49 protein-coding genes (2 of these 49 cut by a window edge) are annotated in these 57,671 nt (G+C 69.1%); 25 read left to right on the top strand and 24 right to left on the bottom strand.

Going from position 1 to position 57,671, the window contains the following annotated elements; translation table 11 throughout:
• Positions 1 to 526, top strand: partial view of a WxL protein peptidoglycan domain-containing protein gene (locus FGI33_RS15195; RefSeq protein ID WP_237582610.1) — the 3' portion only. The gene continues 431 nt to the left of window position 1, outside the view; 526 of the gene's 957 nt are visible here — the last part of the coding sequence; the start codon falls outside the window, past its left edge; it ends in the stop codon at positions 524 to 526.
• Positions 527 to 1,289: 763 nt separating this feature from the next.
• Here FGI33_RS15195 and FGI33_RS15200 read toward each other — a convergent pair.
• The 3 genes from FGI33_RS15200 to FGI33_RS15210 form a co-directional block, all read right to left on the bottom strand.
• Positions 1,290 to 1,481, bottom strand: coding sequence for a hypothetical protein (locus FGI33_RS15200; protein WP_237582611.1), 192 nt, complete (start codon positions 1,479 to 1,481; stop codon positions 1,290 to 1,292).
• A gap of 104 nt (positions 1,482 to 1,585) precedes the next feature.
• Positions 1,586 to 5,074 (bottom strand): family 43 glycosylhydrolase, encoded by a 3,489-nt coding sequence (locus FGI33_RS15205; RefSeq protein WP_237582613.1) that lies wholly within the window; start codon positions 5,072 to 5,074, stop codon positions 1,586 to 1,588.
• Positions 5,075 to 5,299: 225 nt separating this feature from the next.
• Positions 5,300 to 8,245 (bottom strand): immunoglobulin-like domain-containing protein, encoded by a 2,946-nt coding sequence (locus FGI33_RS15210; RefSeq protein WP_237582487.1) that lies wholly within the window; start codon positions 8,243 to 8,245, stop codon positions 5,300 to 5,302.
• An 814-nt stretch (positions 8,246 to 9,059) separates the two neighbouring features.
• Between FGI33_RS15210 and FGI33_RS15215 the strand changes: the two genes are divergently transcribed.
• The 6 genes from FGI33_RS15215 (at position 9,060) to FGI33_RS15240 (ending at position 18,625) form a co-directional block, all read left to right on the top strand.
• Positions 9,060 to 9,611 (top strand): hypothetical protein, encoded by a 552-nt coding sequence (locus tag FGI33_RS15215; protein WP_237582489.1) that lies wholly within the window; start codon positions 9,060 to 9,062, stop codon positions 9,609 to 9,611.
• 183 nt (positions 9,612 to 9,794) lie between these two features.
• Complete coding sequence (locus tag FGI33_RS15220) at positions 9,795 to 10,295, top strand: MarR family transcriptional regulator (protein ID WP_237582490.1); 501 nt, start codon at positions 9,795 to 9,797, stop codon at positions 10,293 to 10,295.
• A gap of 168 nt (positions 10,296 to 10,463) precedes the next feature.
• Positions 10,464 to 11,693, top strand: a complete 1,230-nt coding sequence (locus tag FGI33_RS15225; RefSeq protein WP_237582491.1) for an MFS transporter — start codon at positions 10,464 to 10,466, stop codon at positions 11,691 to 11,693.
• A gap of 313 nt (positions 11,694 to 12,006) precedes the next feature.
• A complete protein-coding gene (locus FGI33_RS15230; RefSeq protein ID WP_237582492.1) occupies positions 12,007 to 15,285 on the top strand; it encodes a family 43 glycosylhydrolase in 3,279 nt (1,092 codons plus the stop codon).
• A 196-nt stretch (positions 15,286 to 15,481) separates the two neighbouring features.
• Positions 15,482 to 18,121 carry a LamG-like jellyroll fold domain-containing protein gene (locus FGI33_RS15235; protein WP_237582494.1) on the top strand — a complete coding sequence of 880 codons (2,640 nt, stop codon included), beginning with the start codon at positions 15,482 to 15,484 and terminating at the stop codon, positions 18,119 to 18,121.
• 30 nt (positions 18,122 to 18,151) lie between these two features.
• Positions 18,152 to 18,625 (top strand): MarR family winged helix-turn-helix transcriptional regulator, encoded by a 474-nt coding sequence (locus FGI33_RS15240; protein WP_237582495.1) that lies wholly within the window; start codon positions 18,152 to 18,154, stop codon positions 18,623 to 18,625.
• A gap of 184 nt (positions 18,626 to 18,809) precedes the next feature.
• Here FGI33_RS15240 and FGI33_RS15245 read toward each other — a convergent pair whose 3' ends face one another.
• Positions 18,810 to 19,589 (bottom strand): SDR family NAD(P)-dependent oxidoreductase, encoded by a 780-nt coding sequence (locus FGI33_RS15245; RefSeq protein WP_237582497.1) that lies wholly within the window; start codon positions 19,587 to 19,589, stop codon positions 18,810 to 18,812.
• 93 nt (positions 19,590 to 19,682) lie between these two features.
• Between FGI33_RS15245 and FGI33_RS15250 the strand changes: the two genes are divergently transcribed.
• Together FGI33_RS15250 and FGI33_RS15255 are read left to right on the top strand one after the other, a co-directional pair.
• On the top strand, positions 19,683 to 20,270 hold the full coding sequence (locus FGI33_RS15250; RefSeq protein ID WP_237582499.1) for a TetR/AcrR family transcriptional regulator: 588 nt from the start codon (positions 19,683 to 19,685) through the stop codon (positions 20,268 to 20,270).
• Positions 20,271 to 20,532: 262 nt separating this feature from the next.
• Positions 20,533 to 21,360, top strand: a complete 828-nt coding sequence (locus FGI33_RS15255; protein ID WP_237582500.1) for an aldo/keto reductase — start codon at positions 20,533 to 20,535, stop codon at positions 21,358 to 21,360.
• A 22-nt stretch (positions 21,361 to 21,382) separates the two neighbouring features.
• On the opposite strand, the gene FGI33_RS15260 is transcribed toward FGI33_RS15255, so the two are convergent.
• The 8 genes from FGI33_RS15260 to FGI33_RS15295 form a co-directional block, all read right to left on the bottom strand.
• Positions 21,383 to 21,664 carry an FtsX-like permease family protein gene (locus tag FGI33_RS15260; RefSeq protein ID WP_237582617.1) on the bottom strand — a complete coding sequence of 94 codons (282 nt, stop codon included), beginning with the start codon at positions 21,662 to 21,664 and terminating at the stop codon, positions 21,383 to 21,385.
• Positions 21,665 to 22,605: 941 nt separating this feature from the next.
• Positions 22,606 to 23,775: an ATP-binding protein gene (locus FGI33_RS15265; RefSeq protein WP_237582502.1), complete on the bottom strand. Its 1,170-nt coding sequence runs from the start codon at positions 23,773 to 23,775 to the stop codon at positions 22,606 to 22,608.
• A gap of 443 nt (positions 23,776 to 24,218) precedes the next feature.
• Positions 24,219 to 24,551: a hypothetical protein gene (locus FGI33_RS15270; RefSeq protein ID WP_237582503.1), complete on the bottom strand. Its 333-nt coding sequence runs from the start codon at positions 24,549 to 24,551 to the stop codon at positions 24,219 to 24,221.
• Complete coding sequence (locus FGI33_RS15275) at positions 24,551 to 25,183, bottom strand: AAA family ATPase (protein WP_237582505.1); 633 nt, start codon at positions 25,181 to 25,183, stop codon at positions 24,551 to 24,553. Before FGI33_RS15275 ends, FGI33_RS15270 begins: the two co-directional genes overlap by 1 nt.
• A 795-nt stretch (positions 25,184 to 25,978) precedes the next feature.
• A complete protein-coding gene (locus FGI33_RS15280; protein ID WP_237582506.1) occupies positions 25,979 to 27,898 on the bottom strand; it encodes a hypothetical protein in 1,920 nt (639 codons plus the stop codon).
• Between the two features lie 206 nt (positions 27,899 to 28,104).
• Positions 28,105 to 28,350, bottom strand: coding sequence for a hypothetical protein (locus FGI33_RS15285; RefSeq protein ID WP_237582507.1), 246 nt, complete (start codon positions 28,348 to 28,350; stop codon positions 28,105 to 28,107).
• Between the two features lie 249 nt (positions 28,351 to 28,599).
• Positions 28,600 to 28,839, bottom strand: coding sequence for a hypothetical protein (locus FGI33_RS15290; RefSeq protein WP_043588201.1), 240 nt, complete (start codon positions 28,837 to 28,839; stop codon positions 28,600 to 28,602).
• A 37-nt stretch (positions 28,840 to 28,876) separates the two neighbouring features.
• The gene (locus tag FGI33_RS15295; protein WP_237582508.1) at positions 28,877 to 29,221 is read right to left on the bottom strand and encodes a hypothetical protein; all 345 of its coding nucleotides are present in this window, start codon (positions 29,219 to 29,221) and stop codon (positions 28,877 to 28,879) included.
• Positions 29,222 to 29,294: 73 nt separating this feature from the next.
• On the opposite strand from FGI33_RS15295, the gene FGI33_RS15300 reads away from it, so the two are divergent.
• The 12 genes from FGI33_RS15300 to FGI33_RS15355 all read left to right on the top strand — a co-directional run bounded on the left by FGI33_RS15300 (position 29,295) and on the right by FGI33_RS15355 (position 41,421).
• Positions 29,295 to 29,612, top strand: a complete 318-nt coding sequence (locus tag FGI33_RS15300; RefSeq protein WP_237582509.1) for an ArsR/SmtB family transcription factor — start codon at positions 29,295 to 29,297, stop codon at positions 29,610 to 29,612.
• A gap of 698 nt (positions 29,613 to 30,310) precedes the next feature.
• Positions 30,311 to 31,117 (top strand): ParA family protein, encoded by an 807-nt coding sequence (locus tag FGI33_RS15305; RefSeq protein WP_237582510.1) that lies wholly within the window; start codon positions 30,311 to 30,313, stop codon positions 31,115 to 31,117.
• A 2-nt stretch (positions 31,118 to 31,119) separates the two neighbouring features.
• The gene (locus FGI33_RS15310) at positions 31,120 to 31,434 is read left to right on the top strand and encodes a hypothetical protein (protein WP_237582511.1); all 315 of its coding nucleotides are present in this window, start codon (positions 31,120 to 31,122) and stop codon (positions 31,432 to 31,434) included.
• Between the two features lie 274 nt (positions 31,435 to 31,708).
• The gene (locus FGI33_RS15315) at positions 31,709 to 32,170 is read left to right on the top strand and encodes a hypothetical protein (RefSeq protein ID WP_237582512.1); all 462 of its coding nucleotides are present in this window, start codon (positions 31,709 to 31,711) and stop codon (positions 32,168 to 32,170) included.
• Positions 32,164 to 33,621 (top strand): hypothetical protein, encoded by a 1,458-nt coding sequence (locus FGI33_RS15320; RefSeq protein ID WP_237582513.1) that lies wholly within the window; start codon positions 32,164 to 32,166, stop codon positions 33,619 to 33,621. Before FGI33_RS15315 ends, FGI33_RS15320 begins: the two co-directional genes overlap by 7 nt.
• A 121-nt stretch (positions 33,622 to 33,742) precedes the next feature.
• Complete coding sequence (locus FGI33_RS15325; RefSeq protein WP_237582515.1) at positions 33,743 to 35,332, top strand: hypothetical protein; 1,590 nt, start codon at positions 33,743 to 33,745, stop codon at positions 35,330 to 35,332.
• The gene (locus FGI33_RS15330; protein ID WP_237582516.1) at positions 35,329 to 36,819 is read left to right on the top strand and encodes an ATP/GTP-binding protein; all 1,491 of its coding nucleotides are present in this window, start codon (positions 35,329 to 35,331) and stop codon (positions 36,817 to 36,819) included. The genes FGI33_RS15325 and FGI33_RS15330 overlap by 4 nt, the downstream gene beginning before the upstream one ends.
• Before the next feature lie 12 nt (positions 36,820 to 36,831).
• Positions 36,832 to 37,911: a hypothetical protein gene (locus tag FGI33_RS15335; protein ID WP_237582519.1), complete on the top strand. Its 1,080-nt coding sequence runs from the start codon at positions 36,832 to 36,834 to the stop codon at positions 37,909 to 37,911.
• 43 nt (positions 37,912 to 37,954) lie between these two features.
• Entirely contained in the window at positions 37,955 to 39,667 is a 1,713-nt protein-coding gene (locus tag FGI33_RS15340; protein ID WP_237582618.1) for a type IV secretory system conjugative DNA transfer family protein, read from the top strand.
• 98 nt (positions 39,668 to 39,765) lie between these two features.
• Positions 39,766 to 40,116: a DUF4913 domain-containing protein gene (locus tag FGI33_RS15345; protein ID WP_237582521.1), complete on the top strand. Its 351-nt coding sequence runs from the start codon at positions 39,766 to 39,768 to the stop codon at positions 40,114 to 40,116.
• 63 nt (positions 40,117 to 40,179) lie between these two features.
• The gene (locus FGI33_RS15350; RefSeq protein WP_237582522.1) at positions 40,180 to 40,578 is read left to right on the top strand and encodes a hypothetical protein; all 399 of its coding nucleotides are present in this window, start codon (positions 40,180 to 40,182) and stop codon (positions 40,576 to 40,578) included.
• Positions 40,579 to 40,617: 39 nt separating this feature from the next.
• Positions 40,618 to 41,421 (top strand): hypothetical protein, encoded by an 804-nt coding sequence (locus FGI33_RS15355; protein WP_237582523.1) that lies wholly within the window; start codon positions 40,618 to 40,620, stop codon positions 41,419 to 41,421.
• 184 nt (positions 41,422 to 41,605) lie between these two features.
• Here FGI33_RS15355 and mobF read toward each other — a convergent pair whose 3' ends face one another.
• A complete protein-coding gene (mobF, locus tag FGI33_RS15360) occupies positions 41,606 to 45,430 on the bottom strand; it encodes a MobF family relaxase (RefSeq protein WP_337249986.1) in 3,825 nt (1,274 codons plus the stop codon).
• A 326-nt stretch (positions 45,431 to 45,756) separates the two neighbouring features.
• Between mobF and FGI33_RS15365 the strand changes: the two genes are divergently transcribed.
• A complete protein-coding gene (locus tag FGI33_RS15365) occupies positions 45,757 to 46,152 on the top strand; it encodes a hypothetical protein (protein ID WP_237582525.1) in 396 nt (131 codons plus the stop codon).
• 28 nt (positions 46,153 to 46,180) lie between these two features.
• Here FGI33_RS15365 and FGI33_RS15370 read toward each other — a convergent pair whose 3' ends face one another.
• The 3 genes from FGI33_RS15370 to FGI33_RS15380 all read right to left on the bottom strand — a co-directional run bounded on the left by FGI33_RS15370 (position 46,181) and on the right by FGI33_RS15380 (position 47,837).
• Positions 46,181 to 46,669, bottom strand: coding sequence for a hypothetical protein (locus FGI33_RS15370; protein ID WP_420022562.1), 489 nt, complete (start codon positions 46,667 to 46,669; stop codon positions 46,181 to 46,183).
• Between the two features lie 86 nt (positions 46,670 to 46,755).
• Positions 46,756 to 47,595, bottom strand: a complete 840-nt coding sequence (locus FGI33_RS15375) for a Fic/DOC family protein (protein ID WP_237582528.1) — start codon at positions 47,593 to 47,595, stop codon at positions 46,756 to 46,758.
• A complete protein-coding gene (locus tag FGI33_RS15380; protein WP_237582529.1) occupies positions 47,595 to 47,837 on the bottom strand; it encodes an antitoxin VbhA family protein in 243 nt (80 codons plus the stop codon). Before FGI33_RS15380 ends, FGI33_RS15375 begins: the two co-directional genes overlap by 1 nt.
• A gap of 187 nt (positions 47,838 to 48,024) precedes the next feature.
• Between FGI33_RS15380 and FGI33_RS15385 the strand changes: the two genes are divergently transcribed.
• Together FGI33_RS15385 and FGI33_RS15390 are read left to right on the top strand one after the other, a co-directional pair.
• Positions 48,025 to 49,656: a type IV secretory system conjugative DNA transfer family protein gene (locus tag FGI33_RS15385; RefSeq protein ID WP_237582530.1), complete on the top strand. Its 1,632-nt coding sequence runs from the start codon at positions 48,025 to 48,027 to the stop codon at positions 49,654 to 49,656.
• Between the two features lie 10 nt (positions 49,657 to 49,666).
• Entirely contained in the window at positions 49,667 to 50,170 is a 504-nt protein-coding gene (locus FGI33_RS15390; RefSeq protein ID WP_237582531.1) for a DUF4913 domain-containing protein, read from the top strand.
• A gap of 96 nt (positions 50,171 to 50,266) precedes the next feature.
• Here the strand turns inward: FGI33_RS15390 and FGI33_RS15395 are convergent, their stop codons facing one another.
• The 6 genes from FGI33_RS15395 to FGI33_RS15420 form a co-directional block, all read right to left on the bottom strand.
• Entirely contained in the window at positions 50,267 to 50,620 is a 354-nt protein-coding gene (locus FGI33_RS15395) for a hypothetical protein (RefSeq protein ID WP_237582532.1), read from the bottom strand.
• A gap of 354 nt (positions 50,621 to 50,974) precedes the next feature.
• Complete coding sequence (locus FGI33_RS15400) at positions 50,975 to 51,640, bottom strand: DUF4352 domain-containing protein (protein ID WP_237582533.1); 666 nt, start codon at positions 51,638 to 51,640, stop codon at positions 50,975 to 50,977.
• Between the two features lie 206 nt (positions 51,641 to 51,846).
• Positions 51,847 to 52,566: a hypothetical protein gene (locus tag FGI33_RS15405; protein WP_237582534.1), complete on the bottom strand. Its 720-nt coding sequence runs from the start codon at positions 52,564 to 52,566 to the stop codon at positions 51,847 to 51,849.
• Positions 52,567 to 52,599: 33 nt separating this feature from the next.
• Positions 52,600 to 53,679 (bottom strand): coiled-coil domain-containing protein, encoded by a 1,080-nt coding sequence (locus FGI33_RS15410; protein WP_237582535.1) that lies wholly within the window; start codon positions 53,677 to 53,679, stop codon positions 52,600 to 52,602.
• A gap of 15 nt (positions 53,680 to 53,694) precedes the next feature.
• Complete coding sequence (locus tag FGI33_RS15415) at positions 53,695 to 55,326, bottom strand: relaxase/mobilization nuclease domain-containing protein (RefSeq protein ID WP_237582536.1); 1,632 nt, start codon at positions 55,324 to 55,326, stop codon at positions 53,695 to 53,697.
• A 38-nt stretch (positions 55,327 to 55,364) separates the two neighbouring features.
• Positions 55,365 to 55,763, bottom strand: a complete 399-nt coding sequence (locus FGI33_RS15420; protein WP_237582537.1) for a plasmid mobilization protein — start codon at positions 55,761 to 55,763, stop codon at positions 55,365 to 55,367.
• Between the two features lie 243 nt (positions 55,764 to 56,006).
• Between FGI33_RS15420 and FGI33_RS15425 the strand changes: the two genes are divergently transcribed.
• Entirely contained in the window at positions 56,007 to 56,336 is a 330-nt protein-coding gene (locus tag FGI33_RS15425; RefSeq protein ID WP_237582538.1) for a hypothetical protein, read from the top strand.
• A 73-nt stretch (positions 56,337 to 56,409) separates the two neighbouring features.
• On the opposite strand, the gene FGI33_RS15430 is transcribed toward FGI33_RS15425, so the two are convergent.
• Both FGI33_RS15430 and FGI33_RS15435 read right to left on the bottom strand, forming a co-directional pair.
• Complete coding sequence (locus FGI33_RS15430) at positions 56,410 to 57,165, bottom strand: DUF5677 domain-containing protein (RefSeq protein WP_237582540.1); 756 nt, start codon at positions 57,163 to 57,165, stop codon at positions 56,410 to 56,412.
• 206 nt (positions 57,166 to 57,371) lie between these two features.
• Positions 57,372 to 57,671, bottom strand: the 3' end of a protein-coding gene (locus FGI33_RS15435; protein ID WP_237582541.1) for a M23 family metallopeptidase. It continues 966 nt past the right edge of the window; the window shows 300 of its 1,266 coding nt (coding positions 967-1,266); its start codon lies off the right edge, out of view; its stop codon occupies positions 57,372 to 57,374.

Here is a 57,671-nt window from a genome sequence, read left to right on the forward strand (position 1 = left end):
CGTCGCCATCCAGACCGTGCGCTCCGAGTACCATCCTTCGTGGAATCCCTTCCGACCCGGCTCGATCACCCTCGACGCCGAGATCGTCAACACCGGCAACGTGCGCCTGCTGGTCGGCGGGACCGCGACGGCACAGGGCGCCTCGGCCCCGATCGTCGCCGAGGACGCCGCCCGGCAGGAGCTCCTGCCGGGCGATCGCCGCGCGGTGTCGATCTCCCTCGAGGGGGTCTTGCCCCTTTTCCTGGTCGGAGCCGAACTGATGGTCACGCCGACGGTCGTCGCGCTCGATGGAGCGGGTCCCGCATCCATGGACCCGGTCACCAGGTCGACGACGGTCCTCGCCGTCCCGTGGGCGCAGCTGCTGGTCCTGCTCGGCGTCGCGCTCATCCTCGCTGCCGTCTTCGTCGGTCGCTCGCGCTCGCGTCGCCGTGTCGCCGCGCTCGTGCAGCAGGCCAAGGAGGAGGGACGGCGAGAGGCCGCCGGGAGCGGCCGCCCGGATGACGGAAGCGCCGCCGCGGCCGTCTGACTTGCTCGTCGGCGTCCCCCATGGTTCATCTCCCCCCTGTCCTCGATAGTCGGGCAGTTCTGTGATGCGCCTTCGTGCCGGTCGCGTCGGCCCGAGCAGCCGCCGACCGCACGGGCGTCGATGATCGTCCCGCACGCGCCGTGCCCTCGATGGCGCCCGTGTGACGGCGCGAACGACGTGTCGCGGGCGGTACGTCGCGGGCGATGCCGGCGGACAGGAGGCGGTCGATGCGAAGGCGCGCGATCGGCATGCGGCGAGATGCGGCGCGTCTCACGCAGTCGTCGTGAGGCACGCGGCGGAGGCGGCGGGGAGAGGCGCCGTGATCCGTCCCCGCCATCCGCCTCCACCTGAAGTGGCGGAAGGCCGTCCGGCGGCGCACGGGGATGACTCGACCTGAGCTCCGCACGCTCCGTAGCGGCTACGCCCGCGCGCAGCGGTCGTCCCCTCGCGTCGTCCGACGTGCCCTGATGGCAGCCTGCGACAGCTGCTCGTCGGGCATCTCGCTCCCCGTCGATCGGTTGACGCCGACCGGGCGGTGATCCTCCCGCTCCGTCCTACTCCCGCGCTGCCCCGGGAGCGCCTGTGCGCTGGCGCCTCGTCGACGGCGATCCTGGCCGGACACGGTAGGCGAGCTGGTGGCGGGACACGTTCGACCGGGACTGCCCATCGGAGCACGGATCAGGGACCGCGGACGGGACGGCGTCGTGCCCATCCCCGCGGTGCGAGGACCGACCGGGTCAGCACGGAGGCCTCGTCGCGTCGTCTACAGGAGCGGGAACGCATTGCCGTTGATCAGCAGGACGTCGTGGTCGCCCCCGACGTCCATCGCGTCGAGGATGCGGTCGACCGCATCCTGACCGTGGTCGTCCTGGTCGGCGCACGTCGGCGCGAGCACGACGGCGGCGGTCAGGAGTCCGCAGGCGAGCGCGGCGGTGACGGCGGGGTGGGGGTGCATGTCCAGGCTCCTCATCGTGTCGGCGGGATGAACGTCTTCGGCGGCGGTGGTGCGGGTCGAGCCGGAGAGGGAGCAGGCCGGTCGATGGCCTGCTCCCTCCCCTGTCAGCGGCAGCTGCGCGCGGCGTAGGCGGCGCTCTGCTGCACGGTGCTCGTCGTGCTTCCCGCGGTCGATGCGGTGACCGCGACGGTCCCTGCCGCGATGGAGACCGCCCGCGTGGTGGTGGCGGTCGTCGCCGACGCTCCGGGAGCGACAGCCCTCACGGTCTTCGTGCCGTAGGCGGTCTCGGTGGTGACGTCGATCGCGGCGGGGCTCTCGTTCTTCACCACGGTGCTCAGCACGACCTTGCCGCTGACGCACCGCGTCGAGGCGGCCGAGGAGACGGTCACGTTCGATCGGACGGTCACCTTGGTCGTGACGGACCGGAAGGCCGGCGCGACCTCCTCGTCGGGGGTGACGTCGAACACCGGTCGGCCGTCGGCGGCGTAGTGGATGCGGATCAGCCGGGTGTCGCGTCCGTCCCCACCGACCCCGTTGCCCCACGTGTGGTACACGTACACGTCGTTGCCGTCCTCGTCCTGCGTGACGGCGCCGTGGCCGGGCCCCTGCTCGTAGGTGCGGTAGTCGACGACGCCGTCGGGCATGGGGACGCTCGACAGCAGCGCAGCGTCGTACTTGGTCCAGCTCGCGATGTCGGTCAGGTCGCTCCCCTCCGCGGCCCAGGCTCCGCCCACGATGTACTTCGGGCTGACGCCGCTGCTGGAGTACACGAGGGTGATCCGCCCGTCGCGCTGGATGGCGAACGCGCCCTCGGCGAGATGGTCCTCGAACGTCAGCGAGGGGACGACGATCGGGGTGGGCTCGCCGATCACGCGAGTGGGGTTCGCCGGGTCCACCTTGGCGATCCAGGTCGCGGGATCGCTGATGCCGCCGTCGAGGTACCGCTGTGACCACGCGTAGTACGCGGTCCCGCCGGACTCGAAGTAGGTCATGTCGAGGCTGATGTTGCGTCCCGTGCCGCTGCGGCCGAGCGGGCTCGAGTCGCTCCTCACCACCGCGCGGGGCGCCGACCAGTCCGCGGGGTTCGCGGGGTCGCCGCCGTCGCGCAGCTGCATGATGTGCGCCTGCACGGTGAACCACGCGCCGCCCTGGTTCGACTGGTCGTCGTCGGGGTTGAAGCACGGGGCGAACAGGATGGAGAGCTTGCCGCCGATCTCGTGGATCTCGGGGGCCCAGTAGCAGCCCGCGATCACCCTGCCCTCGGCGGTGCGGTCCTTCCGCGTCGTGCGGTTGAGCAGGTCGACCTCGCGGCCGCGGCCGCCGGCGTCGTCGCTGAGCTGGGCGATGGAGTCCGCCACCCGGATCGGGAGGTGCTGGGAGGCGACGTTGTCGTTGGCCGTGTCGTCGGTCGCGGTGAAGAGGTACTTCGTCTTGCCGCCGCGCTCGTACCGGTAGATGGTCGGGTCGGCGCGGTTGTAGGCGAACGGCTCGACGTACTGCCGCTGGCGGACGGTGCCGGAGAGGTCGTACGTGCCCGGCCCCTTGGTGGCGAGGTCGGCGAGCTGCTGCGCGTTCCAGTCGACGCCGAGGCTGCCGGTCGACCCGTCGGCGTAGGACAGCCGGGCCTTCACGCCGGATAGGGCGGCGGTGCCCCCCTGGTCGATCGTCTGCGGAGCGACCGAAGAGCCGGTGTTGACCGTGCGGCCGAACGTCTTCGTCAGCGCGTCGGCCGTCGAGGCCGAGACCGTCAGCGCGCCGCCCGGGAGGGCGTCGGCGACCCGCCCGGCGAATCCGGAGAGGTCGGGGCCCGCGACAGTGGCGGGGCTTCCGCCGAGGACCGCGCCGCGGTTCCCGTCGGTCACGACGACGCTCCTGCGGCTGCCGTCCTTCGGCCAGAAGGGCTGGGCGCGGAGCTCGGTGCGGGCGAGATCCGTGACGGTCGTGTACTTCGCGGCTCCGGCCGCGTCCGTCCACGAGACCAGGTAGCGCTTCTGGTCGGTGTCGTACACCGCGCGGGGCGAGACGACGCCCCCGGTGGTGCCGAGGTCGATCAGGCCGAGCTCGGTGAAGTCCGTCGCGGTGGCGTCGGTGGCCTTGAACACGAGCGCGCTCGAGGCCTCGGTGCCGTCGGGGGCGCCGTTGTCCCGGACGCGGGTGGCGAGCACGCCGACGGTCCCGTCGGCGAAGGTGAACAGCGACGGCGCGGCGATGGCGCGGTGTTCCACCTTGTCGGTCCCGACGAAGACGCCCTCTGCATAGAGGACGCCGCCATTGCCGGCCAACGCGTTCGCGGTGCCGGCGGATGCACCCAGGGCCAGGTGCATGCTGCGGGCGACCGCGTCCTGGTTGGCCTTGAGCTCGCCCGTGGGCGTGCGGGTGTAGGCGACGACGGTCTTGGCCGTGCTGGCGCTGAGGATCGTGGTTCGGAACGTCTTCGTCAGCGTGGTGGCGCCGACCTTGACAGTCGCGGTGACCGCAAGCGCCCTGTCGGTCGCCGTGTCGTTGACGAGGCGTCCACCGGACACGTCGGCGCCGTCGGCGCTCCACGACACCGTGTACCCGGCGACGGTGGGCAGCGCGGTGCCGGATGCGACGGTCGGGGGGACGACGAGGGCCGTGCGCAGGCGCGCGGTCGCGTCGGCCTCCGTGTCCGCGGCGACGGTCACCGAGCGCGCGGTGCCGGTGGCGGTGGCTCCGGCGAAGGTCGCTGTCGGCGTCAGGCGCACGGTGGCGTTCGCTGATCCGGGTGCCGGGCGGCGCACGGTCCCGTCGGTGCCGATCATCGACGGGTCGCTGCTCGTCCAGGTGAGGACCGAGCCGCCCGCGCCGCGCGTGGGGAGGGCGATGTCACCCGTGACGGGCTCGGTCACCGAGATGGTCGCCGTCGCGGCGTCCGACGCCGCGATGACGGAGGCCGCGGGAGCCGCGTCCTCGCGCACCTGGTCCTGCGAGAGCGCCGCGGGGTACACGTGCACGTCATCCAGAGCGCCGGCGAAGAGGGGGTCGGGTCCGTAGAGCGACTTGCCCAGCAGGCCGGAGAAGGTCGCGGTGCCGATGGTGGCCGCGCCGGTGGCGGAGGTCGGGGTCGTCTGCGCGAGCCGGCCGTCGACGTAGGTCGACACGCTGACACCGCTGCGGAGCACGATGGCGACGTGGCTCCATCGACCGGATGCCGCCGGACCGGTATCCGCCGCGCGCTGCTCGGAGCCGTTCTTCACGGCGCCGATGAGGTTCCCGCCGCAGTGCGGCGTGGTGAAGAGGTACCGCTCGGTCGACTGCCCGAGCGAGTACGCCCAGCTGCAGCTCTGACCGCCGTCCCAGCGCAACCAGGCCGACATCGTGATGTCGGTCGTCGAGGCCGAGGTGAGACCCGGTGCGATCTCGGCGAACGCGGCGGAGCTCCCTGCCGCGCCTCCCGGGAGGCGGAGCGCGCGGTCGGTACCGCCGCGCGGGCCGGCGACCGTTGTGGCGCCGGTCCCGCGGACCGTGGCGGACCGGCCAGCGACGGAGTCGGTGAAGCCCGTCCCCGCGGCGAGGGCGGATCCCGCTGCGGCGGTCGAGGCGAAGTCGTAGGAGAGGATCGGGCTGGGCACCGCGGCCTGTGCGGGTGCACTGCTGAGCGCAGCACCCCCCGCTGTCAGTGTCGCGGCGACCATGAGGGCCGTCGTGCGTCGGAACCGCATCGTTCGTCAACTTCCGTCAGGGGTGGTGGCGGGGAGCACGGGCCTTGCGGGCCGTGCTCCCCGCGGGGTGGGAGCCTCGGGCTCCGTGGTGGAGGAGGTCCGGGAGGGGGATCAGGGCCCCTCCCGGATCCCGGTCTAGCGGCAGGCGATCGCCGAGTAGGGCGCGGTCACCGTCCGGGAGCCGGAGGCGGCCTTCGACGTGACGCTCAGCTCGCCGGCGCCGATGGAGACGGCGCGGGTGCTGAACGCCGCGGTGACGGTCTTGCCGGGAACGACGCCCGAGAACGTCCTGCTCCCCCACGGCGAGGTCACCGTGAGCTCAGCGGTCGTGTCGCTGGCGTTGGTGGCGGTGCCCGTCACCGTGACCTTGCTGGCGACGCATCGGCTGGAGGCCGAGGCCTGGACGGCGGGTCCGGGAGGTGCCGTCGCCGTGACGGTCGTGATGGCCGGGGTCGCCGCCGAGTTGGCGAGCTGGCCGCGGACCTGGACGGTGTCGCCGGCCTTCTTGAGCGAGCTAAGGTCTGGGGTCTCCCAGGTCACGGCGACCGTCTCCCGGTGGCCGTCCTTGAACGACGCGCCTACCGTGGCGGGCAGGTCGACGGTGGTCGATCCGGCCGGCACGGTACGGGCGACCGCGTCGACCGAGGTGACCAGGAGCGACGGGTTCCACTTCGCCGCGAGCGCGTCGCGCTCTTTCGCGGTGATGGAGATGACGGATCCGTGGCGGGGCGAGGCCGGCAGCGAGAAGCTGCCGGGGATGGTCCACTTGATGTCGCCCTCGAGCGAGTTGGTGCCGAGCGGGATGTAGCCGCGTCCGCCGTAGTTGTCGGTCCAGAGGAAGTACTTGTACCCCGCCCGGTCGCCCTCGTTGGCCTTGAAGATCTCGGGGCCCTCGACCTCCGGCGTCCCGGCGTCGCGGCCGATGCAGGTGTCGATCAGGCTCCAGGCTCCGGAGGCGGTGGTGGCGCGCAGGTTCGTCGACTTCTGTCCGATGATGTCGGGCGAGGGGCAGCCGGTGGTCTGCGTGCCCTTCGTGAAGCGGTAGTAGGTGTCGCCGTCCTTCAGCATGGTCGCGTCGATGAGCCCGTTGCTCTTGTTGAGCGTGGGGACGTCAGCGGCCTTGAACCAGACCTCGGGGGTGGTGAAGTCACGGAAGTCGCGGGTGATGGAGGTGAGGATCTGCGGTCCGTTGCCGTCCTCGACGTTGCGCGTGCTGTCGGTGAACAGGGCCGAGGTCCAGTAGACGACGTAGGCGTCGATGGTGGGGTCGTAGCTGGCCTCGGGCGCCCAGGTCATGCCCGCGTTGGGCAGGTTGACCTCGATGTGGCGCTGCTGGCCCCAGTTCACCAGGTCGGTGGACTCCCAGATCTCGAGGTGGCGGCTGCCGCGATTGGTCGATCCGCCGAATCCGGTGGTGCCCACGGAGAGGTCGGTGGCCATCAGGAAGAAGCGGTCGCCCTCCTTGGAACGGAGGATGAACGGGTCGCGCAGGCCCTTCGTGCCGAGGGTCGAGGTGAGGATCGGCTGCGCGTCGTTGAGGGTCTTCCAGTTCAGCGAGTCGTTGCCGTCGGAGGTCGCGAAGCGGATCTTCTCGCCCTCGACGCTGTCGCCCGTGAAGTAGGCGAACATGTACGCGTCGAGGTCGCTCGCGGCGACGGGGGCCGCCGCCGGGACGGTGCGGGTCAGCTGCCGCACGACGGCCGCCGTGCCGGGGACGGTCACCGTCGCCGTGAGCGTGACGCTCGTGTCGGCTGCCGGTCGCGTGACCGCACCCTTGACGACGACGTTAGGCGCGGTGCCCTTGTCGGCGGAGGAGATGACGGCCTCGTTCGAGGAGGTCCAGGTGATGACGGCGCTCGAGCTGCCGGCCCGCGAGGCCGTGGCGGCGACGTCGGCTCCGGTCGCGGGCAGGGTGAGGCTGCCGCGCACCGGTCCGGCGAGTGCGGGGTCGGCGCTGACGGCGTCGGCCACGGTCCGGGCGAGCTCGGACTCGGCCGTCTGGCCCGCGGCGTAGGCCGGCACGGTGACGGTGGTGGCCTGGCCGACGACGGAGGTGCCGCCGTGGACGGCCGTGGGGGTCAGCGTGACGGTCGCGTCCGGGTTGCCCGCGGCGGGTCGGATCACGACGCCGGTGGTGCTGACGGTGCCCGGGGCGCTCGATGCCCAGGTGATCGCGGAGCCGTTGGCACCGGTCGTGGGCAGGGTCAGGTCTGCGGTGACGGAGGAGGTGTCACCGAGCGAGATGGTGGCGTCCTTGCCCGCGAGCACGGAGTGCACGCCGGCGGCGCTCTGCTGCACCTGGCCGGCGGTCAGCGCCGAGGTCCAGACCTCCATGTCGTCGATGGCTCCTGCCCAGTAGGCGTCCGCGCCGTAGAACGACTTGCCGAGGAAGCCCGAGAAGGTGGAGGTGCCGATCGCGGACGCGGCGGTGGAGGAGGTGTTGCCCTGGCCGACGAGAGCGCCGTCGAAGTAGGTGGAGACGGACTGGCCGCCCTTGACCACGACCGCCATGTGCACCCAGCGGTCCGTGGCGACCGGCGTGTTGCCGGCGCCGCGCACCTCGGAGCCGTTCTTGATCGCGCCGAACCCGGCGGGTCCGCACTTCGTGGTGGCGAGGACGTGGGAGTCGACGCTCGAGCCGAGGGTGAAGGGCCAGGTGCAGTCGGGGGCGCCGCTCCAGCGGAGCCAGGCGGACATCGTCACGTCCTGCGTGCCGGCGGGGATGAGCCCGGGCGCGATGCGGACGTGCGGGGCGGCGGACGTGCTGGATCCGCCCGGGAGCGAGAGCGCGCGATCGCCGGGAGCTCCGGAGGGGCCGGCGACGCTGGTCGCGCCGGCGTTGACGAGGGTGCCGGGGTGGTTGCCCGGCGCCGCGTCGGCGATCACGGCGCCGTTGCCGAGGGTCGCGTCGATGGCGTCGAACGAGTACTGCATCGCGGGCGCGGGGACGGTCTCGGCCGCGCCGGCGGCGCCGATGGGGCCGAGCACGCCGCCGAGGGACACGGCGGCGATCGTCAGCGCGGCGCCCGCTCGAGGGAGGCGTGAGCGCCGGATGCGCTCCTGCCGGAGGGTTCGTGACATGGAGGTTCCTTCTTCATGGTGGATGGCGGTGGAGGGGAGTCGAGGCGCACGCCGGTCGACGGGTCGCCGGCGGGTGCGGGTGGGGAAGGGCTCCGCGGATCAGGGCGGCGCGGGCGCCGACTGGCGGCGGCGGCGGAGATCACCGCGGTGGCGGACCCGATGCGGGAGTCACGGCGTCTGGCCGTGCGCCCTGCAGTCGAGCGGGAGCCCGTGTGCGACAGCCGGATGGCGGGGCTAGCCGCGATGGAGTCCGGGTGGGCGGGCGCAGCGATCGGCGGGGGGAAGGTGCGGCATCGTCGTCATCGACGGTCCTCTCAGGTTCTTCGTCGAACCGGTAGATCGGGGTGTCTCGCACGGGACGGTGTCCCGCTCGACCACTGCCGGTCACTGTATCCATGTTTGTTACCGTGAACAACAGTGGTGGTCGTCCGGGCGTGATCCGGACACGTGCGCGTGCCACGGATCGCGCGACCGGCTCCCTCATCTCCCCACGAGGGAGTCAGGCCCCTGCCCGACCTCCCTGGCCGGGGTGCTCGACGTGGCCCAGCGTCCGAGTCCGAGAGCGCCCGGCCGGATCTCGACCTCCCGCCCGGCGAGGCGCACGGGCGTTGCATCCGGACCGCCGCGCACGCGCGTCGGCCGCCTTCTCGTCCGGTATTCCCAGCGCTCGTCCGCGTCCCTCCGGCGACGCCTGGCATCTCCCCCGACGAGAGTATTAACGTGAACAACCAGCCGGTGGATCCACCGGGACGTCATCGACGACGAAGAATCGGAGAACAGCATGCAACGACGCACTCGACACTCCCTCCGCACAATGACCCTCATCGCCGCCGCCGTGGCGGCCACCACCCTCGGCGGAGCGCTCCCCGCGCAGGCCGCCGAAGGGGAGATCACCTACACCCTCGTCCGCTCCGCGAATCCCACCGCCGACGAGCAGGACGCCTATGCGCGCATCACCGCCGCCATGGACCAGGCCGTCGCCCGGTACAACGCCGAGTCCGACATCACGAAGGTGATCGAGGTCTCCTACGCACCCGGCGTCCCGACGGCGGAGGGCAGCACGAACGGCGACCTGCGCTTTGGGTCGAACCGCAGCTACATGGTCGAGGGCACGGCCCTGCACGAGATCTCGCACACCATCGGCGTCGGCCTCAGCGGCGGCTGGTCCGCGCACTGCGTGGGCGGCGTCTGGAACGGGCCCACCGCGACGGCGCTCGTGCAGTCGTACGACGGGTCCGGCGCGCGGCTCTCCTGCGGCGGCTCGCACATGTGGCCCTACGGCCTGAACTACTCGAGCGAGTTCTCCGACACCGCGTTCACCCGTCACGTCGACGTGGTGGAGGCCATGCTCGCCGACGGGCTCTAGTCCGACCCGACCCCTCCGACTCGATCACGTCGAGACCGGAGGCGTCGTCGATCGGCGGCACCCGGGCCTGCCCGCTCGCGGGAGGCGGGGGCGCCGCCGATCGCGGCGCAGATGAACGAGAGGACGCCCATGACGACCGATCACGGGCCCGCCGCCGACGGGTCGACGCCGCCGACGCCGGCCGTGTACGCCGACGACCTGTCGGACGAGACGCTCGCTCGCCTCATCGACGCGGTCATGCTGCTGGCTGAGGACCTCCACATGTCGGCCACTCCGTGGTGGGAGCCCCTGACCGGGCTGCAGATCCTGCTCCTGCGGACGATCGCCCGCACGGGAGGGGTCACGCGGACGGATATCGGGCGGGACTGCCGCACATCCCGCGCCGCGGTCTCGCCGGGATTGGCGTCGCTCATCCGCCAGGGCTACGTGACCGAGGCCGCTGCCGACGGCGACTCCGTCCTCACCCTGGGGACCGCGGGGCGCGACATGCTGGATCGGATCGGCCGCGCACGGGTCGATCTGGTGCGCCGGGCGCTCCACGAGCGCCCGCGCCTGGGTGCGGATTCCGCCCGGCATCTCATCGCCTGCATCGAGCACCTGCGACGGTCCGAGGACCTGGCCTCCGGAGACCGCGGCCCCGGTCCCGGCCCCGGCCCCGGCCCGTCCGAGGGTGCTGTCCGCTGACGACACCCGACGTCACATGGGCCCCGCCCCTCGGAGGCCGTGCCCTATCGTGAGCTCGTCATGGTCATGCGGCAGCTCCTTCTCCGCCGCGACGGGTCCTGAGCAGGTAGGCGCCCCCGTCGCGGTGGTCGTGCTGCCTGCGCAGATCCCCCTCGTACGGAGCCGCTGATGACCCATCCATCCCCACCGCCTGCTGCCTCGCGCGTCTGGCGCCGCAACCTCCTCGTGTGCGCGCTCGGCTCGTTCACGACGATCATCGGCATGACATTGATCCTGCCGATCCTCCCCCTCTACGTCCGGGACCTCGGCGTCGACGACCCGCGTGAGGCCACCCTCTGGTCCGGCATCGCCTACGCGGCGACGTTCCTGACCGCGGCGCTGACGGCCCCGCTGTGGGGCTACCTCGGTGACCGGTTCGGGCGGAAGCCCATGCTGATCCGCGCGAGCCTCGGCATGGCCATCGCCATGTCGCTGATCGGACTGGCCCAGGACGTGACCCAGCTCGTGCTGCTGCGCCTGCTCGTCGGGCTCCTCGGCGGCTACGCGTCGGGATCGACGATCCTCGTGGCCGCCCAGACCCCGAAGGAGCGCTCGGCCTGGGCCATCGGCGTCCTCTCGTCCGCGATCATGGCCGGCACGATCGCCGGCCCGCTGGTCGGGGGGACCCTCGCGCAGTCCATCGGCGTGCAGGGCGCGTTCCTGGCGACGGGCGGACTGATCTTCATCGCCTTCATCGGCACCAGCGTGTTCCTCCGGGAGGTCCCCCGGGACGGCACCGCACGCGCCGGCTCGCGGCGAGCGGGGTCCTGGGCCGCCGTGCCGCACAAGCTGGCGATCCTCGCCCTGCTGAGCCTGTCGACGCTGCTCACCTTCGCGACGATCTCCGTGGAGCCGATCATCGCATCCCACGTCCAGAGCCTCACCGGCTCCACCGACGGCCTGGCGATCTCGTCCGCGGTGGTCTTCTCGCTCACGGCGCTCGGCACGATCCTCTCCGGCCCGAACCTCGGACGCATGGCCGACCGGATCGGGCACATGCAGGTCCTCGTGGTGAGCCTCGTCGCCGCGACGCTCCTCCTCGCGGTGCAGGCGCTCGCGACGGATCTCGTCACGTTCGCGATCCTGCGGTTCCTCACCGGCGTCGCCCTGGGCGGGATCACACCGAGCGTCGTCGCGACCATCCGGCGGCTCCTCCCCGACACGAGCGTCGGGCTGGTGCTGGGGTACAACGTGTCCGCGCAGTACGTCGGCCAGGTCGCCGGCCCGATCCTCGCGGGCGCGATCGGCAGCACCGCAGGCACCAGCGCCGTCTTCCTCACCACCGCGGGGGTGACCGCCGCAGGTTTCGTCACGGCGGCGGTCATCCGGCGGCGCTCCCGCGCGCAGCTCGCCGCGTAGCACCGCCGCGAGGAGCTCGCTGAGACGAGGAGGTGCACGACGACGACGACCGCGCCGGCCGCCCTGCATCAGGTGGCACGGGCGAGGAGAGGGCCAGGGGAGCGAGGAGCACTGAGCGTCCAATGCTCTTGTTACCGTGAACAATCTGCACTACGTTCAGCGTGTCGATGAGGCCTCACGTCCTCTCCCACTCGACTCGCGATGCGCACTCGCGCCTCCGCTCCCCCGCGTCGGGTTCATGGGTGAATCCGGAGAGGAACCGTCAATGTCGACGTCCCCCCTACCGAAGAGGCTCGAACCGAGGACCATGCGCGTGCCCGTCGTGGCCGGCGTGGCGTCGATCGCGCTGCTGGTCTCGTGCGCCGTGCCCGTGGTCGCCGCGTCGGCGGCCGACACGGTCCCGTCGCCCGAGCAGAGCCTCCTCGCCGACTTCACCTTCGACGCCGCCCCCACCGGCGGGGCGTTCGTCGATCGCACGACGCGTGCCTCCGTCGTCGGTGCCCCGGACCTCGTCCCCGGCAAGACGGGCCAGGGGACGGCAGCGCGCATCTCCTCCTCGTCGTGGCTCGACCTCACCGCCACCGACGGCAAGGCCGTGCTGGCCGGCCGTCAGAGTGTGACGATCTCGTACGACAGCAAGCCCGACTCGGCCTCGAACGCCGGGTGGACGGTCTTCGCGGCGCGCTCCGCCACGCGTCAGGAGTACGCCCAGGAGCACTATCTCGGCGTGCTCGACCGCACATCCGGGGTCACCGTCGAGCGGTACGACAACGCCACCGGGCGCAACACCTCCGGCAACCTGGACGCCCCCGCGGCGAACGCGGAGTGGAAGCACGTGGACCTGGTGGTCACCGCGACGACGACGCGGCTCTTCGTCGACAGGAAGCCGGTCGCCGTCAACGCATCCGGGATCCCGCTGACCCAGATCCTCGGATCCTCCGGCGGCGTCCTGCAGGTGGGCAAAGCGAACTGGGGCGGCGGCGAGTACTTCTCCGGCCTGGTCGACAACCTGCGCATCTACGACCGGGCGCTCTCCGGCACGGAGCTCGGCGCGGAGGCCACGGCCCTGCCCTCCGACGTCGGAGCCGCCCTCGCAGTCCCGTCCACCGTGCTCGGCGACCTCCCCTCGCGCGTCCTCGGCAAGCAGGTGACGTGGGCCGCCACGGGCGCCGGCGCGAGCCGCGTGCAGGCGAACGGGGCGGTGGACACCACCGGGCTCGGCACCGGGACGGCGGCCGTCACGCTCACCGCCACCGTCGAGGGCTCTGCCCAGACGTACCGGTGGGACAGCCGCATCGCCGCCGCCGGCGGCCGGATCGCCACGTACGTCAAGACGGTGACGACCACCGACGGGACGAAGGACGACCCGCTGGCGTACCAGGACGACCGCCGGGCGGACGCCCTGTACGCCGCCGCGCTGCCCGCGGGCAGCACCACCTGGGAGCCGTTGAACCGCGCCCAGGCGATCCTGTACGTCGGCAACGACGGCGACCAGGGCGCGCGACCGAACGCCCAGGTGGGATCCCCCGGCCTCTTCCGCTTCGCGAACGGCGCTCTCGGCGCCGTCTCCTCCCAGAACAACGCGACCGACTCCATCTACGTGTGGACCTCCCCCGAGGGACGCACCTTCACCCAGCAGCGGGCCGTGCGGATCGCCCCCGGCTCGGTCGTGAGCGACCCGCGGATCGTGTTCGACGCCACCAGCCAGAAGTACAAGGTCTTCTGGACCGATCTGCTCACCGGCGAGGGTCGCGTGACGGTCCTCGCGGACCTGACCACGAGCACCGCGCTCGGCGTCACGTCGAAGGCCGACGTCCGAGCCCTCGGCGTCCAGGGCGCGGGACTCCCGTCCTGGGCCACGCAGGACCAGGCGAGCGACCTCGCGCTGTCCACCCCCGAGTTCGAGACCTTCTACAAGAACTACGTCGACCTCCGGAACACGGGCGTCGAGAAGATCGACGCCTCCGTCGCCCAGGGCGCCGGAGCCGGCGGTGTCGCCGCCGCCCTCCCGAAGCAGGCCTCCCTCACCTACAACGACGGGTCGAAGAAGAGCCTGAACGTCGACTGGCAGGACGACCTCTCCGGCGTCGACACCAGCAAGCCGGGCACGTACCAGGTCTCCGGGACCGTCCAGCAGGACCCCGAGGAGATGGTCAGCGACGCCCGCGCCGATCCGTTCGTCTTCTTGAACCCCGACGACGGCTACTACTACCTGACCGGGTCGCACTACGGCCAGCCCTCCACCGGACCGATCGAGGAGAGCTCGAGCTACCGCAAGATCGGCCTCAAGCGCGCCACGACCCTCGCAGGGCTGCAGGACGCGCCGGAGCAGATCGTCATCGATCCCGACAAGGGCACACCCGGCAAGCAGGCGCAGTACCCGAACACCTTCTACGGCTGGGGCGGGTACATCTGGGCGCAGGAGTTCCACAAGATCAACGGCACCTGGTGGATCGTCGCCGGCATGAACAAGGGCTACGCCCCCGTCGGCGGCTGGTGCGACAACACCGTCATGATCCCCTACACGGGCACGGACGCGTCGATCGCCGCCGGCGGCTTCCTCGACCAGTCCAATTGGGGCGAGCCCGTCGTCCTCGACGGCGCCGCGTTCGACGTCAGCTACTTCGAGCGCACGGAGGCCGGAGCCCAGCAGGGCTACTGGATCATGCCCAACGGGGGCCAGATCCTGATCGGCAAGGCCAAGATGGGCCCGAAGGGCACCGTCCCGCTCGTCGACGGCCAGCTGACCCGGGTCTACAGCGAGTCCCAGCCCTGGGAGAGCGGCAAGCGCTCTCCCACGCCCAGCGACACCTCCGAGGGAGCCGATCAGGGCATCGTCGAGGCGCCCTTCATGGTGCAGCAGGGTGATGCGATCTCGATCACGTACTCCGGCGGCACGGTCGACAAGTACTACAGCCTCGGGCTCCTCACGACGACCGCGAACGCGGACCTCCAGGACCCGGCCAGCTGGAAGCAGACCGCCTTCCCGGTGCTCGACACGAACGACACGTCCACCGGGCGGATCGGCGCGGACGAGACCGCGTACTACACGAAGAAGCAGGCGGGCACGGGCCACAACTCGTTCGCCAAGGACGAGTCGGGGAACCTGGTGCTCGCGTACCACGCCCGCCCCTACCCGGACCCGCATACGGCGACGGACCCGCAGGGCGCCGGCGGGCTCTTCGACTCCGACCGCAACACCTGGTTCAAGGCGGTCAACGTCCGCGCCAACGGCACGCTCGACCTGTCGCTGACGAAGGACCAGGAGGTGGCGCCCGCGAACCGGACCGTCACCGCCACGGTCGTCGTCCGTGCGGCTACCTCGGCCGTGACCTCCACCGCCACGTCGCGGTGCGTCTCGGGCAAGGCCGTCGTCACGATCGTCACCAAGAACACCGGGGCAGCCACGGTCGTCACCTGGGCGACGCCGTGGGGTGAGCGCACGCAGAGCATCGGGGCGCAGAAGACCGCCACCCTGGCGATCACCACGCGGGCGACGGCGATCACCGCGGGAACGCTGTCCGGCACTGCGGTGGCGGGGACCGTCAGCACACCGGTCACCACCGCCTATCCCGCCGCTCGCTGCGGCTGAGGCTGAGTCTGACGGGGTGCGGGGCTGACCGGAAGGTCCGCCCCGCACCCCGTCCACCCGTCCTCCCTCCCCCCCGACATCGACCCCCGACGGATCACGGCCGGCAGCGCCGTCGTCTCGCCTCGCACACGAAGGACCTCCCATGAGAATCCCCCCGCGGTGGAGCACCGCTCTCTCCGGTGCACGCCGGCGCGCGATGCGGCCTGAACCGGCCAGCCACCCCATCCGTCGATCCCCGCTGCGGGCCGCGGTCGCCGCGATCGGCCTCGGGGCGGTGCTGGCCTCGGGGCTCGTCGCCCCCGCCGTCGCCACGGCCGCGGAGCCCGTCGTCCCGACCTCGGGTCTCCTCGCCGACTACCGCTTCACGCAGGCGAGCGGCACGTCGGTGCCGAACGCCGCCGGTGGCGCCGTGGGTGCCGCCCGCGTCGTGAACGGGAGCGACGCTCTCTGGACGGGGACGTCGCTGCGTCTCACGGGCGGCGCGAAGTCCAGCGCCGCACCGTGGGTCGAGCTGCCCGACGACCTGCTGACCGGGAAGACGTCCGGGACGGTGACGATCGAGACCCGCGCGGACGCGTCGATGCTGGACACCTTCCACTTCCTCTGGAACATCGGCAGCGACAGCACCTCGCAGTACTGGTTCGCCTCCGTGCGCGACAAGGTGCGCACCGCGATCACCACCACGGGCGGGAACGGCGAGAACAACGCCCGCAGCGCCTCCGGGATCTCCGCCGACCGCTGGTACAGCCTCACCTCGGTGATCGACGCCGGCGCGGGGACCATCTCGTTCTTCGTCGACGGCGCGCGCGTCGCCTCCGCTCCGACCGCCCTCCGGCCGTCGTCGGTGGCCGACCAGTCGCTGAACACCATCGGCCGGGCACCGTATCCCGACCCCTTCTACGCGGGCGAGGTGTCGACGTTCCGCGTGTACGACCGCGCGCTCACCGGGGACGAGGTCGCGGCCGTGTCGAACGTCGACGCGAAGCTGCACGCATCGTCCTTCACGGCGGCGACCTCCGCCGTGCTGTCCGGGGTCGCGGCCGTGACGGTCGACGACTCGACGACGAACCTCCCCGACTACGGCGGAGCCGTCACCTGGGCCTCGAGCGACCCGACGCTGCGCATCGCCGCCGACGGCCGCACGCTCACGGCCGATCGCCCGGCCGCCGGTCAGGCGGCGCGGAGCTCCACGCTCACGGCGACCGCGTCGATCCGAGGCGTCGCGCAGTCGCGCCAGGTCGCGGTCACCGTCGAGCCGCAGGTCGGCGTCGACACCCCGTACGGCTACATGATGGTGCACTTCGTCGAGGACGCTCAGGGCTACGCCGAGAAGATCTACCTCGACGTCTCCCGCGGCGACGACCCCGAGAAGTGGGACCCGCTGAACGGCGGCAAGGCCATCCTCGCGTCCGACCTCGGGACGACCGGCGTCCGCGACCCGTACCTCACCTACAACCCGCAGACGAAGAAGTACTACATCATCGCCACCGACCTGCGGGTCTTCGGCGGCGACCGCGGCACGGGCTCCTGCACCACCTGGTGCTACTGGACCACCCAGGGCAGCACCAAGATGAACGTCTGGGAGTCGACCGACCTGGTGTCCTGGAGCGACGTGCGCCAGTTCGACGTGGCGCTCGACGCCGCCGGGAAGAAGACCCTCGAGGCCGGCATGATGTGGGCTCCCGAGGCGACCTGGGTGCCCGACTACGCCGGCGCGGGCAAGGGCGCGTTCGTCGTCTACTGGTCCTCGACCGTCTACCCGGACGCCGGGCACGCACCGGGCTCGGGCGCGTCCCGGGTGCTGTGGGGCGCGACCACCGACTTCACGCAGGCCACCTACTCCTACGGCGGCACGTTCATCGACACCGGAGCCGACGTGATCGACACGACGATGATCCAGGACGGCGGGACGACCTACCGCATCTCGAAGGACAACGGCACCGGCCGCGGCATCTACATGGAGTCGACGACGGCGACGCAGTGGTGGCTCGCGACGACGAAGTGGACGCAGCTGCAGGATCGGATCGGCGCCGTCTGGTCCGGCGGAAATCCGAGCGGTGTGGAGGGTCCGGCAGTGTTCAAGGACCACGGCGCCGATCGCTGGTACCTCTACGTCGACGTCATCCCCGCCGCCGGCTACCGCCCGATGGTCACGAACGACCTCGACGCCGGCTGGACGCAGCTGGTCGACCCCGGCTTCTCGCTCGCGCCGTCAACAAAGCACGGTGGCATCGTCTCCCTGACCGCTGGCCAGTACGCCGATGTGCGCGCCGCGGACGCCGCGTCCGCCGTGCGGTCCGACCTGGGCGAGGTCGGGTCGATCAGCGCCCTGCCCGCGCGCACCGACGTCGTGCTCGCCTACGGGCGCGGCACCGCCTCGCAGCCGGTGACCTGGGACACCTCCGCGGTGGGCACGGCGCCCGGCCGCTACCCCGTCACCGGGTTCGTGCGCACAGTCGGCGCGAACGACAACCAGTGGATCGGGGTAGGAGGTTCGACGGCCTACGACGCGTCGGGTCGCGTCCTCTCCAGCTCCACGGCGGTGCGCGTGACCGCGACGGTCGTGACCGCAGCGACCGCCTCGCTCACGGCCTCGACGCGGTGCGTGGCGGGCAAGGTCGTCGTGACCGGCGTGGTGCGGAACACCGGCACCTCGCCGCTGTCGGTCGTGATCGGTTCGGCGTGGGGCTCTTCGCCGACGCTGACGGCGGCTCCTGCGGGGAACGCCACGCACGCCTTCACGACGCGCGCCACCGCCGTCGCTGCGGGCTCACTCACTGCGACGGCCGCCGGCGCCAGGCTGACGGCCGCGTACCCCGCTCGCGCCTGTGGGTGACGCGGGACCCGACGGGCGGGGACAGCGAGCATGAGCCGGCGATCCCAAGAACTCCTCTGGTCGCAGACAGGTGCGCTCCTGCCCGCCGTCGCCCGCCTCGTCGTCAGCCTGTATCGACCGCACCTCACGCCGCTGCGCCTGACCCATCCGCAGTTCCTCGTGCTCCTGGTCCTGGAGCTCGGTCAACCTCGAGCGGTGACGGAGATCGGGCAGCTGCTGGCGCTGACGCCGGGCACCATGACACCGATCGTGAAGCGCCTCGAGTCGCTCGGCTACGTCAGTCGGGCGCGAGCGACACCGGATGGGCGTCGTCTCGCCGTGAGTCTCACCGATTCGGGCTTAGCGCTCCTGCCGGATCTGCAGGACATCCGCCAGCGGGTCACGGAGCTCGTTGGGCTCTCTCCCGGTCAGCGTCAGCTGCTCCAGACGGTCATCGCCGGGTTCCCGCACGCAGTACCGGAGGCCGGGGCAAGCCGCTCGGATGAGATCGTGCTCGACAGGTAGGACCAGAGCACGTGACCACGTCGACGACAACAACAACAACTCCCGATGCCTCGTCGTGTGGGCGGCAGCCGTACCACGATGCATCCGGCATCCCTTCCGTTTGAGTGACCGCGGTGAGCTCGAGCGTTCCGCTAGTCGCATCATTGGCGGGCGGCATCGACAAGGGAGAGCCCCCAGGTCGAGTTCAAAGGGCATCGACCCCAGGCTTGCCGCTGAGATCTGGACAAGGGTCCGTATCGAAGAGCAGCGTTGACAACGTCTCTGGTGGGTAGGCCACCATCGCGGTGATCATCTCCGGTTCCCCGTGCGCGGGGGTCGTCGGCATGCCGACGAACTGCTCGGGTGCCATGTCGGCGGACATCCGGCTGAGCGCGGCCGGGAGGATCGTGTTCGTCAGGATGCCGTGCGGGGCCCCCTCGAGGGCGACGACGTTGGCGAGGCCGAAGACCCCGCCCTTGGCGGCGGCGTAGTTCGCCTGGTGGATGGAGCCGAAGAGGCCGGCTGCGGACGAGGTGAACACGATGCGGCCGTACCCGTTCTCCCGCATGTTCGCGAAGGCCGGCTGGGTCACGGAGAACGCGCCCTTCACGTGCACGGCCAGAAGCGCGTCGATAGCTTCGGGGGTGAGGTCGGCGAACGCGGCGTTGCGGATGTTCCCCGCGTTGTTGATGAGGATGTCGACCTTGCCGAACGCGTCGATCGCGGTCTGCACGATGCCGCGGCCGCCCTCGGGGGTCACGACCGAGTCGTAGTTCGCGGCCGCTTCGCCGCCCGCGGCCCGGATCTCCTCGACGACGTCGTCGGCCATGGCGGTGCCGCCGTTGCTCCCGCTGATGTCGCCGCCGAGGTCGTTGACGACGACCTTGGCGCCGCGACGGGCGAGCTCCAGCGCGTGAGCACGCCCGAGGCCTCCTCCCGCTCCGGTGACGATCGCGACACGGCCGGCGAATGACACTTCAGACATGCTTCTCTCCTTCGAGACCCAGGACATCCAGGTACGCGACACAGTGTGCCACTTTGCGCGTGTGTGTCACCTGGCATTCGGGATACTGGACCAATGGCAGCGGAGACGGGCGCGGTGGATCGCGGAGCGCGGATACCGCTGCGCACGCGTCGACGCGACGCCACCCTGCAGGAGATCGCCGACGCGGCCCTCGAGCTGTTCGAGAGCCAGGGCTACGCGGACACCACCGTCGAGCAGATCGCCGACGCCGCGGGGATCTCCCTGCGCACCTTCTACCGGCACTGCTCCGCCAAGGACGAGGTCCTGACGTCGCACCTCGCATCCGGGCCGTCGGAGCTGGTGTCCGCTGTGAAGGGCCACGCCGACCTGCCCCTCGTCGACGCCGTCGTCGCGGCGTTCGTCGCCGCGACGACGAATTCATCGAGGCGCCGGGAGCTGCGGATCGTGATCGAGACGCCGGCGCTCCGCGCGGCATGGCTCGCCGCCGGGCGGGAGGCGCAGGACGATCTCGTCGACGTCATCCGCGACCGCTCCCCTGAGCAGTCCCCTCTGCACGCCCGCGCTCGAGCCGCGGCGATCACGGGCGTGCTCACGATGGTGCTCGAGACCTGGGTGTCGGAGGACGCGGGGGATCTCGAGTCGCTGACCCGGGATGCGCTGCGCGTCGTCGGACTGGGGTAGCCGTCGCGACGGCTCCGCGAGAACTCGGCGGCACGGTAATCACCTGGTCGCGATGAGCCGATTGCGTCGATGTGCCGCGAGGCGCTGGTGGACAGCCCGCGGTGCGACGGACGGGGCTCGTCTAATGTCAGGACCCTCATCAGGGCGGCGCCCTGCGAGACAGCCTCGCAACGCGGCCCCCACCGCCTGTAAGGCGACCCACGCGCGGCGGCAGCCACGACCCCTTCCTCGACCGACCACCGGATGACACGGAGATGCACCCATGGACACACCCGACCTCGCGTTGAACGACGGACGCACCATCCCGCAGATCGGACTCGGGACCTACCCGCTCACGGACGACGAGGTCCGTGAGGTGGTCGTCACGGCGGTCGAGGTCGGGTACCGGCACATCGACACGGCCGCGATCTACGGCAACGAGCGGGGGGTGGGCGAGGGCGTCCGCCGCTGCGGCCTACCGCGCGCCGAGCTGTTCATCACGACCAAGATCGGCAACGACGACCACGGTCGCAGGAGGACCCGCCGCGCGCTCGAGGAGTCGCTGAGGCGTCTCGGGGACGACCACGTGGAGCTCGCCCTCATCCACTGGCCGATGCCGTCGCAGGACCAGTACGTCGAGACGTGGGAGACGCTCATCGAGCTCCAGCGCGAGGGGAAGGCGCGGAGCATCGGCGTCTCGAACTTCCGCCCGGAGCACCTCGACCGGATCATCCAGAGCACCGGGGTCACGCCGGCGGTGAACCAGATCGAGGTCAACCCCGTCGTCGCCCACCGGGAGCTGCGCGCGGCCACCGCCGCCCGAGGCATCGCCGTCGAGTCTTGGTCTCCGCTCGGACCCTCGCTGGACCTACTCCAGCACCCCGTCGTCCTCGACATCGCCGAGCGCAGCGTGAGCACGCCCGCCCAGGTGATCCTGCGGTGGCACCTCGCCCACGGGCTGATCGTCATCCCGAAGTCCGCGTCTGAGGATCGCCTGCGACAGAACCTCCGGGCTCTCGACGCGACCCTCAGCGCGGCCGACATGGCGGCCCTGGACGGCATGGATCAGGGATCGGCGGCGCGCTACGACCCTCCCCTCGCGGGGGACTGATAGTCACCCCCCGGTCGCGGGACTACGCCCCGAGCCCGAGGAACGCCGCGGAGAGCACGAACGGCGGGAAGTCGGTGACGCCCGAGGCGAGAAAGGAGAGGATCACCGGGTTCTTCACGACGGCCACGGCGACCACGACGCCGATCACACCTGCCGCGACCGTGGCGAAGATGCTCTCCATCATCACAGCGAAGAAGATCCGACCCGCGCTCGCGCCGAAGCTGCGGCGCACCCCGATCACGCGGATCCGCTGCTGCACGGTCACGAGCGAGAGGTTCACGAGGCTGAGCGCCCCGAGGAGCATCACCAGCCCGGCAACGGCGCCGACGAGGATCTTGATGGACCCGAGCGGATCGTAGGAGAAGACCCCGCGATCGTGCCGCCCACGTCGACCTGGACGCCGTCGGGTACGGCCGCCACCAAGTCGGATCGGATGGCGGTCGCGAGCCCGGGGGCCTCATGCTCCGGGACCCAGAACTCCATCTGCGGGACCCTGGCGTCCAGCGCGTCCGAGCTCAGCGACGCCCGCGCGGCGCGCACCTGGCTCCATGACAACGGACACGAGGTCAGCGTGCAAGGTGGGGGTGCGCGGGAGGATGTCCGCGCATCTGGTTGTTCCGCTCCGGGATCGGTAGCCCCGGTCCCCCACCGCTAGCGGCGCCCTGTGTCGGTGTGCGCTCGTACACTCGCCGACGAGCGGGGACGGATGCTCCTGCATCGACAAAGCAGATCAACCGTGAGCGACGTGAAGAACACCGTCACCCGCATCGACCGACTCATCGAAAGCGTCGGGGAGTACCCTTTCGCGCATCTCGAGGTCGGCTGCTGACGGGTGCAGGTCGACGATCGCCCCATGCTCGGGTACGTGATCCGTCACTACGGTGAGTTAAGCGATCCGTTCACGTTCGAGATCTACACCGATGCCCGCAATGCCGTGATCAGCGCGTCTGGGTCCGCCCTGAGGAGTCTCTAGACTCCGCCATGGCGTAGATGATGCAGAACGGCGACCGACTTGTGACCTTCGCCGCCCGGCAGCGTGCGACGCGTCTCGCTGAGTCCGACGGTCGATCGCCGAGTAGCTGCGAGGTCGCGTAGTCGAGTAGCTGCGAGGTCGCGTAGTCGAGCAGGTCGTTGGACAATCGGCCACCCCCGAAGACGACGTTCTCTGTGGCTAGCTGATCGACTTGGAGAAGCGGCGCTCTCCCTCGTGCCGGCCCACTCCCCCACTCAGCGCTCCCGCGGATGTCAGGTCGGCTGGCGTTCGATGAAGGCGGACATCCAGGGCACGGTGAAGGCGATGCGCCCGTGTTCGGGTGCGTAGATGATGCCCTTGTCCGTGAGGTTCTGGCGGATCTTGCTGAGGCGTTGGGTGGTGCGGTCGAGGCGACGTGCCACGTCGGCGGTCCGGGATCCGGTGTCGCCGTCGGTCGCCATGGCGCGGAGGTACTCCTTCTCGAGCGGCGTGGCCCGGTCCCATCGGGTTCGGTAGAAGCCGTCGTCGAGGTGGCGGAGGGCGAGTCCCGCGCCGTTCTGCGCATCGTCGCGGGAGATCGGCGATGATGCAGCCTCGAGCCATGCTTCGGACCCGTACTCCTGGAGGAAGTACGGGTACCCGCCGGTGAGCGTCACCACGAGGTCGATGGCGTCGTCGGTCCATGTGATGCCTTCGTCGCCGGCGGGCACTGTGAGCGCAGCGGCAGCGGCTTCGGACTCGAGCTCGCGGATGTGGCGGTACTGGAACAGGCGCTCGGAGTAGGACTTGGCCTCGGCGAGGCGGGTGGGGAGGCTGGGCAGTCCGGCGAGGACGAAGAGGACCGGGCGCTGTCGTTGGGATGCGCGGTGGGCGACGGTGCAGATAGCGACGAGCTCGTCCGCGGTGAGGTCCTGTGCCTCGTCGATGAGGATCGCGAGTCCGACCCCCTCGTCGTGCACGGCATCGACAATCCCGTCGACGACCGTGGTGAGATCGAGTTCGATGTTGCCCGAGTCGGCGAGCTCAGCCTCGATGTCGTCGAGTGTGAGCCCGAACGTGGTGGTGCCGTCCGTGTCCACGCGGGCGGAGAAGGACAGGGCGGTCTTCAGAGCACGGAGGAAGGATCGTTTGCGGTTGCGCCGAGCGATGCGGGCGACGTGACTCTGGAGGGTCGAGGAGAGCGCCCCGCGCATGGATGTTCCGGCAGCTGCTTCGATCTGGGCGACGATCCACCCGGATGCTTCGGCCTCGGCGGACATCTGGCTCAGCAGGACGGTCTTGCCGACGCCCCGGAGCCCGTAGAGGACGAGAGAGCGTGGGGCGCGACCAGCGGCTGCCCGTGCGACCGAGACGTGCCATGCCTCGAGCTCCGCATCCCGGCCGACCAGCGCTGGTGGTCGGGCGCCGGCGCCGGGTGCGTAGGGATTCGTCGTGCCGTCCATATTGGATCTCCCCTTGTCTCTCCTGGTCTGTCAGATCTTGACAGAGATGGGGATACATCGGGAGATCGGCCCCATCGCTCCAGCGCACGATCAGTGCAAGTGCTCACGGACTAGCAGAGTGCTAGCCATCTGCATTCGCGAGATCTGTACGGCCATCGGAAAGCATCCCGACTGGTCCGCGACGCAGTCCGCCAGCCGCGAGTTGCAGCTATGCGCGTCAACCGGCGGATGCACCCTCCGAGGACAGGCATCTTCGAAATGAGCATTCCGACTTCCACCACTCCCCCGGCCATGCACACAAGCCCTCAGGCTCAGCTGCGCCGCCATTGCCCGACCATCACCTCATGCAGAAGACACCTGCCCAGTCCGCGGTCCCCGGCACGCACACCTTCCATGAGCATTTACTAGCAGATTGCTAGCACTCCGATAGCAGGCGCAGAGGCTCAGCGACTGAGGTGCTCATCACGGAGGACCTCGAGCCCTCGGCGCAACGCTCGCAGCGTGGTGGCGTGGTGCGTGCGCTCTTCGAGGGCGGCGACCTCGGCGAGGAGTTTCGGGAGGTCCTCGTTCGGGTAGCGGATGAGGGCGTTCTTAGGCCAAGAGCGCTGCTCCCCCACAGCCGGCGCAGGTTGGCGGTCACCGGACGGCACGGCTGAGGGTGCCGCTGGTTCCGGCGCGGGCGCGGGCTCATTGCTGCGCGCCTCGGCGGCGGCACCGAATGCTTCGATGCGGGCCTCGCGGTCACGTTCCTGCTGGGTCCTCTTCTTGATGGCCATTACGCCGTCACCTCCGCTGCGAGTTCCTGGATCTCGGCACGTGCCTTGGGGTTGCTCCACTCGACGACACCGCGTCCCTCGCCGATGACGTCCCGGTAGGCCTTCCGTTCGAAGACGACGGTCTGCAGGGGTCGAAGGTCCGGGTAGTCCGAGAGGTAGTCCTCGGAGTCGGCTCGTTCGGTGACGCCGGGGTTGGTGGGGACCTGTGTCAGGAGACTGCGGACGTCGAGCCCCGGGTTGAGGTCCCGTGCCTGTTCGACGAGCTCGCTCATGTGCGGCAGGGTGTCGAGATCGAACTGGGACGGCCGGACCGTAACGATCATCTTGTGCGCCACGACCATGCCGGTGCGCATTTCCTTGCTGTCCTTGCCTGCGACGTCGACGATGACGACCCCGTACCTGCTGTTGAGGTCGTTGAGGGTGCCGCTGATGTTGCCGAGCTTCTCGATGCAGGCGATGGCGGGTGTCAGGCCGGCGGCTTCGCGGTCTGCGTGCCATCGAGCGGAGGAGCGCTGTACGTCGGCGTCGACGAGGACCACGTCACTCCCCTGTCGGGCGTACTCGGCCGCGAGGTTGGTCGCGATCGTCGACTTCCCTGCGCCGCCCTTTTGACTGCCGACCAGAAGAATCATGTCGAGGCGTTCCCCTCTGTAGCCCTTGCATAGCACTAGCAGGCTGCTAGCAGTGTCATAGTACTAGCTCGTGCAAGTGTGAGAGGTGCCTGGAGGCGGTGTGTCCAGACCGACCTGCCCCAAGTCGCCATCTTCGAGACACTGCTATGCAAGTGCTAGCAGTTGCATAGCGCTACGGCTGATAGGAATGCAGGGCGGTCTAGCAATTTGCATCCTTTCGCCGCCACATGTTCCCCTCCGCCTAGATCTCCCGCAACCGCTCCATTTTGGAGCACCCATGCCCGCATCTCCGCGGCATGTGAACTCGCGGCTTGCAATCAGCTTGCACATAGCTAGCACTTGCATAGCGCAACGAATTGGGAATGATCTCGTCGGTCTGGGTCTCGATCAGCAGCCGCCGCCTCGTAGGTGGCTTTGCCGCTCAATGGCCCGAGCGGCCGTTGGCATCGGCGCGCTGGGGGAGTGGCAGCGCAGCCCGTCGAACCTTGTCACTACCGACTGCCATCACCTGCCGTACAGGGAGGTGCCCGATCTCGGACACCTCATCACGCTGCCTCACCGTGGCTTCCACTAGCTGTATGCAAGCAGTGTGCAAGGGACGGGTCTAATGCTGGAACCTACGGCTGCCGTCAGGTATGCGGTGATTGCATACTGCAAGCACTTCACTAGTGCTAGCACGAGGCATCGCACGCAAGGCCTTGACCATCCAACCCCGTGGTCATAGCCGTCACGCCGCAGGTACATCATGAGTGCCGCTGTACGACAGCCGGGCTCGATGAGGGTCGCTGGTGTGCCTCAAGCCGCCTCACCGAGATATTGCCATCGCGCCTCGGGATTGAGGGAGCCGTCGAGTACAAGACGTCGGGCGGATCGATGGTCGGCGAGGGTGCGCGTCCGGGGATAGCGGGGCCAGACACGTTCACCGGAAGAGGGAGCCGCAAAGAGCGGGCGGCTGGATGCTGCGGGCCGTCGGGGTCGCGATCGGGGGTTGGTGTGCATGGTGATGAGTTCTGCGTTCCACCAGGCCCAGACCTCGCGCTCCGCCTGATACCGGCGAGTACGGTCATCTAGGTAACCGAAGATGTCGAGGGTTCGTGCGGCCGTATCCCGGAGATCTCGTACGGCTCGTGCCCACCCGTTGACATGGGTCTTGATGAGCCGGTGGCGGCGGAGCCGGCTGAGGATCGTGGCGGTATGGCGGGTACTGACTCCGAGTAGGCGTGCTGCGCTGTCGACGGTGAGGGCGTCGTGCTGCCCGAGGGTGGCGTAGAGCCGGCCGGCGAGGTGTCCGAGGCCGCTGCGTGTGAACAGGTCGTGTCTCTGGTCGGTGAGTTCGTGCTCGAGGACGCTGACGAGTTCGGCGCGATGGGCGAAGAGTTCAGCGGGGGCGGCGGGGTTATGGAGTGGTTGTGACCGGACCGAGCTTCTGTCTGTGGAAAGTCGCCAGGTCACTCGCCATTCGGCGGCATTGCCGCCGTCGGTGGGGGAGACGCGGGTGATGAAGCCGGCGTCGGCGAGGACGCGGAGGGCGTCTGCTGCGGTGGTGCGGCCGAGGCCGGTCATGAGGGCGAGGTCGCGGATGGAGGCGGCGATGGTGCGCTTGCCGGTCTGGAGGGTGAGGTAGGTGAGGGCGGTGAGGATCGAGCGGCGGGAGGCGTCGGCTTCGCTGCGGCCCCATCGGCCAGGGGTGACGCGGAAGGAGGTGAGGATGGCGTCGACGTCGGCGACGATGGCCTGCAGCTCCGTGAGGTCCTGGGGTTCGCGGCGGGGGAGCGGGCGCTGGACGGCGGCGTACTGCTGGGCCTTGGCCCACTGCCGCTCGAGGCGTTCGGCGGCTTCCTGGCTGGTGCGGGCCTTGCGGGTGCCGCGGCCGGTGTTCTTGGTGCGGTAGTGCTCCATGCCGGGAGCGGTGCGGGCGGCGTGCTGGACGTCGGTCAGCGTCCAGCCGGCATTGGCGGCGGCGAGGAGGCACATGAAGCCGGTCCAGGAGGGGTTGCCACCTCCGCCGATGGTGGCCATGTGGGCGGTGCCGGCCTTGCTGAGGGGCCGGTGCGCCTGGTGCCGAGTGTCGACGGGTCCGGAGGGGGTGCTGTCGGCGGCGCGGGTGGCGGGCATGCGGTCGGTGAGTAGCGCGGTGAGCGCGTCGAGGTCGGCCGTCGTCGTCGACGGGGCCAGGAGTGCGGTGATGTCGCCGGTGAGAACGCGCGAGCTGGTGCCGTCGCGGTGGGGCGACAGCGGGGGACGGGCGGCGCCCTCGGCGGGGTTGCGGAGCATGCCGTGGTCGAGGGTGGAGAAGTTCGCGCGCGCGGCCGTGGCCAAGGCGCCGACCTGGGCCGCCTCGGCGCCGCCGTTGACGGCGATCCAGACGTGGCGGCCGCCGGCGCCGGAGGAGCGGCAGAGGACGTGTGGGATCGCGATCTCGTCGAGGGTGCGGGAGAGCACGGCCGCCTGGTCCTGGGCTTGCTCCATGAGCTCGGGGACGACGCCGGTGCTGTCCTTACCGTCGAAGTCGAAGCAGAGGAGCCTGTATCGGCCCGCGGAATCTGCGAGTCGGATGGCCCACGGCGTCATGGGCGCGTCCGGCCCGAGCGGGTGCAGGCGCGGGTAGCTGTTGCTGTCGAGGCGGCCGTAGGCGTCACGGATCATCGCGCGCACCTGGTCGCGTGGACTCAGGCGGCGCGTCAGTTCCCACGCGGAGTCGACGGACGGCGACACGCCGATGGTCGTCTCAGGTCGTGGTTCTGGCGCTTGCGGGCGCGATGAAGCTACTATGGCGACATCTCCTCTGGAGGTATGGCAGAGCCCCGGTTGGTAGCCGGTAGGTATGTGCTGGAGCTCGGACCCGTGGTTGGTAGCCGGTAGGTGGGTCAGAGCTACGAATCTTCGAGAGCCCGTCGTTGGTAGCGACGGGCTCTCATTCGTTAACTGGTCGTCGGGGTGGCCTCCTCGGAAGCGGTCGCGGGGGAGAGCACGGGCAGTGCTCCCAAGTCGGTACGCAGCTGTGCTGCGAGTCGCTCGAGGTAGAGCGACATCGAGAGGTTGCCGGAGGCTTCGGCGGCGGCCTGGAAGGCGGCCTCGGTCTCGGGCGCCAGTCGGATCTTGCGGGGGACGGCGATCTCGCCGGTGGGACGTCGGTTGCGTCGGGTGCCGGCGTGAATGCTCGTCATGTCGCAAGCCTGGCGACTAAGGGGTCCACTAAGTCGCAGGCGGGTGGCCGTGTCGCCGGATCCGTAGGCAGATTCCGTGGCGTGTACGGCGACAACCCGAAGCTCGTGGGTTATGCTCGCGGACATAGAGAGACCTCCTGTGAAGGCTGGTTGATCTGGATTAGCTCGAACCTCGGCGCCGGCAAGCAGTGAGGGTGAGAGCTACAACACGTGCAGGAGCCCGTCGCGGAAGCGGCGGGCTCCTTCGTTTTAGGCGACGTCCGCGATGGGCAGCTCCTGACGTGTGGGGATGACTGCGGGAGGGTTGGCGACGAGCTCGGGCATGCCGAGGTTCTGGGCGAGCAGTGCAGCGATGTAGTCGCTGACGCTCATGCCGCGCATGTCGGCTTGGGCCTTGACGGCCTCGCCGAGGGGCGCGGGGACCCGGGAGAGGAGCGCCTGACGGTCGCCCTTCGCGGGTCGTCCTCCGTGGTGTCGCTGTGCAGCCATGTCTCGGACAGTAGTGGTGGCCTGATTCAGAAACAGGTCACTTCGGCGGCGTGTCTGATCCGAGTCGCGCGACACGCGGCATCTCCGATGACACGCTGCGCGCGTCGACTGTGGCGAGCACGAGATCCTCATCCTCCCCGGTGCGCGGCGGACGGCGCAGCCGGAGCTCTCCGTCGATGCGGACGTCCGCGCCGGCGCGGAAGTCGAGCAGGACCGCGACGGCCAGTGATCCGCGGCAGATGACTTCGCAGCACGCCTGGGGAAGTGGCGACAAGTCCTGGCCGGCGGTGTCCGCGTAGGTGAAGGTCGCCGTGAGCGGGCCGCCCTCCGTGTCCGCGAGCATTGGCCCGTCGATGATCGTCCCGTGCATCCGAACCCGCATGGACCCTCCTCGTCTATTGGTACTTTATAGACCAGTAGATGCTAGGTGCGCACGACTTGGCCACACTCGCGAGGTGCCCAAACGCGTCGACCCGCCCCTGCCCGCCGAAGTCGGCATCAGCGTCGACGCCCTGGGCAGCCGCGTGCGAGTGGGTCTGATCCGCCACCTACTGGCTCATGGGCCGAAGACGCGCCCGGAGCTGGCGCGTGAGATGGAGCTGTCGAGCTCCATGGTCGCGAAGAACCTGGACGTGCTCGAGGAGCTCGGAGTCGTGACGCTGGACCCTCCGCGCTCGGAGCCGGACCGGAAGCCGCGCCGCTACGTCGTGCAGCAGGAGCGCGTCGACGAGATGCTGAAGGCCTTGACGATGGCGTTGACTGGCGCCCTCTAGGACGCCGAGTCCCGGAGGCACCGCCTAAGGGGCAGTGAAGCTCGTGCCGTTACCGAGCCGCCGGCGCCCAACACCCGCCCAGCAGTCGTAGTCGCGCGGCCGCAGCCACCGTCCCGCTCGCGCAACGCCACGCCCCTCGCCGCCGAGAGCCGCCGCCCGATGGTGGTCCGTGTACAACTTCATTCCTCCAGCCACACGAATCGCTAACGTGCCCCCGCCTGAGGGCGCGGCGTGCACCGCGCGTCACGTCTTCGGTGGACTGTCTGCGCGTTGTGCAGTCGTGCTGATGACCGTTGGGGGAGGAGTCGAGGGTGAGCGAAGCATCACGCGTACCGGCGGGGGAGGCCTTCGGGGCTGCATCCCGGGCGAGCGATTACGTCGAGGAAGACACCTCCCCACGGGTCGAAGCTGCCCCCTTGGAAACGCCGCCGACAACAGGCCCCCGTGGCGACTCCGGCGCTCCGAGATCGACAGAAGCTGGCGCTGGCGACCATCTGTCCCACGGCCCTATCGACCGATCCACGTCCGTGCTGTTCGGCGGCGTCGTGCCGGCCTCGACTCCGGCAGCTCCGCGTCGGGCGACGATGGGCCTCCGCGGGTTGCTGGCGGGACTGGGCCTGCCGGTAGCGCCAGGCGCACGCGAGGCAGCGCATGTAGCCGCGGCGGCGGACGGGGAAGAGCGACGCTCACGGGATGAGATGACGATCCGTCAGGCGACCTGGACCCGAGCGGTGTCAGTCTTGATCGGCAACCCGAAAGGCGGGACGGGCAAGACGCCGACAGCGCTCTTGCTCGGTGGCATCATCGCGTCGATCCGCGGAGGCTCGACGGCGATCGTCGAGTTCTCCGACGACCCTGGGGCCTTGAGCTACCGCGCCGAGGGCGCCCCGCGTCTTGGCGTGGGGGAGCTAGTGCGCGACGTGGACACGATCCGCACGGCGGGGCAGCTCACCGGGTACACGGCTCCGCAGACCTCGTTCGCGAACGTGATCGGATCCACGGGCCGGCGGGAGCGCCTGACAGGCGAGGCCGTCGTCGCGGTGTCGCGCGTCATTGACGAGTTCTACGGCATCCGCGTGATGGACACCGGGAACCAGCCGACCTCGTCGGCGTTCCGTGGTGCCGTGTCTGTCGCGGACGTCCTGGTGATCCCGGTGCTGAACGCCGGCGACTCGGTGTTGGAGGCGATCCAGCTCCTCGAGGAGCTGCGTGAGGACGGCGGCCACGCGACCGAGCTCGCACAGCGGGTGATCGCCATCCGGCTCACCGACGGCCGCCCTGAGAGCGATGTCGTCCGAGACGAGGTTGCGCGGCTCCTCCGCGAGGCGGGCGTGCAGGCGCTGTTCGAGATCCCATACGACGCGCACATCGCCGAGCGCGGCCAACTCACCCTGGGTTCGCTCGCGCCGTCCACCCGCGACGCTTTCGCGGCGGCCGCGGCGGCGGTCGTCCGCATCCTGCAGGAGGCCGTCGCCCCTGCATCCGACCTCACCCGGAAGGCCTGACCATGCGTCATCTCATCCTCGCTGCGCAGATCAAGAACCCGATCGACGGGATCGTGCCGGACTTCTCCTTCGGCGGGCAGCAGTTCACGGAGCTGTGGCAGAAGCTCATCGCGGCCATCTGGGCGATCGCGATCATCGTGGCGATCGTCTATCTGATCCGTGGTCTGGTAGCCATGGCGGGGGCCTCAGGGGACCTCAACCCGAATCCTCAGGCTCACGCTCAGGGCAAGGCGAAGGCGCTGGCGGCGTTCATCTCCCTTGTGGGGTTAGCTGCGCTTGCGGTCATCGTCGGGGTGACGCTGTCCCTCGCGGGCTGAGGCGGAGCCGCTGATGCCCCGCATGTACTCCTCGACCGGTCGGTCCCGTTGGCCCCTCCTCGTCGGCGGTCTCGTAGCAGTCTTGGGTCTTGGCGGGGGAGTGGCCTTCGCCCTCTCACACCACGACGCTCCTGCCGCGACCGTGCTTTCACCGACGCCCACGGACGGTCCGCCATCCAGCTCGGCTGCAGCTGACACTGGGGTCGGTGACGATGAGGACGGAGTTCCACCGACGGGTTGTCTCGGCGGCTTGGATCGTGACGCAGCCGTGGTCTTGACCGCGCAGAAGGAGGCGGCGCACACGCCCTATGGGGCAGTAGAGGCCGCGACGGCGTTCTACCGGTTCGTCTGGCAGAGCCCTGCCCCTCCGACGGAGGAGTTGAACTCAGTGAGTCAGGCAGTCATGGCGGATGACGCCAACCCGACGTTCCGAAATCTCGCCGGCTCCTACGCCAAAGTCCCGGACATCACGGGAGGCGTCGTATCAGCGGGACGCCCTTTCCACCTCTCCACGACCAACGGTGTCTGGATGATCGAGAGCAATGCCTCAGCTGATCGGGTGACCGTCGACATCGCGACGGGATACGTGATCGACGGCGCTCTGAGCCCGAGCAAAGTCGCCGCGATCGGCATGACCATGGTGTGGGAGCACGATGCATGGCACCTACTTGAAGGTGCTCAAGTCGATCAGGCCAAGGTGTCCAACGGAGCTATACGCTTCACGGGCGGATGCTGATGAACCTCGCATCGCCCCACCTGATGGACAGCGACGGCGTACCGTCATGCACAGCGAACTTCCTCATCTGCGGGGTCAAGGACGTCGCCGACGGGGTAACAGGCGCCGTGAACGGCACCGCGGATGCGGTGAGGACGGCGACCGGCATCGCTGACTTCTGGTCAGATCCCGCGGGCAACACTTACAAAATGCTCGTCGCGTCCGCGAAGAGCCTCACGAACGACGTCCTCCCGGCGCTGACGCACGCGACGTTGCCGGATGTGAGCGCGGACTGGTTCCTCAGGGCGTACGCCCTGTCCTTCGGACTCGCGATCTTCGTGCTCGTAGTGATCCTCGTCACCCAGTTCGTCGAGACGGCCCGCGGACGCATGTCGGGTCAGGAGCTCGCGGAGACGCTGACGCAGTACGGCCCGGCCTTTCTCATCGGCGGGATCTTCGGACCAGCCATGGCGTGGTTCATCGTCCAGTTCTTCGGCGCCCTCTCGGACGCTCTCATCCAGACGATGCTCTCCACGACGGAGGGCACGATCGCGGGCAAGTTCGCGACGATGATCGGGGATGAAGATGCGAGCGGCATCGTCGGAGGAGCCGTCGTCGGCACGATCCTCATGTTCTTCATGATCATCGCTCTCCTGCTGGCGCTGCTGGTCTTGATCGTGCAGCTCATCGGGCTCTACTTCTCCGGCGTGCTCTTCCCTCTGGGGTGGGTGTGGATCGTCGACGCGCGTAAGCGGAAGTTCGGGTCGAAGATCGCGTTCCTCTGGCTTGGAATCCTCGCCTCCCATCCGCTGCTGTTCTTCATGCTCGGCATCACGTTCTCCTTCGTCGGCGCGAACGTGGACGTGTTCTCGAGCTCGGCGAGCCTCGACAAGACAGTCACCCTCGTCGTGTCGATGCTGTCGCTCCTCATCTCGGGGCTGTCTCCGCTGTTGCTGTTCCGGTTCGCCCCGGTCCTGCCGATGGGCGGTGCCAGCGCGGACAGCGGTCCGAGCATCGGGTCGAAATCGATGCAAGAAGCTGACCAGCGCTACAGCGCTTCGGATGACGACGGCGACCTGGCATCCGATCAGACCAGTAGCTCGTACACCCCTGAGAAGACCAGCTCGCCCGAGGAGAACGATGGCTCTAGTGCGGGTGGGACCGAGGAGGAGTCGAGCTCGGCGCTGACCGACGCTGCCGCGGAACCCGCCGGAGCGGCCGGCGGCGGCGCCGCGGCCGCAGGCGCAGAGGGCGCCTCGGCGGCCGCTGCGGAAAAAGGCGCAGTCGCGGCTGGCGCTGCGGAGTCGTCCACGGGCGTCGGGGCCGTCGTCGGCGTACCGACGATGGTGGTGGCCGCCGCGGCGCTCGCGTTCGACAAGGCGCAGAGCGCAGCGAACGCCACCGCCGACATGGCCGCCGGTCCTGTCGAGGACCATGAGCAGCAGTACGGACGGGAGTCCACCGGTGGATGAGGGACGGAGGACGGCTCCGCACCTCCGGTGGGTCGGCGGCGAGGCCGGGCATCGGTCCTTCTTCGGAGGCACGCAGTCGCCGACCCGCGTCGTCGGGCTGGCCCTCTCCATCGGCGGGGCGATGCTGTGGCTGGTCCTGGGCGGTGGGGTTCCTGCCTTGATCGTCGGGCTGCTCGGGGTCGGCGGCACCATGTTGGTGACGCAGCGGACGCACAACGGCACGATCCAGGAGCGCCGCCGCAAGCGATCGCGCTGGGCGGCGCGCAGACGCTTGGGCACGGACACGTTCGTCCCCTTCACGCTGGCCAGGTGGGACCAGATCCAGGCTGCAGCGAAGAGCACGGACAGACGCGAACGGCGACGCGCGGAGGTCTCCGCGCGCCAGATGCGTGCCAATCCAGATGGATCTGACGGCATGGGGTGGCTCCAGCACGGCGCGAACGTGCCGGGCGTCGCCTGGCACGCGCCGGTCGGCGAAGAGTCGTACCTGTCCGTGGCGTTCTCCGTCTCCGGCCAGCTACGCGGGATGGAGACAGCCGGTGCGCTGCACAGGGCCGCGACCTCGTGGGGGAAGTTCCTGGCGCATTGCGCCGCCCCGGTGTCGCTCGTGCGTGGCGTGCAGACGCTGACGCGGGTGCTTCCTCCGGACACGGCGAAGCACGACATCTGGTACGACCGGATGCGCGAGCCCCGCGACGCGGCGGCGGGTTCGGAGGAGCTTGCTCTGTACGACGCGCAGCAGTCCTCCTACGCGGAGGTGCGGCGCCGGGCGGCGGCGGATGCGATGGTGCAGCGGCACTTCGTGGTGCTGTCCTGGCCGTTGACGCCGGCGTTCCTCGAGACCGCGGCCAAGTACGGTTCAGGTCGCGATGGCTGGCGTGAGCTCATGGCCGAGCAGATCGCCGCGTCGGCGCGGGATCTGCGGGAGGCCCGGATGGGGCAGGTCTCGCCCTTGACGGCGCGGCAGACGGCGGCGCTGATCATGCATCAGCAGAACCCGTCGATCCCGATCGACATGCGCTCGAGCAGGCACATCACACCGCTCGCCGTAGGCATCGGTTCCCACGACGAGTACTCCGCTCACGTCGTCGATCGCGGCTATGACCCGACGGTGCTTCGTGAGGAGGATCCGGTCGAGGCGGCACCCGCGGTGACCTGGTGGCATCGGACCGCTGCCATCCATGGCGAGGATCTGGCCAGTGCCGGTCGGTCGCCGCTGTGGACCTTGGACCTCATGATCGGGCGCGAGCTGGGCTTCATCCGCTCGGTCTCCTTCCATCTGGACCTGGTGCCGGCGTCGGAGGCGAAGGCGGCCGCACGGCAGGACGTCGTGCGCGATGCGGCGGGCCTGTACGCGCAGAGGAAGAAGGGTGTATTGGTGTCGGACGAGTCCGAGGGTCTCCTCTCAGCGGCGGAACGGCGTCGACGGGATCTGGCGGCGGGGTCGCATCATCACGGGGTCGCGTGGATCGGATACGTCACCATCACGGCGCCGACGCGGGAGGAGCTGGCACAGGCGTCGCGGCGGTTGCAGAGCGTGTGCGACACGGGGTTGGGCATCGATCGCCTCGACTGGCAGGACTCCTTCCAGGCGGCGGCCTCCGGCACGACCTGGCCGATCGGCCGGGGGCTACGCCCGCACCGTTCGACGGCGGGCGCGCGGCTCATGTCCGTACTCGCAGGTCGCGGCGACAAGGAGGCCCTTTCATGAGCAGCACCACGAACACCCCCTCGACACCGCCCTGGTACGCGAACGTCCCCGGATTGCGCTTCCTCGCCCCGCCCACGATTGCGCGTGATACTGACGCCTCCACCCCGGGGTCCTCGGACGCCGGCATCGAGGTCGCGCCTTTCGACCTGCCTGGCGGGCAGCTGAGGCTCTCGCCCCGAGCGGCGAGTGGAGGCTGGTACGCCCCGCGTCTGACGGGGTCGCCGACGACGACGAAGCAGGCGGAGATCCTCAACACCGCAGTCATCGGCAACCCCACGGGGGACGAGGGCGTCGTCAACGGCCGGGACAACCTCTCGCAGTCGATGATCTCCTTCGACGCCCCGACGGCATACAACACGGCGCCGGAGCGGCTCATCTCCTCGCCGAACGTGATCGTCCTCGGCACGGTCGGCTACGGGAAGTCGTCGCTGACGAAGACCGTGGGTGTCGCCCGTCCGTTGGGGCTCGCGCATCGCCGAGCGGTCGTGTTCGACAAGAAGGACGAGGGCGGCGCCGGCGAGTACACGGGCATGGCGCACCACCTCGGCGCGGAACCGCTGCGCTTCGACCCGGCCGGGGGAGGGGTGCGCCTCAACCTGCTGGATCCGCTCATCATGCGGGGGTCGGGGCTGCAGGGGCAGATGGAGCTCATCAACGCTGTGGCGCGCATCGCGCGGAACGACGTGGCGGCGACGGAGTGGGAGGAGAAGGCGACCCGCTTCGCGCTGCGGCAGATGTACGCCGACCACGAGACGTCGACCCGGTCGTTCACGACGACGGACCTCATGCCGCACCTCGGCACGGTGCCGGCCGACGAGGGCCTGACCGGTGCCTCGGGTGAGCGCTTCCATCAGGCGGGTCTGTCGATCCGGTTCGGGTTGGAGAACCTGCTCGAGACGTATGCCGGTGTCTTCGATGGCGAGACGTCGGCGCAGGTGGACCTCGCGGGCAAGCTCACCGTGTTCGACGTCTCGCAGCTGCCCGATGCCGGTCCGGCCATCCCCACCGTCATGGCCGTAGGGCACCAGTGGCTGCTCGGGCGGCTGCTCCGCGAGAGGGGCTTCATCACGAACGTGGTCTACGAGGAGGGCTGGCACATGATCGGCGGCCCGTCGGCGCGCCTGGTGAAGTCGAACCAGAAGCTCTCCCGGGCGCTGGGGATCTCGAACTGGTTCGTCATGCACAAGGGCACCGACATCCCCAAGGAGTCCGAGGGCTACACGGTGATCCAGGAGGCCCAGACGATCTACGCCTACCGGCAGGACCGCCCCGAGGACGCGCGGTGGGTGCAGGAGACCTTCAACCTCGCACCGGACACCGCGGACCTGCTCATGAATCTCCGTCCCGGGCACTGCATCTTCAAGTACGGCTCGAACCCCGAGACGCACATGCGCCACCTCCGCTCGCGATGGGAGGCCGCGGTCACGAACACGGACACCGGCATGGCCGGCACCGGCGCCGAGCCCCACGATGACGCCGAGGCGTGAGCGGGAGCCCTCATGAGCAAGGGCTTGATGCTCGTGCTGACGTGCATCCTCATCGTCGTGTTCGGCGGTGTCGTGCTGATCACCGGAGGCGGGACAGCGCAGGGCGCGTGCGTTAGCACCGCGGATCCCGAGGCGGCGTCAGCTCATGACGCTGTCGCCGGGTACTCCGGTGACCAGCTCGCGAACGCTGCGGCGATCATGAACGCGGGGGCTGCGCTGGGCGTCGACGCACAGGGGCAGGCCTTGGGCGTCATGACGGCGATGGGGGAGTCGTCGCTGACGAACATCGATCACGGCGACGTCGTCGGTCCGGACTCGCGCGGCCTGTTCCAGCAACGGGACACCTGGGGCACCCTCGCGCAGCGAATCGACCCGCGGCAGGCGGCCACGTTCTTCTTCCAACGCCTCCTGCGGGTGCCGAACTGGCGCACGCTGACTCCGACGGCGGCCGCGCACGCGGTTCAGCGCAACGCCGACCCGGACCACTACGCCCCGTACTTCCCTGCGGCGACGGCGGTGGTCCGAGCGCTGAGCGGCGGGTCCTCTGCGTGCACCGCGGGTGTCTCCGGAGATACCCGAGCGCTGGCGGCGCACATCATGGATCTCACCGCCCAGGGCAAAGTGACCTGGTTGTCGGCGACGCATCGTTCGGAGGTGCAGGCGATCGCCGACGGGCAGGTGATGCCGAACTGCGGCGTTGACACGCGCATCCTGCAGGTCATCACCGTGGCGACGCGGACGTTCTCCTCCGTCGGGGTCTCCGACGTGAATCGGCTCTGCAGCGGTGAGCGGCCCGGCGCCGGCGACGCGTCCGCGCACGTCGTAAACGGGGGTGGCCACGCTGTCGATTTCTATGCCTTCGATGGCACTCCGACCACGGGTGCCGATGCGAACGCGATCAAGCTGCTCCGCACGCTCGGGCCGATCATGGCCGACGGCTCCGGCACTGGCCAATCGCAGTGCCGCGCGGCGGCCGATGACGCGCTCGACCTGCCGATGGCGCAGTTCCCGGACACCTGCAACCACGTCCACGTGCAGGTCGACCCGTGGGGTGATGAGCCGATGAAGCTCGCGGCATCTGGAACCTCGTGATGGCCGGCGCAGAGCACAGACAGAGGGACTGCCCGTGAACGGGATGACGCGTGCGAACGCGCTGACGGGGGCACTCATCGGGATGCTCCTCGGTGCTGTATTCCTCGGTGTCCACATCGGCGCGGAGCTCGCCGGGATCGGGGAGGCGTACTCGTGGAACGCAGCGCAGCTCGGGATCGAGTTCATCCGTGGTGCTCCGTGGCCAGGTACGGCGGCCACCATCGCGACCATCGTATTCGTCGTCTTCGCTCTGGCGGGGTTCACGGCCGTTTTGATGTGGTCGGCGCGACGAACGGCGCGACGGCGTAACAAGGCGTCGATCAAGCTGATGTCCGCGACGCCCGAGAACGCGATCCTGCGCCGACGTGCGCGGTCTGCAGAGGCCCGGCGGCTGCACCCGACGGCACCGCACGTAGGACCTGGGCAAAAGGTGGCCCGCCTCATCGGTACTCGGACATGGATCTACCAGGGCTGGGAGGAGACGGGCGTGTACCTGTTCGGGACCCGTCGAGGGAAGACATCGGGCGTCGTCGTCCGCCATGTCGTCGAGGCGCCCGGGGCGGTGATCATGACGTCCAACAAGGTCGACGGCGTGGGGCAGGTCCTGCGTGGTCGCCGCGGGCGCGGCCAGGCGTACGTCTTCGACCCGAACCGGATCTACCGGCACGAGGCGGGTCCCGACTTCGTGTTCAACCCGCTTGAGTACGTGGCCTCAACGGAGGACGCGCGCGAGCTCGCGGAGATCTTCGAGGCATCGACGCGAAAGGAGGGCGACCGCGGAGGGGATCCGCAGTTCGACGAGCCGGGCCGCGACATGCTCGCCTACTTCCTCCTCGCGGCCGCGCTCGATGAGCTGCCGCTGTCCAGGGTGTATCGGTGGATCACGAAGCAGGATGCCGACGCAGTGGTGGAGATCCTCAACCGCCACGGGAAGCGAGGGCCGGCGGAGACACTGCTGGGCATCGAGAAGTGGGCCGACCGGACGCGTCAGAGCGTCTACGCGACATCGCAGCGCATGGCCGGCGCGCTCGCGTACGACGAGCTGCTCGAGTGGACGTCCGCGAACGGGGTGCGCCGGTTCGACGTCGATGCCTTTGTGCGCTCCGAGGACGTGCTAGTGCTGCTCTCTAAAGACGGCGTCGGGTCCGCCGGTGCCATCCTGACGTCACTGGTCCGCGCCGTCTGCAAGACCGGCGAGCGGGTCGCCCAGCGCTCAGGCGGCCGGCTCCCAGTCCCGCTGGTGATCGAGCTCGACGAGTGCGCCAACATCGTGCGGTGGCCGGCGCTACCTTTCGTCTACTCGTTCTACGGCTCGCTGGGCATGCCGATCAACACCTATTTCCAGTCGAAGGACCAGGCGGTCGAAGCGTTCGGGCAGAACGGGTGGGGAGCGATCTGGGGTGCCGCGGTGACCCGCGTCTTCGGAGGCGGCGCGATGGATCCGGACTTCCTGCGCGGCCTGTCGAGTCTGATCGGGGAGCGCGACGAGGTGACGTACAGCGGATCCATGCAGGACACGGGTGGGTCGTCGACGTCAACGAGCACCAGGCGGATCCCGATCCTCTCGGTCGATGACCTGGCCAATCTGCCTCTGTGGCGGGCGGTGGTGTTCAACTCGAACACCCGGCCGGTGATCGTGGACGCGTTGCCGTGGTTCCGCGACACTCGCATGCGGTCGCTGATCACGGGCCGCTCTCGCACGTCGACGACGGCTGCTTGCAGTCTGCTAGCTGACTGCAAGGCGGATGACGAGTGACCGACCACGGCGACTCCCGCGTCCACGCACCGCAATCGCCACCAAACGAGGCGACGCCCCCAGAGCCCTCAGGAACGCCGCGATTAGACGATCTGTTCGTGGACTGGGTGATCGAGCACTGCTCGATCGTCGAGTACGTGTGGAGCGAGAAGCGCCCAGCATGGTGCCCGCAGTGGTGGAAGCACCCGGAAGCCGTCGAGCGCCTGTTCGCGCTGTGGACGGCCCGCACGCAGGCATATGCCAACGACGACGACCTCGCGGCTGTCTCGTCCTGGTGGGTCTACCACTGGGACCACCACGCGCCGATCCTGTTCGACTCGCGCACGGGGCCCTTCCGCAACTGCGATAGGGCGCTCGGGCACCTGCACGACTTCGACGGCAGACGAACACCAGCGGTCGATGCCGAACGGCCGCCGGCTGGCTGGCAACGCTCGGTGCAGGCGCCGTAGACCGCTCCAAATCGTGGCCGACATCGAGCGCTGGCACCGCTCGCTCTGCACGACACTGGCGACATGGATCTCCGTATCGTCCTCGTCATCCTCACTGTCCTCGGCTTTATACTGACCACCGGCGGTCTCCTCGGAGCGGCTATTCAAGCTCGTCGTGTGCTCAAGCTGGAGGCAGTCCGCATCGACTGCTTCCATGCGCTCGGTGAAGCTGAAAAAGCAGAGCGCGAGGGCGCCCAAGATGAGACTGATGCAGAGTACGACGAAACGATCGAAAAGTGGGAAGCGGCCTACCGTGTACACGGGCTCCTGCGTCCGTCATATGACAACATGAACGCGGCGCCCCTTTTCGAAGCTGAACGCGTCGTCCGTCTTGTGCTCGGCTCGACCACTATGGGCACCTTAGTTGCCCTGTCCGGCCTCCTCGTGGGGACTACCGCGAGCGTCTGGTCACTGTGGATCTGATCGCTCCGCTGCACGTCTCCGTTTCGGTAGGCTTCTGACGTGAACCTCGACTGGCTGTATGGCCCCCGCGCTCGACCAGCAACAGGACCCACCTACGAGATCGGCAGATATGAATTTCGGTCGGCCGAGATCGACATTGAGGCCGTATACGAGGCCTTGGCACTAGTACCGCGTGAGGGGTATAGCGGAGAGGAAAAGTTTAGCGTCCAGACGCCGACGTCCTTCCGAAGTTTTGGCCGCAAGTCGGTAGGCGACCTAGGGCTAAGCGATCGGCAGAACCTCCACGCGGGCTTCTACTTGCAGAAGCAAGTGCCAGATGGTGAGCCGGTCCGGGAGGTCCTAAGCGTCAGTATCAAGTTCGATGCGGGCAAGGCCCCGTCGGTTACGGTTAATCGCAACGACCCGACCGTCATGGGCGACTACGGTCGCGAAGATCAAGTCCTTGCCATGTCCATCATCGGCACGTTGCTCAAGGACGGGCGGCTACTCATACCTTGGTGGCAGCACGCCAGGTATCTGATCGCACTTCCGGTCCTACTCGTCCTGATCTGCTGGTTGGTGCTGCTCAACTCCTACGAGTTCCTTCCCGCCGCCGTCGTGCTCGGGTGGACACTCCTCGGCACGTTTGTCGCGGGGTCGGTCGCCGTAGCGCGCTACGTCACCAGGAAAAACCGAGATAAATGGCCGGGGATGCGAGTCCGAGGAGAGTCGAGGAAAGAAACTCACATTCGGCGAGCGGACTCTCGCCAAAACGTCAAAGTGGCTACCATCACGGCTCTCATCACAGCCGCCCTGGCTGTCATCACGGGCATCGTCATTTGGAGCGTGACCGGCTCCTCCTAGCCATTTTTTTAGGAGCGGCGCACACTGGGGCTTCGAGTAGCAGTCCACGTTCACGATCTAGCTCACCATGCGACGAAGCCCTCGAGGACCTAGACAGTCGTCGGGGGCTTCTGTCGCGCGGCGGCTACTCGTCGGCGAACTCCAATAGCGCGCATCCGCGTGGGGCCTCGTCGGGGCGACGGCGCTAGAACTCGCGGCCGTCATCCCCTCGGGCACCATCTTTGTCACGGGACGGGTACTCCGGGTCGATGGTGTCGCAGCTCTTTGCGCGGGCGATGAGGCCGGCCCTCCGGAGCTGCTCAAGGCGGGCTTCGGCCTCGACCCGCTTCTGCTCGCGGAGCCTGTCGGCAAGTGTGAGCGGCGCCGCTGCGGCCCGCTGCCGGAGCGCAGTCGCCTTGTGGAGGTCCGTCACGCGGCTCTGCAGCTCGGCACCGAGCGTCTTCTCGCGGCATGCGACGGGCACCGCGTCGAGCTCCCTCTCGTCGATGCCGTACCGGCGCCGGAACAGGTCGACCTCTGCCGCAAGGCGGGTCCAGTCCGCGCGCCGCTCGTCCTCGGGCACGGCGCCGAGATCCTTTGCCCATGCCGGCTGTTCAGCGGCGAGGGTGTCGCCGCGCTCCTCGAGGCGGGCGGCGAGGTAGTCGTACCGTTCGGCGAGGTGTGCCCGCCACGCAGGGTCGGTGTGCCGGGAGTGGATGGGTGCGCGATCGGCGATCCAGGTTGGCACGGCTTCCTCGCGCGGCTCCGGCGGGAAGGCGTTGGTGTAGGCGCGCACGTCGACGTCGACGCGGGAGGCGAGCACGGCCGGCTTGTTGCGGGCGTTGTCGAGCGTGTCCTTCTCCCACGCCTGGTACAGGGCGTCGACCGGGTCGTAGCCGCCGCGCTCGGCGCGGCGGAGGGCGGATTCGAGTGCGCCCCACGCCTCGTCGGCGAGGAGCTCGCGAGCGATGCGGCGGCCGACGGCCTGCCGGGCGATGCGCTCGAACCGGGTGGCGTCGGCGCGCTCGGCGACGTCCTGGTACTGGTCGACCAGCGTGACGAGATCTCCGACGCGGGTCTGCTCGGCACGGATGGTCTCATGCGCGCTGAGCATGCCGTTGGAGTTGTTGGCAATCTGCTCGAGGACGTCGCCCATCGTCTGCGCGTCGTTCGCCTCAACGTAGAGGCGGTTCGACTCCTTGCCCCGGGTCATGGCCACGTAGGCCATGGCGCGTGTCGTAGAGCTGTCGGCGAGGACGTGGGAGGTGTCCGCGGTGAGGCCCTGGGCGCGGTGGACGGTGGCGGCGTAGCCGAGCTCGACGCTGCTGGCGACGTATTCGGCCGGCAGGACGACGCGTCCGCCGTGGCCGAGGTGGGTCACGGCGAGGGATCCGTCGCGGAGGACCTGGTCGACGCTCCACCGGTCGCCGTTCTTCACGCGGTCGCGGCCGCGATCGGTGCGGAGCTCGTGGGAGTTGACGCGGCTGACGATGAGGTCGCCCCTGTGCGCGCTGAGTCCGTCGCGGAGGTGGGCTCTGGCGCGGCCGGTGACGGTGCCGTCGCTCATGCGGAACGCCTGTGCGCGGCCGTTGAGCTCGGCCACGGTCTCGTTCCGTTGTGCGAGCATCACGGACTGCTTGCCGGCGAGGACGTCGTCCTGCCAGGCGCCGAACACGGCGCCGGTCATCAGGTCGACGTCGCCGGCGATGATGCGGCCTTGGCCGAGGTACCAGGCGAACGGGTTACCGGCCTGCAGGGGATCTCGCAGTCGCTCCGAGGCTGCCGCCTCGGCGGTGTTCGTGCTGCCGTCGGGGTTCCGGAAGCGGTGGATGGTGTCGAGCTTGATGGACCCGACATCGCGCTCGAGGAGGCGGAGTGCGCCGCCGGCTTCGACGGCGGCGAGCTGGCGGTCGTCGCCGATGAGCCGGACGTGGGCGCCGTGGAGTTCGGCGGCACGGACGACCTTGGCGAGGTTGACGGTGCCGGCCATGCCGGCCTCGTCGACGACGATCACGTCTCCGGGGGAGAGGTCGACGCCCTCGATCGGGCCCTCGTGTCGGTTGAGCTCAGCGAGCGACCCGAGACCGTAGGTGAACGAGTGGATGGTGTGGGCGGAGACCTCGAGCGCGTCGGCTATGACCTGCGCGGCGGCGGCCGACGGGGCGAGCGCGACGAGCCGGCCGCCCTCGGCCTCGACTGCGCGCGCGGTGATGCGGAGTGCCGTGGTCTTGCCGGTGCCGGCAGGGCCGGATCCGACGAGCAGGCGGGTGCTGGATGTCGCGAACTCCCCGGCGAGGGCGAGCTGTCCGGCGTCGAGCTTGTGTGCGCTGCTGGCCTGTTCCTCCTCGGCAATGCGGTCGAAGGTGTCGCGGCTGACGGGTCGGACGGTGCGGTCGCGGGCGGCGTCCAGCAGCAGGTCTTCCGCCTCGAGGACGGTGCTCGAGGTGAAGAGCTGCCGGCCCTTGTGCTCGTAGATACTGGTGCCGTCGCGGCGCGTGAGCGGGGCGAATGCGCCGTGCGGGCCGTCCGGGGTGAGGGCGAGGGAGTCCGTGCCGAGCGCGCGGCGGGTGATGGCCTCCGCGGCGTCCTCAGGGACGTCGATGCCGGCGATGCGCGCGCCCTGGATGTAGCGGCGTGCCTCGGCCTCGATCATGTGCGGGCCCCAGACGGGGTGGTACTCGGACACCGCCTCCACGACCTGCCTGGCTGCCTCGTCGACATCGAGCGCCTCCGGGTCTCGGGCGGTCTCGGCGCGGTCCTTCGCGGCCGCCCGTGCGCTCGCGAGAAGGCCCCGTACCGTGCGCCTCCCGACAGCCTCGGTCGCTCGTGCGCGCCACGCGTCGCGGAGCGCGGCGAGGGATCGGCCGCTGTCCTTCATGGGGCGGGTGTCGAGGGTCGCCTGTTGCGCGAGCTTGATGCGGGCCGCCTGGTTGGGGGTGCGCGCGTGCTCGGCGGTGTACTCCCGCTCGAGCTTGGCGAGCTGCTTGCGGATGTCGGTCGAGCGGGTCGAGAAGCCTACGAGGAGGCCCTGATCGATGCCCGCGATCTCGACCACGGGTCGCTTGCCGGCGGTTACGACGCGGTGCTCGGTGGTGACGCCGAGGGCGTCACAAACCCGCTCCATCACGCGCGAGTTGTAGAACTCGGATGCGGCCACGCCCTGGCGGTGGAGGAGCTTGGAGTCGATGGTGCGCCACTTGCCGTCGGAGCCCTTGACCTTGTTCGCGACGACGAGGTGGTCGTGCAGCTGCGGGTCGCCGGTGCGGGAGTCGTAGTGCCGGAACCGGGTCGCGATGATCCCGCCGTCGACGTCGATCTGCGCGACGCCGTTGCGGCCGGCGCGCGTGGCAAGGGCCTCGCGCTCGAGGTACTTCACCGTGTCGGCGATGGCGTCTTCGTGGGCCTGCTCGATCGCGCGGCGGGTCTCGTCGTCGCCGAGGCCCCACAGCGTGGAGACGCTCTTGGCGGGGGAGAACACGAGGTCGAAGCCGGCCACGGCCTGCTGCGTCGGACGCGACGCGGCGGTGATGTACCGGCCGAGCTCCTCCGCATCCGCGGGCTCGCGGCCCTTCGCGGCCCGGAACGCCCGCGCGCCCTCGCGGGCGCGGATGGCGCGGCGCTCGGCGGCGTCGGGCTCGCGGTGGTTCATGCGCTCGAAGCGGGCGTATCCCTCGTCGATCTTCTCGCGGAGGTCGCTACCGCCGGCGCCATAGGCGTAGTACGCGCGGCCGAGCTTGGCTGCCGCGGTCGCCTCGTCCACGCTCGCGCCGGCGGCCTGCGCTTCGGCGATGATGCGCTCCGCGTCAGGGTGCAGTCCCTCGCCGTAAAGCGCCTTCATCTGCTCATCGGTGACCGCGCCCGAGACGCCCAGCGCGTCGAGCCCAGAGCCCATCCAGACGCCGGGAGGGTTGCCCTCCGCGGTGTAGTAGTCGCCGAGCTCACGGCCCGCTTCCCGGGGCACATCACCGGTCGCGATTTCGCTCGTGTAGTACGCATACCCGTCCCCCGCGGAAAGGATGTGCATCGTCATCACGCGCAGGACGGTACCTCGTTGATCACTGATGCCAGAGGTGTGATGCACAGGGGAGCGAGGGACGAGCGAGTCGGGGCAGCCAGCAGCGAAGATGCTGCGCCGGAAGGGCTGCGACCGCGGAGGGAGGGAGCCGAGGGAGGGAGCCGAGGGAGGAACGACGGACGGTGAGCGAACGGGAGCGCGTCGGAGCCCTTCCGGCGAGCCGGCCGCGGTCGGCTCGCCGGAAGCTCGGTTGGAGCGCTACGTATACCCGTGCACAGCCCGGACGGGCGTCGGGGGAGGGGCGGCATAGTGATGCCCGCCCACACCACGAGGAGGTCCACATGGCAGAGGTCCGCAAGTCCGCTCGACAGGTCGCGGCGCGCAAGCGCGCACGCACGCAGGCAGCCGAGTTCCGCGCCCGAGAGGATCGACTCGAGCAGCTTGCGGCCGACTACTTCGTCGCGGCGGACGTGCTCGACGAGATCGATGAGCGAGCGGAGCAGGAGATCCGGGCGGTGCGCGAGCGCGCGGCCGCGGAGCGGGCTGCCAAGACCATGGAGCTCGACGCGGTCACCCAGACGATGCTCTCGCTCGGCGTCTCCCGGAAGGAGGTCGCCGACCGGCTCGGCATCGCGGTACGCGACGTCAAGAAGAGCCCGGCGAGTCCGCGGAAGAACGTGTCGGCGGATGATGGCGACGCGCAGGCGCGTGAGCCGCACGATGGGGAGCACGGGTAGCCGCTCCGTAGTGGGCGTTAGGTCTCGATCACCACAGGGTGGGTTGATCCGGACCGATGCCATTGAGGGCTCGGCGGATGCGGTCGGGATCCCACCCGTGTACCTTCGCCGCGTCGCGGAGCTCGCGGGAGCGGCGGGCCCGCTCGGCACGCGGGAGGCCTCGGTAGGGCGTCGTCGTCCACCGGTTGGAGTGCCGCCCCCTCTGCGCGCGATCGAGCATGTTCATCCTGTGCGTGCCAGGCGCGAGGTGTGACGTCGCGGCGTCGACATCGACATGCACACACAAAGGGACGTCGCACGAGTGGAGCAGCAGATCCGACGATGCGAGCACCTCACCGGTGACGTCTTGATACGCGTACCGCGAGGGCCGCACGGCGCGCTGTCCGCGACCACGGCCGTCGATCCAGAACCGGCCGTATCCGTCGTCGGAGACGGCGCCGGTCCAGATCCAGCAGTCGTGCACATCGGGTCCCTTGATGACGTGCCGCCAGAAACGTTCCTGCTCTGAGATGTTCACTGCGGCCATCGTCCTGCGGTGCATGTCCGGGGACACGATGGCGCGCGGTGATAGCTGCGCGCGGGAGGAGTATCGAGCGAGCTGGCCTACTGCTCGCGCTCCCCGGCGCCACGCGCAGGCTCACGCACGGTCGGGTTCTCATACCGTGCTGGCTCGGGCGGGACTGTACGTGGGGTCGGGGCAGACGCCTGCCCTTGGGCCGCGCGGAGGGCAGCTAGATCGCGCTGGGCGCGTCTGTCGCGCCCGCCCTCTCCCGGGGCAGCCTCGGGCGCGCGATCGACGGCTCGATCGACGGCCATCTGCTGGAAGATGGGGACGAGCTCCGCGGGATGCGGCTCGTACGCGAACAAGTCAGGACCAGACCACTTCGACGCCTCGTTCCACACGTCGGGATCCACGCGGTCGTACTCGAGCGTGAAGCTCGAGAGCTCGGCGACGTGCTCCATGAAGACCTTGGACGTGCGCCCGTTGCCCTCCCGGAAGGGATGCGCCTGGTTGAGGTAGGCGAACACCATTGCGGCGCGTTCCCCGAAGCCCTCACGGTCCAGCTCCATCGACGTTGTCGCGTCGACGAGGCGATGCACGTCGGTGAGGTAGCGGTCGATGGCGCCGCTCGAGACGTCGGCGAAGCCGACAGGAGTGCCCTTGTAGATGGGGACCGTCCGGTACTCGCCGGCCCAGTCGTAGACGTCCTGGAAGAGGTGGCGGTGGATCGCGCGCACATGGTCGGCGTCGAACGTCCGGGGGATGTCGACCTGCCCGCTCATCAGCTCGGTCAGACGGTCGATCGTCGCCGCGTACTCAAGCCCTGCTAGGACGTCACGGTCGCGTTCACCGAAGTGGTTGCGCAGAGTACCGGTCATGGCGAGTGGGTCGTAGGTCTCCGGGTAGAAGTACCCCGCCCACAGGTCCCGTTCCGCTGCCATCAGCTGGCGAGGACCGTCACCTTCCGGCGACGCTCTGCGGCTTCGTGCGAGCGCCGCATGTACTCGTCGCGGTCGATCGCTCCCCGCACCTTGTCCGTCAGGTTCTCGACGTCCTCACGGTTGGGCTCCCAGCCCTCGTGCCACGCCGAAGCGAGCGACTGCACGACGGCACGTCGCTGCGCCGTGTCGAGCTGCGCGAACAGCTCAGGCCAGCGCTGCTCGATCTCGAACTTCTTAGCCATGACAGCCCCCTTCGCGGTGCAAGAATTCTACCAAGTCGAGGCCTAGTACGCAGTGATCCACAGGGGTCCGCAGCAGCCCGAGGCCGCCATGACGGCCTGTTGGCCCGCGCGTAGGCGAAGCCGCTGAGAGTGATCCAGATACCCCGGTCACGGGACGGGTGAGGTTCTCCTCGAGAGCGACGTCGCGGTGGGCTGGTTCCTCTACCTTCGGCACCTCAGCCGGAAGGGACGATCTTTTGTCGAGTACGCGGCGCGCTACATGGCGCCGCTCAAGACGCTCACCCACATGCAGGAGAAGCAGGCGCTCAAGAAGTCCGAGCGCCTCGGCGTCACCGGGACCCCCGGCGTCCCGCTCGGCCGCACGGTGATGGGACGCAAAATGCTCTACGCGTCGTTCGAGGACATGTCGACCGTCATCGCCGGCCCTCGGGTCGGTAAGTCGACGTCGCTGGTCATCCCTGCGCTCATCGCCGCTCCCGGCGCCGTCGTCACCACGTCGAACAAGCGCGACGTGCTCGACGCGACGCGAGAGGTGCGCGCGGAGAAGGGCCCGGTGTGGGTGTTCGACCCGCAGAAGGTCGCCCGCGAGGAGGCGACCTGGTGGTGGAACCCGCTCTCCTACGTCGTCGACGACACGCGCGCTACGAAGCTCGCGCAGTATTTCGCCTCAGGATCCCGGTCGACGGACTCCAAGACGGATGCGTTCTTCGATGGCGCCGGCATGGACCTGCTCGCGGGGATGCTCCTCGCGGCCGCGGTGGGGGAGAGGCCCATCGCGCAGGTGTTCACCTGGCTAACCGACCCGAACGAGGAGGAGCCCGTGCGGCTCCTCCGCACAGGCGGGTACCGGATGCAGGCCGACGGGGTGCTCGGTGCAATCCAGGCGACGGAGAAGACGCGCAGCAGCATCTACTCCACCGCGCAGCAGATGGCGGCGTGCTTGAAGAACGGAAGCATCGCCGACTGGGTGAACTCCCGTGGCCCGGAGGACGACCGGCCCCAGTTCGACGCGGCCGAGTTCGTGCGCGGCTCCGGCACGCTCTACAGCCTGTCCAAGGAGGGCGCCGGCACCGCCGGGCCCCTCGTCACCGCCCTCACCGCAGCAACCCTCGAGGCGGCCACGGACCTCGCGGACGTCAGCGCCGGCGGCCGCATGCGGACACCGCTCGTCGGAATACTCGACGAGGCCGCGAACGTGTGCCGGTGGCGGGACCTGCCGGACCTGTACTCGCACTTCGGCTCCCGCGGGATCCCGATCATGTCGGTGTTCCAGTCGTGGTCGCAGGGCGTGGCCGTGTTCGGCAAGGAGGGCATGCTCAAGCTCTTCTCGGCGTCCAACGTGTTCGTGTACCTCGGCGGCGTGCGAGAGAACGACTTCCTCCACCACATCTCGCAGCTCATCGGCACCTACGACCGGGAGACGACCTCGGCGAGCATGAACAAGGGCGTCCGGTCCACGTCGACGTCGCTCAAGCGAGAGAACATCCTCGAGGTCGCCGAGCTCGCGGATCTCCCGCGCGGCCGCGCGATCATGCTGTCCTCCGGCACCCGCGCAGCGCTACTCCGCACGGTGCCGTGGTTCCAAGGCCCGAAGGAGCAGGTCGCCGCCATTCAGACGTCGATCGCCGCGCACGACCCGGCGTCACGGAAGGGCGCACCGGCCGGTGTGGCACCGGCCGCTGCACCGTCACCGGTCGTCCTCGAGCGACCGGTCGTCGCAGCACCGGCGGCACTCGCGGACGCGCCCGCCGAGCGTTCGGCGCTGAGCGCGATGCTGAGCAGCACCGAGACCGACCCCCGCACCGACACTGAACGATGAGGGCTGACGGATGACCGAGCTGGACCCGCTGGATGACCCGGAAGCCATTGACGTGCTGCGCGCCGCTGACGATGCGGCACCCGTCGACGTCGACGACGGCGAGGGAGAGGGAGAGGACGTCCCGGAGCTGCTGTTCGCGTCCGTCGACGAGTGGGTCCGCCGGTACTGGCGGTTCGCCTACCGCCGCCGCGTGTCCGGCAAGGGCAGCGGCACCGGCCGGTGGAGCGCCCGGTGGTGGGAGAACGACGAGGCGACGCAGCGCCTCACCATCCTCTGGCGCGGCTGGGAAGCCGCACGGCAGGACCCGGGGCTCGGCACGAGCACCTGGTGGATCAACCACGCCGACCCGCACATGAGCGTGCTCCTCTCCCATGACGGCCCCTTCGCCGGCTCGCAGGACGAGAACCTGCCCGGGGAGCCACTGCCGTACAAGCGGCCGCACCCGGCACTGTTCGGGCCCGACCGTCAGCCACCAGGGATCTACAACGACTCGGAGTACCCGGACCGAGCATGACGAAAAAAGAGCGCATTCACATTCGCTCTTTTTAGACTCTTGACGCCACGCCAACCTTTAAACGCTGAGAACGCTTGCAACCCGATGGCGAGACGTCTATAACGCGGTCGACCTACGCGCCCCACTAATATCCTGACCCAAATCTATTCGGTCAGCTTCGAACCCGCGGTAGTCGATTTTCGTAATAACTTCAACCGCAAACTGCTCCACCTCTATAAGCAGATCGATCAATTCGCTCCGGGGCGTGGCCTGCGCCCCTTGAACACATAGCCCAATCGGGGAGTGCAGTGCATCACTTAAGCGGCTGGCGCTATCAATTAACTCTGAGTAAGGACCATTAAGATCACTGGCCTCGGTAGGAGATTCTAGGTATTTACCGATCTTGTTAACAAGCATGCCGGCTTTTGCGTAAGCTCGGTTGGCATAGTCGTTCTGCGTAAGTCCTGTCATAGGTCTATGTCTACCGCAAGTTCCTACAGACGGTTGGTGCCTCGCGGCATGGTGCCTAGGCGCCAGTCGCTACTCGACCGTCAAGCACAGGGACAGAGGCGAAGACTCATGGCTTGAAACGCATTCGACACTGATGCACCTCGGCGTAGCCGATAACCTGCGTTATGTCACACAGCAGGTGGGCGCTCGCATCCCGCCCATGGACGCCACTGGCGCCCAAGCCCTCGTCGACACGATGGCCGGTGCCCTTAGTCGACCACTACTTGGCGCCGGCCCAGCAGGACTCGTGACGAAGATCCGCTCCATTGGGGCGAGGATAGCTGCGCGAGCCCTTGCGTGGCAGTCACCTATGAATCATTGCTGGCGCAGTTGCACGAAAGTCGGATCGGAATAGGTATCCGTCTCCGTAACCGACAGTGCATTTGGCGTAGCCCCAGCGACAGATTGAAACACAAAGTTCCATTCGTGAGAGACACCCTGGAGCAAATAGTCATTACATTCGGGATTTCCAGGGATGCGCGGGTTCTCGAACACTGGTGCCATCTCTTTTCCCTCCACGTCGAAGACCTGGAGATAGAGCCCGGTGTCACCACATGACAAGTCGGCCTGGTCATTGCTGTTACTGTAGATCGTTTTAAACAAAACCAGCTGGCCTCCGGCATCTGGCGTAAGGGGAGCGCCAGAGTTGGTAGCGACGGAGTCGAGTACCTCGACAGAGTTGACAGTCATCGTCACGTTTCCGACAGCAAATGCTTGTCCTACGTCGTATATCAGCGGTGCGAGTGTTGGTGATATCTGTGGCTGCACGGGTTGCGGTGCAGGCTTAGCCGTTTCGGACGGCTGGAGCGCTGACGGCGCCGTGTCGGTAGCCTCCCGCGAGGCTTGTACAAGCCCACCGACGAGAACCGCTATTACCGCAAGTAACACGACGACAACACTAGCGGCGATGATTAGCAACTTGCGTGACACTTCCACACGCTGCTTTTGCGGGGTAGCTGAGTCGGGGGTGTGATCGGTCACGACGTCCTTTAAGTGAGTGCGCCGTAAAGGGAGAACAGACGCTGGGTCATCTCACATGCTTGCATGAAGGAGCACGCGGGAGCGTCCCCCGTACTGGCGGATGTGACGACAACAGGAGCGTGGGGCGGCCAGTTCTCCTCGTGGCGCTTGTCGCCCTGGGCCGGTTGAGCGATCCCCCGAGCATGCGCAGAAAATTGGCTACGACGTCAGCACCGTGCCAGACCTGCGTCGATGACCGGTGAGATGTCGATCCGCAGCCCCTCGACGTCGGGATTCGGCGCCCATATCGGTTCGATGTCGGGCAGGTCGGTGTGATCTCGTGCTGTGCCGTTGACCGCATATTCGGCGCCGCCTGGTGCCGTCAGGGTCACAAGCTGAAGGAGCCGCCCTCCGAGAGTGCGTTCGGTGCAGCGGACGATGACGTACGGGACTGTGAGCGGCCAGTCCTCCCCGACGTCACTGCTGACGAGGAGCCCCGGATCGTCACCGACCGCGTCGGGAACCTGGACGGCTGGAGCCTTGGTCGCGGTCGCTCCGACACGGTCAGCGCATACTCCGCTCTCCGGATCGGCGATGTCCTCGCTGGGGAAGGTGACTACGACGTAGCCAGCCACAGATCCCGCAGGGAGGTCTCCAGGGCCTCCCCCTGGCCCCCAGTTGCGATCGACGCAGACAGCGTCGTCGCTGATCGGCGTCCCCGTGAAGGTCACGCCCTCCCAGATTGGGGCGGTTCCGACGCCCTGCCGTGCGAGCTGCTCTGCACGGTCAACACGCTCGGCCGGATCGAGAGCCGCCGTCTCGGTAGGAACGGACGATGATGAGCCGAGATTGCTGGACGGAGGGTCCGCTTCCGCTGCACATCCTGCAAGGAGTAGGACCGTTACTGCCGAGAGCAGATTCGGCAGAGAACGCGCGGCGGTGGGCATGGTCAGACCATAGCGACGCCGCCACTCCTCACATCACCTGTCTTGCTGTGTCCGCTCGGTAGCGCGGTTCGCACCGCGGGCGCCCTTAGTCTGCGGGACGTTCACCTGGTGCCCCTGCACGGGTGCCTCGGACGCGGGTCGACCCTGGGCGACCTCGGCCCGCATGCGGACATCGACGGTCTCCTTCGGGATGCCCAGGCGACCGAGCTCGGCAGCCATCGCCGTGCGACGCTCGGCGCTGTCGTACTGGGCCTCCCCGGTGCTGCGCTCGACGTTCGCGCGCCCCTGGTCGGTAGCCGCGTTCACCTCCGCGCCGGCCTGAGCGGCCTGCTGCGGCGCGCTTTGCTCGGCGCCGACCTGTGCCGGGTCGCGGTGGAGCTGCGCCTGCGCACGGGCGTCCTCGGCGAGCTCACGGAGCTCGTCAGGGGTGCGGTCCGCGATGCCGCCGGCGTCGGCCTGGCCGTCGTACTCGCGCGCCTGGAGCTCGAGCTCCGCGGCGCGGTCGCTGCGGGTCGTGTCCGGGTTAGTGTCCGGCTCGGCGCCGATCGACTGGGCGTCGTTGCGCTCGGACGCGGCACGCGCGTCGAGGCGTGCGGCCTCATCGAGTGCGGCGCCGGCGAGGGCCGTCTCGACCGCGGCCTCGCCGCGACCGGACTTCTCCGCGGACGCCGCCGGCTGTTCAGCCTCAGCCTCGTTCCGCTCCCGCTGGAGAAGCGCCTGACGCACCGCGTCGGGATTCGCTTGCGGGTCGGTGATGTCGATCCTGTAGCGCTCCTGGAACTCACGTCCGATGGTCTGCGCCGCTGCCTGCGCGCGCGGGTCGAGGTCCTTCCACTGCTGCGCGGTCTCGTGCATGGAGGCCTGCTCCTTGAGCGTCGAGCGCTCCCAGAACTCGGCACGCTCGACGACGGCGACCTTCGCCACCGCGGCGTCGCGCTCGGCGCCGAAGCGGGCTTGGAGCTGCTTCACCTCGTGCTCAGATCGGCTCTGCGACTCACGTGCCGCCTGCTCGCGCGCGCGTGCGAGCCGGTCGGCCATCTGCGTTGCGACGGTGATTGCGACACGTGCTGCGCTGGACAGCTCGTCGTCGATGCCGTCTCCCTGGTCGGTCATGGTTCGTGCCCCCTTCTATCGTTCGGTGCCGTCACGCTTCGGCGTAGATGGTGCGCGTGTAGTCGGGACGTTGACAACGGGCTTAGGCGCCGGCGTGAGCTTGTTGGGAACGGGCGACCCAATGCCCGCCGCGATCTCGGCACGCTGACGCCTCTGGCGCTGCTCCAGAGGCAGCGCGTCGAGAGCGTTCCGGTCGATCTGTGCCGCGTAGCTGTCGCGGATGACCGTGAGGCGCTGACGCATGACGATTGCGGTCGCATGTGCGGTGCGGGCGTCGCCGGTGGCCCTCACGGCCCGGAACACCGATTGCGTCGTTTGCGCGAGCTGGCGTAGCAGCAGAGCCTCGGCGGCCGCGTTCTTGCCCTTTTTCGCCTGCGCGAGGATCAGGGCGGTGGTGCCGGTCATTGACGGCATCTGTGGCGGCCGCGGCTTGCTCTCGTAGGCGCGGATCTGCGATGCGCGAGCAATCGTGCGGGAGGCGTCGGCGAGCGGACCGGGAGTCGGCTCCAGACGGCGGGACCACGCGGCGTAGGCGCCCGCGGCGTCCTTTGCGACGTGCGCCCATGAGGCGTGGTCGTTGGGGTCGAGGCGAGCGATGTAGTCGTGCAGCCGGGACATGTCCTTGGTGTACATCTCGAACATCTCCGGCCGCATCTCGGCCTCTTCGCGGCCGGGCGCCGCGGGCTTGTACTGCCACGGGTTCTTCGCTGTGGCCTGCCACTCCGCGACGGCCGCGGTCGCAAACTCGGGGCTGTCGGGCCAGCTCTTCCGGAGCTCCGGGAGGGTCAAGTCGCGAGCAAGCCGCCCGCCGCCGTGCCAGACCACGGGCTGTCCCTTCTCAGGCCTCAGCGCCACGGAGTAGCCGGCAACCACGTCGTCGCGACCCGCGACATACCGGGGGCGGATGAGCACGCCGTCGCGGCACACGCGGCGCACGAACTCGCCCTCATCCTGCGACGCACCGGCGGCCGCGCGGACGGTCCGCTCCAGGCGCTTCGCGTCGACCTCGACCGCACCGCGACGGGTCGCGGACTCGCGCTCACCCGGACGCTCGCCGCGCTGCGCGACGGTGCGCTCCGCGTCGTGCAGCGGCCGCAGACCGTAGTCGCGCTCGAGCTCGCGACTGACCTGCTGCGAGAGGCGCTTGTCGTACGGCACGTGCGCCTTGGTACCGTCCTCCCGAACCAGGGACACGGCGATGTGGATGTGGTCGTTCCCGTTCTTCGACAGGCCGTGCCGCACCGCGACCCAGCGACAATCGGCCTTGCCGATGCCCTCGCCGGCGTAACCCATGCGGCGCACGAAGTCGGTCGCGATCTCGCCCCACTTGCCGTCGTCGAGCTGGCCCTCCTCGGCGCTCAGCGACAGGGAGCAGTGCCACACGTCCGCGCCGACCTTCTCCGTCATCGGCTTGCCCGTAGCCGGGTCCTTGACGCACTCCCCCGTCTCGGGATCCCGCACCTGCACGCTGCGCATGACCTCGACGCCGTAGACCTCCTTGGGAAGGTCCAGGTCGTGTGCGATCGCCAGCGCGGCAGCACGGTCGAGCTCGCTGTCACCGTGCATCGCCATGATCGACGCGGTGCCCGCAACGAGGTGCTGGTCAGTGTGCTCGTTCGCCCGGCCGTCGCCCGCGAGGTAGACCATCAGCCCGCCCATTCGGCTGCCGGTCACAACGTTCGGCATCACAGGCCAGCCACCCGCCTCACAGCGGCTTCGACCTGCGGCACGAGCTTCCGGTACTCCGCCGTCACCTCACGCGCCTCCTCCGGGAAGCGACGCTCCTCGTTCGCGTACCGGGCGAGCTGGTTGACGTTGTTGGCGATGTTCCCCAGGAGCGACTGAACCTTGAACAGGCCGGCCGCTGCCTGCTTCCACTCGGTGTCCGTTCGGATCTGCGCGTTCAACGCCGACTCGAAGAGGAGCCGCGGAACCGTAACGCCCTGGACCGCGGCACGAGCGCGGAGCTGCGCGTCCTCTTCCGGCGTCACATAGACCCGGTACGACTTCTCCCGCTTGACCTCGCCATCAACGTTGGCGCGACGCTTCCGACCGAACAGGCGGGGGCGATCCTCATCGGTCATCGACTCCCCCGTTCTCGTCTCTCAGGCCCAGCGCAGCGAACCCGCGACGGCGGGGACCATACGGCCAAGTATGCAGCCGCCGGCCGCGCAGCGGAAGGCCGGCAAGTCATTTACCACCGGTAAACGGACAGCTTGCTCCACGAGCGCGTGCCACAAGCACGTCGCGGTGGTGCTCGGGCCTGGCGCTACCGGAGCTGTCGTCGGGGGTAGTGCGGACACTAAGTGGCGGCTAGCCTGACAGGCATGACAGACGCACCGGCCACCCCCGACGAAGCAGCCCGACGAGCACGCGAAATCCTGGAGCGGGACGTCGACCGCCGCGTGAACGTCGTCGTCGCCCTCACCAGTGCCGCGAACGAAAGTGACGCCGCCGAGGAGCGCGCGAAAGAAGCTCGGGCGACCCACGAGCGCGCATGGTCGGCTGCACTGACGGCCGGCTGGAGCGAGAAGGATCTGCGCGCGACCGGAGCACGCGCACCCGGATCCACAGCACGACCCAAGCGCCGAACCCGTACCAGTACGGCGGCACAGACAGAGGTGCGTCCGACCGAGGAGCAGCATGACTCCCAGTAGCGCCCACACACATACCGCTGCACACAAAGGGCCCCCGCCGACACTCGTCGACGGGGGCCCTTACGCTGCTACCTCAGCCGAGCCGAGGGTCCCTGAGCTCGATCGTGCTCCGCACTCCCAACTGGTCTGCCATGCGTGTTAGGAATTCTTCGTTGGGTCTACCGGGGCGTATGTAATCCCACGCAATGAGTGCCTGTAGCAGCACGCCACTAGCGACCCTGAGCCATGACGCCGCCGCAGGATGCGCGGGGTACGGCAGGAACGCCACCCCATCTTGCGAGCGAGGATCACTCTTTGTGTAGAGGTCAGCTATACCGACACCCGCGTGGCTCATGGCGGACGCGATGCGGTAGTGGACGTACACGCTCTCCGTCCCGGCTAGGGCGTTCACCCGCTGATCGAAGTTCCACTTTTTCGGCGTGCCCAGGGCCCCGGTCAGGATCTTTAACTCGCCTGTGCGCTCCGCTAGCGCGAGGTCCTCAGGTCGGAGCTCCATCACCCCTTTGATCGTCGTGGCACGTTCGCCCGCGCCGGCACTCACAAATGACTTCCACCCGTCAGGAGTGACGACGAGCCAGGCCGCCGTGATGGCGTCTTCGATCAGTGTCCTGATGAGCGGGACGGCTGGAACAGGAAGGCTGGCTTCGTACAACAGCAGTACCGCTTTCGCGCACTCCACCGCGTGCGCCGTTGAGCTGTAGACGGCGATGGGAACGACCTTGTGTGAGAGATCCGCGCGGGTCGTGACCATTGGGTCACCCAGCTCGCGCTCCCACATGTCGATGAGATCCCGGAGGACCTGTCTATGGTTCAGCGGGCGCCCGGTCATGGCCGCAGGATACGTCGTCACGTCGTGTCCACCAGGGGATCCCTATCCGGACGCATCTCGCGCTCGGCCACCTAACCCCGATAGGCGCCGCAGGGGCCGGTTGCACACCACTCACTCTCCCCCGTCGGCATGCTCAATCACGTTCCCCACGAGCTCGACCAGCGCGCCACACCCCAGGTCATCTACGCACTCGTCCGACGCCAGGGTCAGGCTCCGCGTGATCGCAGGAACGGCATGGGCGAGGTGGCTACGCCGCCCTGCCGGATCTCGAAGTGCAGGTGGCAGCCGGTGGAGAGCCCGGCGTTGCCGACGGCCCCGATCTGCTGGCCCGCCTGCACGGTCTGGCCCGTGCGCACCATCACGCCGTAGGAGTACATGTGGCCGTACACGCTCGTCACGCCGCCCCCGTGGTTCAGGGTGATCGCGTTGCCGAAGCCGCTGGCTCCGCCGGCGAATTGCACCGTGCCGGCCGCCGCCGCGTAGATCGGAGTGCCGCAGCCCGCACC

The organism is Clavibacter phaseoli (assembly GCF_021922925.1).
GTDB lineage: Bacteria > Actinomycetota > Actinomycetes > Actinomycetales > Microbacteriaceae > Clavibacter > Clavibacter phaseoli.

Bases quoted from the DNA above. Each gene is read 5' to 3' on its own strand.
- FGI33_RS15200 (WP_237582611.1), bottom strand. From the start codon at position 1,481: ATGCACCCCCACCCCGCCGTCACCGCCGCGCTCGCCTGCGGACTCCTG.
- FGI33_RS15210 (WP_237582487.1), bottom strand. From the start codon at position 8,245: ATGTCACGAACCCTCCGGCAGGAGCGCATCCGGCGCTCACGCCTCCCT.
- FGI33_RS15215 (WP_237582489.1), top strand. From the start codon at position 9,060: ATGACCCTCATCGCCGCCGCCGTGGCGGCCACCACCCTCGGCGGAGCG.
- FGI33_RS15225 (WP_237582491.1), top strand. From the start codon at position 10,464: ATGACCCATCCATCCCCACCGCCTGCTGCCTCGCGCGTCTGGCGCCGC.
- FGI33_RS15235 (WP_237582494.1), top strand. From the start codon at position 15,482: ATGCGGCCTGAACCGGCCAGCCACCCCATCCGTCGATCCCCGCTGCGG.
- FGI33_RS15240 (WP_237582495.1), top strand. From the start codon at position 18,152: ATGAGCCGGCGATCCCAAGAACTCCTCTGGTCGCAGACAGGTGCGCTC.
- FGI33_RS15245 (WP_237582497.1), bottom strand. From the start codon at position 19,589: ATGTCTGAAGTGTCATTCGCCGGCCGTGTCGCGATCGTCACCGGAGCG.
- FGI33_RS15250 (WP_237582499.1), top strand. From the start codon at position 19,683: ATGGCAGCGGAGACGGGCGCGGTGGATCGCGGAGCGCGGATACCGCTG.
- FGI33_RS15255 (WP_237582500.1), top strand. From the start codon at position 20,533: ATGGACACACCCGACCTCGCGTTGAACGACGGACGCACCATCCCGCAG.
- FGI33_RS15260 (WP_237582617.1), bottom strand. From the start codon at position 21,664: ATGCTCCTCGGGGCGCTCAGCCTCGTGAACCTCTCGCTCGTGACCGTG.
- FGI33_RS15265 (WP_237582502.1), bottom strand. From the start codon at position 23,775: ATGGACGGCACGACGAATCCCTACGCACCCGGCGCCGGCGCCCGACCA.
- FGI33_RS15270 (WP_237582503.1), bottom strand. From the start codon at position 24,551: ATGGCCATCAAGAAGAGGACCCAGCAGGAACGTGACCGCGAGGCCCGC.
- FGI33_RS15275 (WP_237582505.1), bottom strand. From the start codon at position 25,183: ATGATTCTTCTGGTCGGCAGTCAAAAGGGCGGCGCAGGGAAGTCGACG.
- FGI33_RS15285 (WP_237582507.1), bottom strand. From the start codon at position 28,350: ATGACGAGCATTCACGCCGGCACCCGACGCAACCGACGTCCCACCGGC.
- FGI33_RS15290 (WP_043588201.1), bottom strand. From the start codon at position 28,839: ATGGCTGCACAGCGACACCACGGAGGACGACCCGCGAAGGGCGACCGT.
- FGI33_RS15295 (WP_237582508.1), bottom strand. From the start codon at position 29,221: ATGCGGGTTCGGATGCACGGGACGATCATCGACGGGCCAATGCTCGCG.
- FGI33_RS15305 (WP_237582510.1), top strand. From the start codon at position 30,311: ATGACGATCCGTCAGGCGACCTGGACCCGAGCGGTGTCAGTCTTGATC.
- FGI33_RS15310 (WP_237582511.1), top strand. From the start codon at position 31,120: ATGCGTCATCTCATCCTCGCTGCGCAGATCAAGAACCCGATCGACGGG.
- FGI33_RS15320 (WP_237582513.1), top strand. From the start codon at position 32,164: ATGCTGATGAACCTCGCATCGCCCCACCTGATGGACAGCGACGGCGTA.
- FGI33_RS15325 (WP_237582515.1), top strand. From the start codon at position 33,743: ATGCTGTGGCTGGTCCTGGGCGGTGGGGTTCCTGCCTTGATCGTCGGG.
- FGI33_RS15330 (WP_237582516.1), top strand. From the start codon at position 35,329: ATGAGCAGCACCACGAACACCCCCTCGACACCGCCCTGGTACGCGAAC.
- FGI33_RS15335 (WP_237582519.1), top strand. From the start codon at position 36,832: ATGAGCAAGGGCTTGATGCTCGTGCTGACGTGCATCCTCATCGTCGTG.
- FGI33_RS15340 (WP_237582618.1), top strand. From the start codon at position 37,955: ATGACGCGTGCGAACGCGCTGACGGGGGCACTCATCGGGATGCTCCTC.
- FGI33_RS15350 (WP_237582522.1), top strand. From the start codon at position 40,180: ATGGATCTCCGTATCGTCCTCGTCATCCTCACTGTCCTCGGCTTTATA.
- mobF (WP_337249986.1), bottom strand. From the start codon at position 45,430: ATGACGATGCACATCCTTTCCGCGGGGGACGGGTATGCGTACTACACG.
- FGI33_RS15365 (WP_237582525.1), top strand. From the start codon at position 45,757: ATGGCAGAGGTCCGCAAGTCCGCTCGACAGGTCGCGGCGCGCAAGCGC.
- FGI33_RS15375 (WP_237582528.1), bottom strand. From the start codon at position 47,595: ATGGCAGCGGAACGGGACCTGTGGGCGGGGTACTTCTACCCGGAGACC.
- FGI33_RS15380 (WP_237582529.1), bottom strand. From the start codon at position 47,837: ATGGCTAAGAAGTTCGAGATCGAGCAGCGCTGGCCTGAGCTGTTCGCG.
- FGI33_RS15390 (WP_237582531.1), top strand. From the start codon at position 49,667: ATGACCGAGCTGGACCCGCTGGATGACCCGGAAGCCATTGACGTGCTG.
- FGI33_RS15395 (WP_237582532.1), bottom strand. From the start codon at position 50,620: ATGACAGGACTTACGCAGAACGACTATGCCAACCGAGCTTACGCAAAA.
- FGI33_RS15405 (WP_237582534.1), bottom strand. From the start codon at position 52,566: ATGCCCACCGCCGCGCGTTCTCTGCCGAATCTGCTCTCGGCAGTAACG.
- FGI33_RS15410 (WP_237582535.1), bottom strand. From the start codon at position 53,679: ATGACCGACCAGGGAGACGGCATCGACGACGAGCTGTCCAGCGCAGCA.
- FGI33_RS15415 (WP_237582536.1), bottom strand. From the start codon at position 55,326: ATGGTCTACCTCGCGGGCGACGGCCGGGCGAACGAGCACACTGACCAG.
- FGI33_RS15420 (WP_237582537.1), bottom strand. From the start codon at position 55,763: ATGACCGATGAGGATCGCCCCCGCCTGTTCGGTCGGAAGCGTCGCGCC.
- FGI33_RS15425 (WP_237582538.1), top strand. From the start codon at position 56,007: ATGACAGACGCACCGGCCACCCCCGACGAAGCAGCCCGACGAGCACGC.
- FGI33_RS15430 (WP_237582540.1), bottom strand. From the start codon at position 57,165: ATGACCGGGCGCCCGCTGAACCATAGACAGGTCCTCCGGGATCTCATC.